Raw genomic sequence first — 55506 nt, 5'->3', positions numbered from 1 at the left:
TCACGGCGCCGGCCGCGCGCAGCCGCCGCACCGCCTCGCCGTCCTCGGCGACCGGCGGGAACTCCCCGCAGCAGCCGAACGCGGTCGGCTCGCCGGCCACGTCCATGTCGTCCTTGACCGCCACCGGCACCCCGAGCAGCGGCTTGCGCATCCCCGCGGCCAGGTCCCGGTCGGCCGCCTCGGCCTCGGCGAGCGCCGCCTCCGCCCGGACGATCCGGAAGGCGTTGATGCTGCCCTGCGCCGCCTCGATCCGCGCCAGGGCCCGCTCGACCAGCCCCCGGGACGTCACCTCCCCGGCGGCCAGCGCACGGGCGGTCTCCGCCAGGCCTTCGGCACGGTCGAGCGTCATACGGACACCTCCGGATCCATTGTCTACCGAACGGTAACGTCCGGTCGCCGGCGACGGAACGCCGACGGCACGTATGAAATTCACCCACAAGTCACTTCTTCCCCACTGGGCTCGTCCGCTCTCGCTCAAACCATTGACGCACCTCCGACGCGCCCTTACCTTCTGAGCCCCCACTTCCGGTCGAGTAGCCGAACCTTGTTCGGTATCTCGACCCTGCGTGTCTCAGGGAGAGCCGCCCGTGACCCCACACCCCGCCACTCCGCCCCGCCGCACCCTGCTGCGTGCCCTGGCCGCCCTGCCCGCCTCGGCGGCGCTGCTCGGCGAAGCGCCCGGGCTGCTCGGCAGCTCCCTGGCCGCCGCGCCCCCGAACGGCTCGGCCACCCGCTACACGATCGTGCCGTTCCTCAACAGCGACGACGGCACGGTCAACGTGTACCAGTCGGACGACGCCACCGACTTCCGGCTGCTGCGCTCCTCCGCCTACACGCCCCCCGCGGGCCGGATCCGCGACGCGAGCATCCTCAGACACACCGACGGCTACTACTACGTCACCTACACCACGCACACCTGGCAGGACCCCAGTACGACCATCGGCTTCGCCCGCAGCTCCGACCGCGTCACCTGGACGTTCCTGTACGACTACACCGTCCCGCTCACGAACCTCTCGCGTGCCTGGGCGCCCGAATGGTTCGTCGACAGCGACGGCAGCGTCAACGTCATCGTGTCCTGCTCCACCACCGACGACGAGTGGATCTTCACGCCGTACCGGCTGAGGGCCACGAACTCCGCCCTCACGGCGTGGGCCCCACCGGTGGCGCTGTCGGGCGTCGGCGCCAACCACATCGACACGTTCATCGTGAAGATCGGCTCGACGTACCACGCCTTCCCGAAGAACGAGACGACGAAGTACATCGAGTACGCCACCGCCTCGAACCTGAGCGGCCCGTACACGATCCGCAGGACCGGCGACTGGGCGGGCTGGGGCAGCTACCGCGAGGGGCCCGCGCTGGTGCAGCTCGACAACGGCGGCTGGCGGATCTTCTTCGACGGCTACGGCGACGGGAACTACTACTACAGCGACAGCCACGACACCTTCGCCACCTGGTCCGCACCGGCCGCACTGCCCGGCATCTCCGGCACGGCGCGGCACTTCACGGTGGTCAAGGAGACGGTCTCCGGCGGCCCGAGCCTGGCCCGCGGCGGCACGCGCTCCTTCCGGTCGGCCAACTACCCGACCCGCTACTGGCAGCAGCGGTCCGCGCTCCTCGACCTGCCCGTGGTCAGCGGCTCCAGCACCACCGCCGAGAAGCAGGCCGCCACCTTCACGGTCGTCGCCGGCCTGGCCGACGCGAGCGGTTACTCCTTCCGCGACGCGGCCGGCGGCTACCTGCGCCACTGGGACTTCCGCGCCCGCTTCGACCCGAACGACGGCACGAGCGCGTTCGCCAAGGACGCCACGTTCTTCCTCAGGGCCGGCGCGGCCTCGGGTGCCGTCCGCTTCGAGTCGTACAACTACCCGGGGTACTACCTGCGCCACTACGCCTACCAGCTCCGGGTGGAGCGCCCCGACGGAACCGACCTGTTCCGGCAGGACAGTTCGTTCGTACCGGTCACAGCCTGGGCCTGACCTGCACGGACGCGGTGACCGCGGCCCCTCTCGGTGGCACGGTGAGCAGTTATTGCCATTTCACACTATTAGAATGAATTGGACGTGTTCTGGGCAGGTAGTCGCTGGAGGCGGATGAGCGATATGACGCCACCGGGACCCACCGGAGACGAAGGGGCGGCACTGCGGCCGGTGCCGCCCCTTGACGAGGCGGCCACAGCCCGTGCCGTCGTGGATGCCCACGGCATGGTGACCGGGTGGAGCGAAGGTGCGCAGCGACTGGTGGGCCACCCGGCCTCGGCGGTCATCGGCAGGCCCGCGGCCGTCCTGCTCGCCGGCGACCCACCCAGGGGGACGCTGCGATCCCTCATCGGGGTGCAGCGGTGGAACGGCACGGCGACCCTGCGGCACCGCGACGGCCGCATCCTCCCGGTGACCCTGCTGGCCCACCGCCGCGACCTGGACTCGGGCGTCGACGGCGAGGCCCACGAGTGGCTCCTGGTCTCGCCGGTCTCCCGTGACCAGCCACAGCCCGACGAGGACGTGCTGATCGGCTGGTCGCTGATCCAGTCCCCGTGCACCATGGCGCTCTACGACCCGGGGCTGCGGCTGCTCCGGGCCAACGCGGACATGGAACGCGTGATGGGGCTCTCCGAGGCGGAGATGCGCGGACTCAGGGTGTCGGAGATCGTGCTCGACCCACAGGGCGAACGCACCGAGGAGCTGATGGGGAGGGTCGTCGCGACCGGCGAGCAGCAGCACCTGGAGGCCGTCCTGCAACTGGCCGGGGACGCGCACGACAGCGTCTGGTCGGTGTCCCTCGCTCCCGTGCGCGACCCCCGGGGAACGGTGCGCGGGGTCCTGCTGTCCGCGCACGACATGACCGAGCAGCACCTGGCCCGGCAGCGACTCGCCCTGGTCGCGGAGGCCGGCGTGCGCATCGGCACCACGCTCGACCTGGCCCGTACCGCCAGGGAAATGGCCGACGTGGCCGTCGGGAGTCTGGCCGACTTCGTCACCGTCGACCTGCTCCCCGACATCGACGACGACCAGGAACCCCGCGCGACGACGCTGCCCCGCCCGGTCGAACTGCGCCGCGTGGCCAACCAGTCCGTGCTGCCCGGGTGCCCCGAGGCCGTGGTCCCGCTGGGCTCGGTCGCCACCTACCCGCGGTCCTCGCCGGCCGCCGAATGCCTGGCATCGGGACAGCCGTTGATCCAGCAGGTGTCCCCGGCCGTGGTCGACCGGTGGGCCTCCCAGGCACCGGACCGGGCGGAACGCATGCAGCGCTTCGGCTTCCACTCCGTCCTCGCGGTACCCATGCGCGCCCGCGGCGTCACCCTCGGCGTGGCCACCTTCTCCCGGCACCGGCGTCCCGAACCCTTCGAACAGGACGACCTGCTGCTGGCCCAGGAGATCACCGCCCGGGCCGCCCTGAGCATCGACAACGCACGGCGCTACACCCGGGAGCGCGACACCTCGCTGACCCTGCAGAGCAGCCTGCTGCCCCAGCGGCTGCCCCGGCAGTCCGCCGTCGAGGTCGCCTCACGCTATCTGCCGGCAGGCGCCCAGGTGGGCGTGGGCGGCGACTGGTTCGACGTCATTCCGCTCTCCGGCGCCCGGGTCGCCCTGGTCGTCGGAGACGTCGTGGGTCACGGCATCCAGGCCTCCGCGTCCATGGGGCGGCTGCGCACGGCCGTCCGCACCCTGGCCGACGTCGACCTGTCGCCCGACGAGCTGCTGACCCACCTCGACGACCTGGTCAACCGGCTCTCGGCCGAGAACGACGACACCTCGGGCGCCGCCGACATCGGCGCGACCTGCCTGTACGCCGTCTACGACCCGGTCTCGCGGCGCTGCACCCTGGCCCGCGCGGGCCATCCGGAACCGGTACTGCTCCGCCCGGGCGATGAGGCCCGCGTCCTCGAACTCCCCGCCGGGCCCCCGCTGGGACTGGGCGGCCTGCCGTTCGAAGCGGCCGAGGTCGAGCTCCCCCCGGGCAGCCTCCTCGTGCTCCACACCGACGGCCTCATCGAGGCCCGGGACCGCGACATCGACGTCGGCATCGAGCTGCTGCTGCGGGCGCTGGACCGCTCGGGGCCGGCTCTGGAGGACATCTGCGACGCCGTGGTGCAGGACGTGCTCCCCGCCCGGCCCGGCGATGACGTGGCGCTGCTCATCGCCCGTACGCGTGCCCTGGACTCGGCCCACGTGGCGTCCTGGGACGTGCCGCCGCACCCTTCCGCGGTGGCCGAGATCCGGGACCGGGTGAGCCGTCAGCTGGAGCAATGGGGCCTGGGCGAGGCGGCGTTCGTCACCGAACTGGTCGTGAGCGAGCTGGTCACCAACGCCATCCGGTACGGCGAACCGCCCGTCCAGCTGCGCCTGATCCTCGACCGCAACCTCATCTGCGAGGTCTCCGACGCCAGCAGCACCGCCCCGCACATGCGCCGGGCCCGGGTCTACGACGAAGGCGGGCGCGGCCTGCTGCTGGTCGCCCAGTTGTGCCAACGGTGGGGCACCCGTCACACGTACCGGGGCAAGACGATCTGGGCCGAACAGCCCCTGCCCGCGGACTGACGACCGCGACTCAGCGGACCCGCGCGGCGCGTACGGCCCGTGGTCCCGCACCCAGTTCGCGGTGGCACGCCTTGTTGAACGCCTGAAGGTCGGCGATGCCCACCGCCGCGGCGACGGCGGGGATCGGGAGCGTGGACGCCTGGAGCAGGTGGCGGGCGCGCTCCAGCCTCCGGCGGCGGACGTAGGCGACGACCGTCAGACCGGTCTCGGCGCGGAACAGGCGGGTCAGATGGGTGTGCGAGACGCCCGCCGAGCGGGCGATGACCGGTACGGGCAGCGGGTCGGCGAGATGCTCCTCGACGTACGCCTGCGCGGCGGCCACGACGGGATGCTGCCGCCCCGGATCCTCGGAGCCGGGCCGGGCCAGTTCGGCGACGTGCCAGAGCACCGTCCAGACCTCGGCGGAGGCACGGGCCGAGGAGCCGGGCATCGCGGCGACGGCGTGTCTCAACAGGCCGGCCAGCAGCGGCCCTTCGGCCTGGGCGTCCTGCATCAGCGGCACCCGGTGCCCGGCGCCGGTGCCCGGAAGCCGCAGATGGGCGTAGAGATGCTCCGATCTGCCGCGGTAGTGGAAGTGCGCCTCGGTGTCCGGGGGGATCAGGCTGACGTGTCCGGGCCGGATGGCGTGCCCGGTGCCGAGGACGGACAGCCGGCCCACATAGCTGTACAGGTGCAGCTGCCACAGGTCGGGCAGCCGGAAGACGTCGTGCGCGGTGGAGACACCGTGCACACCGACCCCCGCGTTCACCACCTCGGGCGGGACATCCAGACGCAGCGAGACGCTCTCCATGATGGTGAGAATTTACCAGCACCGGGCGATTGCACCCCACGACGTCCAGGCCTTCACGCCCTACGTTCGTCGTATGCCAACCACCAGAAACCTGCTCACCTCGGTCGAGCTGGCACGCTTCGTCGCGCGGGGCTTCCTGCGCCTGGACGGGGTCGTGCCCCCGGAACTGAACGAGGAGGCCATCGCGACCCTGTCCACCGGGATACCGGCGGTCCCCTACGGCACTCCGCTGGCCGAGGCCTTCCCGCAGAACACGTTCATCCCCCGCCTGCTCGCCGTTCCCGCCGTGGCTGGCGCCCTGGAGAGCCTCGTGGGACCGGACCCGACGGTCGACCACCACGCGGTGCACGTACGCGAACCGCACGAGGGCAGCGCGCAGGACCTCCACGCGGACGCGATCATCGACGTGCGGCCGGACGCCTTCGACGTCCAGCTCATGTACTACCCCCACGAAGTGACCCCCGACATGGGCGGGACGCTGAGCGTGCCCGGCAGCCATCTGCGTCACGTCAACGAGACCGACATCGGCCGGGTGCAGAACCTGCGCGGGCAGACCCGGCTGACCTGCCCGGCCGGCACCGTCGTCCTGGTGCACCACGGGATCTGGCACGGCGGCCGGCGCAACGACACCGCGCGGCGGCGCTACATGTACAAGATCCGCTTCAACCCGACCGTGCCCCAGGTCCGGCTCTGGGACACCTCCGACCTGCACGACCCCGCCGTCACCGCGGAACTCGGCGCCTCCTTCCCGTGGTACGAGCAGGCCACCGCCCGCCTGGAGATCCACAACCGGGTGCTGCTGTGGCGCGCGCTGACCGGAGACGACACGTTCGACGTCGACCACTGGGTCACACGCGTCAGCAACCGGCCCGCCCTGAGGAGCCACGCATGAAACAGCAAGTCCTCGTGCTCTACCTGGCCTCGTCCGCCCTCGACTCGCCCGTGGTGGGATGGTCCCGGTACGACGGCACGGGCCGGACCCACCCCACGACCGGGGACAGCGACGAGCCGCCCTACCCGACCGGTCTGGCCGCGCTCGCGGACGGCTGGCGCCTCTTCCAGGCCTCCCAGCTGCTGCCGCCCCACCCCGGCCACGAGTACGACACCTCCTTCCTCAAGCACGAGTTCTTCTTCGAAAAGCTGTAGCCGTCTTCACTCCATCGGGTCTCAAACGGTCCTGCTCGCCCCGAACGCGGACCGCGCCGCGTAGCTTCGACGGCGACATCACCCAGGGAACGTCAAGAGGCAACCGGAGCGCTGTGGGCACGCGTCACCAGCTCGTCCTGGCCCTGCTGTGCGCGGGATACGCCGTCGGTTCCGCGCTCGGCTGGGGCTCGGCCCAAGCCGCCTCGGTCATGGGGAACTTCGGGCTCGGTGCCGCGGCCGCGGCCGCCGCCGTGTCCTGCTTCCGCTACTCCCGCACCCGCCGCACCCGCTTCAGCCCCGCCTGGCTGCTGTTCGCCCTCTCCTCGGCGATGGCGGCCCTCGGCCACCTCGTTCGGGGGTGGTACGAGGTCGTTCTGAAGATGCCCGTGCCGAATCCCAGCTACGCCGACCTGCTCTTCCTCGGGTTCGCGCCGCCGGCCGTCCTCGGCCTGCTGGTCCTCGCGAAACGGCCGGTGACGCGGGCGGGCTGGGTCTGCCTCGGGCTGGACGCCTGGCTGATCGGCGGCTCACTGCTCACCCTGGCCTGGAGCCTCGCCCTCGCCCAGGCCGCGACGTCGCACGGCCCCGGCGTGGCGCACACCGCGCTGTCGCTGGCCTGTCCGCTGCTCGACATCGCCCTGGTCAGCATGGTGATCGCCCTGCACTTCAGACGCTCCGGGGCACATCGCGCCGCGGTCAGCACCGCGATCGGCGCACTCGCCCTCACTGTGCTGAGCGACGCCCTGTTCACCTCCCCCCTGCTGCGCAGCACCTACCGTCCCGGCCAGATCCTCGACGCGGGCTGGTTCGCCGGCTCCCTGCTCCTCGCGTACGCCCCCTGGGTCCCGTCCCGGAATCGGCAACCGGAGGCACCCGGCCGTCCGGACGCCAGGAGGAGGGCGGGGTCCTCACTGGCGGCCCTCACCCCCTATCTGGCCGCCGGCGTCTGCACCCTCGGGATCCTCCACAACGTCCTCGACGGCCGCAGCGTGGACCATGTGGTGCTCCTGACCGGCGGCTCGGTCGTGCTCGCTCTGGTGGCGCGACAGAGCGTCATGCTGCTCGACAACATCGCCCTCACCCAGGAACTGGTGCAGAGGGAGAACCACTTCCGCTCCCTGGTGCAGGGCTCCAGCGACGTCATCATGATCGCCGCTCCCAGCGGAGTCCTGCGCTACGTGTCCCCGTCCGCGCGCGACGTCCTCGGCCGCGACGCCGAAGAGCTGATCGGCAGCGACCTCGGCGCGCTCGTGCACCCCGAGGACCTGGGGCGTGTCCTGCACGAGGTGCGCCGCTTCCTCGGCGCCGGACCCGCCGACGAACCCACCACCCGCATCGAGTGCCGCTTCCGGTCGGGCGACGGCGGCTGGCTGCACGTCGAGTCGACCGTCAAGCGCCACCAGGGCGGCCTCGTCCTCAACAGCCGGGACGTGACCGACCGGGCCCGCCTGCAGGCTCAGTTGCGGCACAGCGCCGAGCACGATCCGCTCACCGACCTGCCCAACCGCGCGCTGTTCACCCAGCGGGTCGAGCAGGCCCTCGCCGACCGCGGCGAGGGCGACCACGGCATCGCGGTGCTCTTCGTCGACCTCGACGACTTCAAGGCCGTCAACGATCGCTTCGGCCATCAGGCGGGCGACGAACTCCTGGTCCGGACCGCCCACCGGCTCAAGCAGACCGTACGGAACGACACCGCGGCCCGCCTGGGCGGCGACGAGTTCGCCGCCCTCGTCGTGGACGACAGCGCCCGCGACGACCCGACCCGCGAGGAACACGTCCTGGAGCTCGCCCACCGGTTGCGCATCACCCTGTCCCAGCCCTGCACCATCGAGGGCAGCGACATCAAGGTCACCGCGTCCATCGGAATCGCCTTCGCCGAGCCGGAACTCGCCGCGGGCGACTTGCTGCGCAACGCCGACCTGGCCACCTACCGCGCCAAAGCCTGGGGGAAGGACCGGGTCGAGCTGTACGCCCCGCACATGCAGGACGAGACCCCCGCGGTGGCCAGAGCGGCCGGCGAGACGCTGGAGCACACCCTCGCCCGGCTCCTCGTACGACTCGGGCCGCCTCCCGAACCGACGGCACTCGAATACGCCCCAGCAGGAAACGGCGACGGAGGCGCCCGGCAGTGAGTACGGAAGAGAACAGCGGTGCTCTGCCTCTACCCCAGGACGACCCCGTCGTCTCGGCCGGTCTGGACATCGCCATGCGCTGGGGAGCCGCCCTCGGCGGACCGGAGAAGCTGAAGATCGCCTTCGAAGCCCTGGAACCCCAGCTGAAGCGGGAGCACCAACTCCGCCTCAAACAGCTCGACATGCAGCGGGAGGCCACCGCCCGTGCCGAGGAGAACGCCAGGGAGGCGGCGGAACGCATGGTGCGACTGGCACAGCAGAAGCGCCAGCACGCGCTGCGGATGACCGGACTCTGGCTCGGCGCCGGAGTCAGCTTCGCCATGCTCGTCGCAGGCGTCTACGTGGCCAGGGACATGTGGTGGCTCTCCCTCTTCCTCTGGGGCCCCAGTCTCCTGGCCATGGCCAAGCTCTACACTCTGCGCCGCAGCGACCCCGGCGACATGCAGGCCGTGACCCTGGGCATGAGAAGCGCGGCCAACGCGGCCCAGCAGGCCCCGCCTCCCCCCGTGCCGTGACACCCGCGGCGCCGAGTCCTCCCCCCCCCAACCGTCTCGACACGGAATGTTGCTTTCCGGCAATACTTGCCGGAGTCAATCCCGGTACCGGGTGGCCATATGATGGAGCTTCTGTGCAGTGGGTGGGGGCGGCGTGCCGGCCTCGATGACGAGGCGGACGTCCGAGTGCACGCCGATGGGGCGTGGGGGAGAGGGAGAGCATGGACAGCGCGGGTACCGTGATCGAGGGGCCGGGCCAGGTACCGGGTGAGCCGGAGCTGCGGCGGTTGCTGGCCGGGCTGACGGCGGTGCGCGACGGCGACTTCGGCACCCGGCTGCCCGAAGAGGCGGGCGGCCTGCTCGGCGAGATCGCCTCCGTGTTCAACGGCATGGTCGACCAGTTGTCGCTCTTCACCTCCGAGGTGACCCGGGTGGCGCGCGAGGTCGGTACCGAGGGCACCCTGGGCGGACAGGCCAAGGTGCCCGGAGTGTCCGGCACCTGGGCCGACCTGACCGACTCGGTCAACGCCATGGCCGGCAACCTGACCACCCAGGTCCGTGACATCGCCCAGGTGGCCACCGCGGTCGCCAAGGGCGACCTGTCGCAGAAGATCGACGTGGACGCCCGGGGCGAGATCCTGGAGCTGAAGAACACCATCAACACGATGGTCGACCAGCTGTCGGGCTTCGCGGACGAGGTGACCCGGGTGGCGCGGGAGGTCGGCACCGAGGGGCGGCTCGGCGGCCAGGCCGACGTCAAGGGCGTCAGGGGCACCTGGCGTGACCTGACCGACTCGGTGAACTTCATGGCCGGCAACCTGACCGGTCAGGTGCGGTCCATCGCCCAGGTGGCCACCGCGGTCGCCAAGGGCGACCTGTCGCAGAAGATCACCGTCGATGCCCGGGGCGAGATCCTGGAGCTGAAGAACACCATCAACACGATGGTCGACCAGCTGTCGGCGTTCGCCGACGAGGTCACGCGGGTGGCGCGGGAGGTCGGCACCGAGGGGCGGCTCGGCGGCCAGGCCGACGTCAAGGGCGTCTCCGGCACGTGGAAGGCCCTGACGGAGTCGGTCAACATCATGGCCGACAACCTGACCGCGCAGGTCCGCTCGATCGCCGAGGTGACCACGGCCGTGGCGCAGGGCGACCTGTCGCAGAAGATCCGCGTGGACGCCCGCGGCGAGATCCTGGAGCTGAAGGAGACCATCAACACGATGGTCGACCAGCTGTCCTCGTTCGCGGACGAGGTCACCAGGGTGTCCCGGGAGGTCGGCACCGAGGGCAACCTCGGCGGCCAGGCACATGTGCGCGGTGTCTCCGGCACCTGGAAGGACCTCACCGACAACGTCAACGTGATGGCCTCCAACCTGACCGGCCAGGTCCGGTCCATCGCCCAGGTCGCCACCGCCGTGGCCCGGGGCGACCTGTCACAGAAGATCACCGTGGAGGCCAAGGGCGAGGTGGCCGCCCTGGCCGGAACCATCAACACGATGGTCGACACCCTCTCCGCCTTCGCGGACGAGGTCACCCGTGTGGCCCGCGAGGTCGGCACCGAGGGACGCCTCGGCGGCCAGGCCCACGTGCCGAACGTCGCCGGCACGTGGAAGGACCTCACCGACAACGTCAACGTGATGGCCTCCAACCTGACCGGCCAGGTCCGCAACATCGCGCTGGTCACCACGGCCGTCGCCAACGGCGACCTGTCCAAGAAGATCGACGTCGACGCGCGCGGCGAGATCCTGGAGCTCAAGACCACGATCAACACGATGGTGGACCAGCTGTCCTCGTTCGCGGCGGAGGTCACCCGTGTCGCGCGGGAGGTGGGCAGTGAGGGCCGCCTCGGTGGCCAGGCCGAGGTCGAGGGCGTCTCGGGCACCTGGAAGCGGCTCACCGAGAACGTCAACGAGCTGGCCGGCAACCTGACCCGGCAGGTGCGGGCGATCGCCGAGGTGGCCAGCGCCGTCGCCGAGGGCGACCTCACCCGCTCGATCACGGTGGACGCGTCCGGCGAGGTGGCCGAGCTCAAGGACAACATCAACGCGATGGTGGAGTCCCTGCGGGAGACCACCCAGGCGAACCAGGAACAGGACTGGCTGAAGTCCAACCTGGCCCGCGTCTCCTCCCTCATGCAGGGCCACCGGGACCTGAACGTCGTCGCCGAACTCATCATGGACGAGCTGACGCCCCTGGTCTCCGCGCAGTACGGGGCGTTCTACCTGGCCGAGGAGGCCGGTACGGGCGTCGAGCTGCGGCTCATCGGCTCCTACGGCTATCCCGCCGACGGCGACCGGCAGGAACGCATCCCCGTCGGCCACACCCTGATCGGCCAGGCGGCACGCAGCCGCCGCACCATCACCGTGGACGAACTCCCCGCCGACTACGTGACCATCTCCTCCGGGCTCGGCCGCACCGCCCCCACCTCGCTCGTGGTGCTCCCCATCACCGTCGAGGAACAGGTCCTCGGCGTCATCGAGCTCGCCTCGGTCAGCCGCTTCACCCAGATCCACCAGGACTTCCTGGGCCAGCTGACGGAGACCATCGGCGTCAACGTCAACACCATCCTCGCCAACGCCCGGACCGACGAACTGCTCGGCGAGTCGCAGCGGCTCGCCGACGAACTGCGCGTCCGCTCCGAGGAACTCCAGGTCCGCCAGGAAGAACTGCAGCGGTCGAACGCCGAACTGGAGGAGAAGGCCACCCTGCTGGCCACGCAGAACCGGGACATCGAGGCGAAGAACCTGCAGATCGAGCAGGCCCGCCAGGAGCTGGAGGACCGCGCCAAGCAGCTGTCGTCGGCCTCGAAGTACAAGTCGGAGTTCCTGGCCAACATGAGCCACGAGCTGCGCACGCCCCTGAACAGCCTGCTCATCCTCGCCCAGCTGCTCGCCCAGAACCCCTCCCGGAACCTGACGCCGAAGCAGGTGGAGTACGCGGGGATCATCCACTCCGCGGGTTCGGACCTGCTGCAACTCATCAACGACATCCTCGACCTGTCGAAGGTCGAGGCGGGGAAGATGGACATCGCCCCCGAACGGGTGCCGTTGCGCCGCCTCCTGGACTACGTCGAGGCCACCTTCCGGCCGATGACCACCCAGAAGGGCCTGACCTTCGCCATCACCAGCTCCCCGGGCGCACCGGCCGATCTGGTCACCGACGACGCACGGCTGCGGCAGGTCCTGCGCAACCTGCTGTCCAACGCCGTGAAGTTCACCGAGCGGGGCGGCGTCACACTGCTCATCGAGCCGGCGGCCGACGCCGAAGTGCCCGAGCCCGTGCACCGCGGCGGCCCCGTGGTGGCCTTCCGGGTCGAGGACACCGGCATCGGCATCCCCGAGCAGCAGCTGGAGACCATCTTCGGCGCCTTCCAGCAGGCGGACGGCACCACCAGCCGCAAGTACGGGGGAACCGGCCTGGGCCTGTCCATCACCCGGGAGATCGCGCACCTGCTGGGCGGGGCGGTCACCGTGGACAGCACCCCGGGGCAGGGCAGCACCTTCACGCTCTACCTCCCGGTGACCCGCTCCGACTTCGAGGACCTCACCGCCGCACCACGGCCGGACGAGTCGCAGAGCGACGCGGGCGCGCTGTCCGCGGCCGAGGGGCAGCGTCCGGGTCCGGCCCCGGCCGCACCCGCACCGCAGCACAAGCGGCGGCTGCTGGTCGTCGAGGAACGCGTCCGGGGGCTGCTCTCCGTGGTCGCCGAGAGCGCCGTCGCCGACCTGGACCACAGCCGCGCCGTACGGGATCCGCGCGACACCGTGGAGATCGTCACCGCCATGAACGCCCAGGAGGCGGCCTCCGCCCTGGCGGCCGGGCCGTGCCACTGCGTCGTGCTCAGCCTGGACCTGCCCGACGGCGAGGGACCGCGGCTGCTCGAGGCGGTCGACGGGGACGCCGCTCTGGCCACCGTTCCGCTCCTCGTCCACAACAACCACCGCCCGAGCGTGGCGCAGGAGGCCGCCCTGCAGAAGCGGGCGGAGAACCGGTCGCTGGAAGTGCTGTCCAGCCTGGACGAACTGAAGGAACGGATCACCCTGCACCTGTCGGCCGAACAACCCGGCGACGTGGTGCCGCTCGTGCGGATGGAGGAGAGCCTGAGTGCGGCGCCGGAGGTCGACAGCGCCCTGGCCGGGCACACGGTGCTCGTCGTCGACGACGACGCCCGCAACCTGTTCGCCCTCAGCGGCATCCTCGAACTGCACGGCCTGCGCGTGCTGCACGCGGAGAACGGCCGCAAGGGCATCGACATCCTCACCGCGCACCCCGAGATCCGCCTCGTGCTGATGGACGTGATGATGCCCGAGATGGACGGCTACGCCGCGACCGCCGAGATCAGGAAGATGCCCGAGTACCACGATCTGCCGATCGTGGCGGTCACCGCCAAGGCCATGCCGGGCGACCGGGAGAAGAGCCTGGCGTCCGGCGCGAGCGACTACGTGACCAAGCCCGTCGACGCGGGCGACCTCATCGCCTGCGTGCGCCGCTGGTTGTCCTCGTGAGGCCGGCCGGCATCACACCGTCTCCCGCCCGTTGTCCGGGCCAGAAGGAGCTGTGCCCACGTGAGCATCACTGACCTCCCCGGCGAGCCCGACCAGGAGGGCGAGCCGCAACGGCGCGTCAGCGGGGCGGAGTTGTCGCCCGCCGCTCCCGCCGGGGGTGATGACATACCGGCCGCGAGGACGCCCGGCCGGCCGCCGACGTCCCCGGTCGGCCGGCTGGCCGCCACCGTGGACCGCCTGCGCCATGAGGTACAGGCGGCGCAGGCCGCGGCCGACGGGCGCGCCCTGATCGATCTCGCCAAGGGCGTGCTCGTCGAGCGCCTGCACTGCGGCCCCGCGGAAGCCGCCAGGCAACTCGCCGAACTCGCGGACCAGTCGGCCACGACCCCGCTCGAACTGGCCGCCGACATCATCAACCAGGCGGCACGCGACCGCCTGACCGACGTCGCGGTCGACTTCGTGACGGCCGTCGACGGCACCTCACCCACCACCGCACAGGCCGCGTCCGCCGCCGTACGGCTGCGCACCGCGGAAAGCGGCGCCCTGGCCGCCGGGGACACCCAGGCGGTCGCCGACTCCCTGCTGGAGCACGCCCTGAAACCTCTGGGGGCGACCGGAGTCGCGATCTGGGCGGCCGGTGCCGACGGCTCCCTGACACTCGCGGGCAGCTCCGGCTTCCCCGCGGGCGAGGCGGAGCGCTGGCGCTATGTGCCGCCGGGGGTGGCGACCGTCGCCCGCACCGCGCTGACCGAGCGCAGGCCGGAGTGGATCGAGTCCCTGGCGGTGCAGGGCCCGCCGTCCATCGGCCGCACCCACCACCCCGACGGTGGACGGGTGGCCGTCCCCACCGGTGTCGGCGGGCGGATCCACGGCGTCCTGGAGATCTGCTGGCCGGGGCCGCTGACCGACCAGCCGCCCGCGGTCGTACGCCAGTTGGAAGCGCTCGCGGAACTGTGCGCGCACACCCTGGAGATCCACTCGTCCTCCGCCGTCTCGTCGCTCGACGGCCCCACCGTGACGAACGCGCTGTCGGAACTGGTGGACCTGGCCGACGCGCTGTACGACCCCGCGCTGGTGCTCCTGCCCCAGGTGGACGACTCCGGGCATCTCACCGACTTCCGCATCCACCACGCCAACCACCGCTTCCGCGACCCCGCCGGGCGCTCCCGCAGCGCCGTCAACGGCACGCTGCTGCTGGAGGCGTACCCGATGGCCGCCGACGAGAGCGGCCTGTTCCACCACGTGGAGCGGGTCTACGCCACGGGCGAGCCGTTCCGGGCCGGTCGTATGACCCTCACCGCGCTGGTGGACCAGGTGCCGCTGTCGTCCGTCGCCGAGGTCAGCATCACCCGGCACGGCAGCAGCGTGCTGCTGATCTGGCGGATCGAGGACGAGGTGGCCCGTCTGGCCAATCTGCTCGAGCACGCGCAGCGCCTCGGCCGCATCGGTGGTTTCGAGGAGAACTTCGTCACCGGCGAAATCACCTGGAACAGCCAGCTGTTCGCCCTCTACGGCCGGGAGGAGATCGCCGGGCCCGTCCCCGTCGAGGAACTGCGCGCCCACGCCCACGCCGACGACGCCGTCACCATCGGCCGCTTCCTGCGAACCGTGCTGCATCACCGCAAGCCGGCGTCGGCGGCCTTCCGCCTGCAACGGCCCGACGGGGTGACCCGGCACATGCGCGTGGTGGCCGAACCGGTCGTGGACGTCGACGAGAGCCTGCTCGCGGTGCGCGGCGCCTACCAGGACGTGTCGGCCCAGCACTGGACGGAGGTCGCCCTCGCCGCCACCCGCGACCAGCTCGCCTACTCGGAACAGCAGGCCGCGGAGCGCAACCGGCTGACCCTGCAACTGCAGCAGGCCATCATGCCGGTCACGGCGGCGCCCCTGGACGCGCCGGGACTGCGCACGGCCGTGCGCTACCGGCCCGCCGAGACCGATCACCTGGTGGGCGGCGACTGGTACGACGCCGTGGTCCTGCCCTCGAAGCACATCCTGCTGAGCGTGGGAGACGTCGCCGGACACGGCATCGAGGCGGCCACCAGCATGGTCGTGCTGCGCAACGCCCTGCGCGGACTGGCCGTCACCGGAGCGGGCCCGGCCCAGCTGCTGTCCTGGCTGAACAACGTCGCCCACCACCTCTCCGACTCGGTGACGGCCACCGCGGTCTGCGCGCTGTACGACCCCTCGAGCCGCGTCCTGCGCTGGGCCCGCGCCGGGCACCTGCCGCCGGTGCTGGTGCGCGAGGGGCAGGCGACGACCATGCCGCTGCTCAAGGGGCTGCTGCTCGGAGCGGTCTCGGACGTCACCTACGAGGAGGCGGACATGCAGCTGGAGCTGGGCGACACCCTGCTGATGTACACCGACGGACTGGTGGAGCGCAGGGACCGCTCCATGGAGGAGTCCCTGAACCATCTCCTGGTGACCGCGAGCGCCACCAAGACCACCCTCGACCAGCGGCTCGACCACCTGCTCACCTACAGCAAGTCCGACACCGACGACGACACCTGCATCATCAGCATCGAAGTCATGTGAGCGGCCCGGTCTGCCTGACGTGCTGGCAGCGCGCGCAGTAGCGGGCCTGCGGCACGATCATCAGCCGTGCGCGGTCGATGGGCCCGCGGCACAGCTCGCAGGCGCCGTAGTGCCCCCGGTCCATGCGGCTCAGGGCGGCTTCGACGTCGGCGAGGACCATACGGGCCGACGCGGCGAGCTGGACACGGACCTCGGTCTGGGAGGTGGCCCGCCGGTCGAGCAGCGCCTGGGTGCGGGGCGCCGCGGCGGCCGTCAGCTGCTGGAGCTGTTCCCGGCGGAACAGGCGCTGCTCGTGCAGGTTCTCGCGCAGCGCCGCGAGGTCCTCGGCGGACAGTGCCGCGTCGCGGTCGCCGGTGATCTGGTTCACCACGTCACCTCTCGGTCAGGCGGTGTTGCGCCGGCAGGGTACGCAGAACCGCGTGTAGGGCAGGATTTCCAGGCGCTCGACGGGGATGCGGGTGGAGCAGCCCTGGCAGACGCCGTAGCTGCGGTCCTGGACGCGGGCGAAGGCGGCGTCGATCTCCTTGAGGACCCGCTCGATGGTGTCCCTCTGCGCCGGCATCAGCTGCTCGGCCTCGTCCGGCCCGGCCTCGTCGATGGCCTTCAGCTGGGTCAGCCGGGTGGTGCGCTCGTGTTCCAGGCGCTGACGGGCCTCGTGTGCCGTGAGGCGGGCTGTCCGGGCCTCGGTGCGGGGTGCGTTCATGTCTTCACCGTGGCCGATGCGCAGCGGAAAACCCATCGGGCGCAATACCCATCTGTGGCCCGGCGCGGGCCGGCCGGGGAGGGGCAGGTCAGGGGCGGAAATGGGCATTGGAGCCCATCGACGCAGCCGGTGGGGCGCGGCAGGCTGGGGGCAGGCCGGTCCGCAGTCGCGGCCGCGGCTCATCACGAAGAGGAAGGTGTCGTCCCGGTGTCCCTGTTCTGGCGGATCTTCGCCCTGAACGCGGTGGTGCTGGGGGCCGCGACCGCGCTGCTGCTGTGGGCTCCCGTGACCGTCTCCGTGCCGGTCCTGCTGACCGAGGCGGTCATCCTGGTGGCCGGCCTGGCGGTCATGCTGATCGCCAACGCGGCCCTGCTGCGGATCGGGCTGGCCCCTCTGGCCCGGCTGACGAAGCTGATGACCACCGTCGACCTGCTGCGCCCCGGGCAGCGGCTGCCGGAGCACGGCAGCGGCGGGATCGCCGAGCTGATCCGCACCTTCAACGCCATGCTGGAGAGGCTGGAGCACGAACGGGCCTCCAGCAGCGCCCGCGTGCTGCTCGCGCAGGAGGCCGAACGGCGCCGCATCGCCCAGGAGCTCCACGACGAGGTCGGCCAGAGCATGACGGCGATCCTGCTCGGGCTGAAGCGGGCGGCGGACGAGGCGGAGGAGCCGTTGCGTGGTGAGCTGCACCAGGCCCAGGAGATCACCCGGGAGAGCCTGGACGAGGTGCGCCGCCTGGTGCGCCGGCTGCGGCCGGGCGTGCTGGACGACCTGGGCCTGGTCAGCGCCCTGACCTCGCTGACCACCGAGTTCGCCACCCACACCGAACTGCGCCTGGTGCGCCGTTTCGACTCCGGCCTGCCCGCGCTGGACGAGCAGACCGAACTGGTGCTGTACCGCGTCGCCCAGGAGGCTCTGACCAACGCGGCCCGCCACGCCGAGGCCCGCCGGGTGGAGGTGAGCCTGCGCCACACCGACGGCACGGTGGTGCTGGCCGTCGCGGACGACGGCCGCGGTACCGGGATCGCGCGGGAAGGCGCGGGAATCCGGGGGATGCGCGAGCGGGCCCTGCTCCTCGGGGCCACGCTGGACGTCACCTCCCGGCCGCACACCGGTACGCAGGTCCGGCTGACCGTGCCCGTCCCCAGGAAGCAGTCATGACCACGACCGACACACCCGTGACCCGTATCCTCCTCGCCGACGACCACGCGCTGGTGCGGCGCGGAGTGCGGCTCATCCTCGACCGGGAGCCGGATCTCCAGGTGGTCGCCGAGGCCGGAGACGGCGCCGAGGCCATCGCCCTGGCCCGCGGCACGGAGGTCGACCTCGCGGTGCTGGACATCGCCATGCCCCGGATGACCGGCATCCAGGCCGCCCGCGAGCTGACCGCGCTCAAGCCGGACCTGCGCGTGCTGATCCTGACCATGCACGACAACGAGCAGTACTTCTTCCAGTCGCTGAAGGCCGGCGCCAGCGGCTACGTGCTGAAGTCCGTGGCCGACCGGGACCTGGTCGCCGCCTGCCGGGCCGCCATGCGCGACGAGCCGTTCCTGTACCCGGGGGCCGTCACCGCCCTCATCCGCAACTACCTCGACCGGGTCCGTCACGGCGAGGAGCCGCCCGAGCAGGTCCTCACGCCCCGGGAGGAGGAGGTGCTCAAGCTCGTCGCCGAGGGCCACTCCTCCAAGGAGATCGCCGAGCTGCTCTTCATCAGCATCAAGACCGTCCATCGGCACCGGGCGAACCTGCTGCACAAGCTCGGACTGCGCGACCGTCTGGAACTCACGCGGTACGCGATCCGCGCCGGTCTCATCGAACCCTGACGCGGCGCCCTGCGCGACCGTCGCCGACCGCGCACTCCCGCAGACCCTGCCCCGCACGGTCGACACCGGCATCGGGGCCGCCTTCATCCTCACCGCCCTGGCCGTCTTCGGCGGCGACTCCCTCACCGACTTCGCCGGGCCACCCCCTTCCCACGCGACGGTGACGGGAAGGCGATGGCCCGGCAAGGGGTGGTTCAGGGTGGTTCAGGGGCGCGTCAGCGGGTGAACGTGACCCGCTTTTCCTTGAGGGAGGCACAGTTGGAGCCGTACACCTGCACGTACACGTTGTTGATGCTGCCGCCCCAGTCCACGCAGTGGCCCTTGCCGTAGACGTAGGTCGGTCCGGCGTACGACGTGTAGGTGCCCTCGTCCGAGTCCCCCAGCTCGGTGTCGGGGACGTAGATCCACGCGGACATCTGCTGCGCGGTGCCCGGGTTGTTGCGGATGGTCGCGACGCAGTTCTTGCCGTTGGAGGCGTTGTACGTCAGGTACACGGTGCCCTGCGTGCCGACGGCGGCCGAGTTCACGGTCTTGTACGCGCTGCCGCAGACCTTCTGCGGAGTGGTGTTCGGCGCGGCCGACGCGGGCGACGCCATGGCGGTCATGGTCCCCACCGACAGGGCGGCCACGGCGGACGCGGCCAGAACGGAACGGGTGAATCGCATATTTCCCCCTTGCAACTCTTCGAGGTGGTTGCTCCTGCATGGTGTGACCCGTGGAGGGTCCAAAGGGTTGTGCGTCAGTTCGCAGGAAAATCGGGGGAGTTGGCGGCGTACGGGCGGCCCTCCGGACGGTCGGGGGCCGTCCGTGGCGGCGCACGATGATGCCCAGACGGCGCCGCTTTCACTCACGGGTCACTTGTGGCACACGCGAGATCCAGAGGATCTGCTCAGGGGTGTCACACCGACTGCACATCCCCCTTTCAAAGTCTCGTTAGCGTTACGGCTCGATCCCACGTGCGAAAGTGACCAGGCCGCGGCCGGCGAGCCGCCGGCACGGCCAGATCGGGAAGACCAGACATGGACTACTGCTCCTCGTGCCGTCGGCACCTCAACGGCGCCTTGGTCTGCCCGGGGTGCGGCGCCTACGCCCCGGACATCGACCCGTCCGCCGCCGGCGGCCGTAGCGGCCCGGTCGCCGCGGGCGCCTGGCGTGCCGAGAACGCGTGGGACGACCGGAGCGTCTGGGACGAGACCCGTGCCGGTACGCGGGAACTCCCCCTCGCCCACACCGGGGCCTCCGCCGGCTCCCAGGGCCCGGACACGGACCCGCCGGGCGGCCACGAGGCCGCGGACACCGCCGCGCCGGCGACCGCCGGTTACGAGGCGCCGCAGCAGGGACGTGCCGCGCGGCGCCGGCAGCTGGCCCGCTGGAAGAAGAATCAGCGCCGGGCCGTGGTGGCGACCGCCGTCGCGCTCGTCGGAGGCGGTCTGACCGTCTCCGCCCTGAACGGCGACTCCACGCACGGCGTGCGGGCGGCCACTGCGCCGGAGGACACGACCATGGGAGGCGCCGCCGGGGAGGCGCCGACGTACACCGAACCGACGTCGAGCCGGCAGAACACCCCGCGCTCCTCGCCCACGCCCACCACCCCGCCGCACGCCGACCGCGCCTCGCACCGCGAGCAGCCCCGGGACGCCGCTCCCCGCACCACGCCGTCGGACCCGCGCACGGACGCGGCAGCCACGCCCCGCGAGCTGCCGAGATCGACACCGCCGCAGTCCACCGTCCCGAGCACCGTCGACACGGCCACCGGCACCGCCGGCAAGTCCACGTCGAAGGGGACCGAGCAGACGACACCGCCCGCCGACGACGAGGGCGCGGACGCCCGGCAGCCGGCGTCGCCCGCGACGCCCCCGCCCGCGACGAGCCCCGCTCAGTCCGCGACGTCCCCCTCGGACTCGAAGGAGCTCTGCCTGCTCGTCATCTGCCTCGGCTGAAACTCGCGAGCCCCGGCCGGGGCACGCGGGAGCGGCCACCGGAAAACCGGTGGCCGCCCGCGGCCGCCCTTCGTACCGTCGGCCGCATGGCTGACGAGTGCTTCCGGCATCCGCGGCTCGCCGCGGTCTACGACCCGCTCGACCCCGACCGCGTCGACCTCGACCCGTATCTGCGCATGGCGCAGGAGTACGGGGCCCGCCGGGTGCTCGACATCGGCTGCGGAACCGGGACGTTCGCGCTGATGCTGGCGGAACGCGGCATCGAGACCGTCGGCGTCGATCCCGCCGCGGCGTCCCTGCGCGTCGCCCGGGGCAAGCCGGGCGGCGAGCGGGTGCGGTGGATCCACGGCGATGCGACGGCCCTCCCGCCAGTGGCCGCCGACCTCGCGACCATGACCGGCAACGCCGCCCAGGAGATCGTCGATCCCGAGGAGTGGCGCAGGACCCTGCGCGGGGCCCGTGAGGCACTGCGGCCCGGTGGCCGGCTGGTCTTCGAGACCCGGGTGCCGGCCCGCCGCGCCTGGGAAGAGTGGAACCGCGAGGCCACGTACATCGTCACGGACGTGCCGGGCGTCGGCGCGGTCGAGTACTGGGTCGACCTGCTCGATGTGAGCGGACCGCTGGTGACGTTCCGTCAGACCTATGGGTTCGCCGCGGACGGGCAGATGCTGACCTCGGAGTCGACGCTGAGGTTCCGCGAGCGGCAGGAGGTCGAGGCGGAACTGCACGCGCAGGGCTACGCGGTGGAGGACGTGCGCGACGCGCCGGACCGGCCGGGCCGGGAGTTCGTGTTCGTCGCCCGGCGGGTGGAAGCCGTCGCCGGCCGACCCTGGTAAGTGTCAGGTGTCGCAGGTGCGGTGGCGGCTCCTACGGTCGGCACAGCACGACCGAAACACTCGCCGACGACACGAAAGAGGGCTCATGAGCCGCCGATCGCTCACGACACTGCTGGCCGCCGGAGGCGCCGCCGCGGTGCTGGCGCTCCTCCCGACCTCCGCCCAGGCCGCGCCGTACTCGGGCGGCAACTACGGGGCTTACGGCATGGAGGGGCAGTATCCCACCACGTCCTTCTGCACCGGCACGTTCCGGCAGGTCGGGGCGACCAAGTACGCCGAGGGCATGGCCCTGAAGTACTTCTACTCCGACAAGTGCGGCTCGTTCGCCCGGATCGAGAACTCCCGGGCCAACTGCGCCGCGGTGCTCCAGCGTTCGAACGGCGGCGTGGGCCGCGTCGACGGCTGGGTCTCCGAGACCGTCGACCCCGGCATCACCTACGCCTACACGCAGATGGGCAACAACCTCAACGGCCGTGTCTCGCGCGCCGTGCTCTCCTGCGACGGCCACGACCTGGTCGCCACCGGCTGGTACTGAGGGGCGGCTCAGGCGCGCGCCTGACCCGCACGCCCCGCGGCGGGCCACCGGGAGACCGGTGACCCGCCGCGGGTGTGTGAACGGGTGGAGAGGACGGTGCGTCAGCAGTCCGGGACTCCGGCGATCTTTACGCCGCCCCGGATGTAGAGGTTGTTCACCCAGGCGATGTCGCTGCCGGCGAACTCCTGCACCGCCGTCCACCAGTTGTTGGTGCCGACGGCCGGATCGCGCACGGTCTGGCCCTGCGTCTGGCACACGGCGTCCGCCCACCACTGCGAACGGACCGCGAGGCGGGGGGAGTCGGTGGTGGGCTGCTGGCGCAGGTTGACGTCGGTCGCCCAGACGTAGACGTCGGTCAGGGCCGGGTCGCCGCTGTTGGCCGCGGCGGCCGGAGCGGCCTGGGCGGTGGTGGCCAGGCCGCCGACGGCGAGCGCGGCCACGGCGAGGCCCATGGCGGTACGGCTGATCAGTCGCTTCATGTGTGTCCCCCGTAGGACGACGGTGATGGTGTGGTGGGTTGTCGCGGTCGCGCCACGGTCAGCAGGTCGCCGAGGCGGGCAGGTCGCCGTACTCGTTGCCCTTGAGGTAGACGGCGCTGACGTAGCCCTCGACGAGCTTCACCCACACGTTGTTGGTGTAGCCGTGGTCGCTGATGGTCTCGCCGCGGGTCCAGCAGTAGGCGCCGCGCGGCTGCCCGGCCGCCACGGAACCGACCTTGTCGTACGAACGGGCCGGTCCGGAGCGGACGTTGACGGTCTCGTAGGGCACGACCGCGTACGGCGCGGCCATGACACGGGCGGTGCCGTCCTCGGCCGCCGAGGACGCGGCTGCGGTCCCCGCGGTGAGCGGGCCGAGCAGCGCGAGCGCCCCGGCGCCGACGAGCGCGGCCCTGGCGAAGATACGCGTGGTCATGTCGAGATCCCCCTGATGATGTGGCCGACGCTCAGAACTGTAGGGAGACCTGGGACGACACGGTCCCTGACAATTGTCAGGGTCGTGCTGAGGGTGGGGCCCTCTACGCGGGGCCGGGCGGCAGGTGGACGGTCATGATCAGATGGCAGGTTCCGTCTCCCGAGCCGCGGTAGGTGTGGGCGGTGTCGCCGTCGAACGTGGCTGTCTGCCCCGCCTCGACCGGGTACTCGGCGCCGTCGACCACGAGCACCATCTGTCCGGCGGTGACGCTGACGGTTTCGGTCACGCCGGCCTGATGGGGGTGGCTCGGATACTCCTCGCCGGGCTCCAGCGTCCAGCGCCAGACCTCGGTGGCCGCCGGGCCGCCGGTGGTCAGCATGAGCCGCGCCTCGCTGCCGCGCTCACCCTTCCACAGGGGCATGACGGCGTCGGCGCTCACCACACGGACCCGTTCCTCGGGGCGGCCTTCCAGCAGGGCGGAGACGGAAACGCCGAGAGTGTCGGCGAGGCGGACCAGCGTCGCGAAGTTCGGGTTCCCCTGGGCCTTCTCCAGCCCGACCAGAGCACCCTTGCTGACCTTGGCGCGGCGGCCGAGTTCGTCCAGGGAGAGCCCGGCGCGGGTGCGGGCCGCGCGGACGTTGTGTGCGAGCGTCCGCAGTGCCGCCTCGGCCTCGGCCATCGCTTCATCCCTTCAGGCAGTGGGTCAGTGCACTGCACCGTGCGGTCGTTCGGTTGACGACGGACGGTCGGTGCGTTGTACGGTGTGGTCGTTCCATTGATGGTAAGGGATGTACCCGTGATCGCTCCGCTGCCGGCCCCGGGCGGCTACCCGCGCGCCGCCTGACCTCGCTGCCCGCCCCAGCTCCACTCCCGGAACGGACCCTCTGATGACCCTCTTCCGTATCAGCCCCGCCGTCGCCGACGCCTTTCCCGACACTCTCATCGCCGTCGTCACCGCCACCGGGCTGCGCAGCCGCCAAACCTGGCCCGCCACCACCGCCGCCCTGGAAGACCTGGAAGCGCGACTCGCCGGCGGCGTCTGGCAGCCGGCCGACGAGAGCGACCCCCGCATCGAGGCGTGGCACGCCGCCTACCGCTCCTTCGGCACCAATCCGCGCCGCATCCGGCCCAGCGTCGACGCCCTGGGCCGGCGCCTCACCAAGAGGGGCACCCTGCCCCGGATCAACCCGGCCGTCGACTCCTACAACGCCGTCTCCGTCCGCCACGGCCTGCCCGCCGGCGCCTTCGACCTCGACCACGTCACCGGAGACGTCGAGATCCGCCACGCCGACGGCAGCGAGACCTTCACCCCGCTCGGCGAGAGCGGCACCGTCGAGAACCCCAAGCCGGGCGAGATCATCTACACCGACTCCACCGACGTGCTCACCCGGCACTGGAACCACCGCGACGCCCACCGCACCCGCGTCACCGAGGACTCCACCCACGTCGCCTTCCTCCTGGAGACCGTCGCCGCCACCCGTGACGGGCACCTGCTCAAGACCGCGGCCGACGACCTGCGGACCCTGCTCCGACCGCACTGCGACCAGAGCACCGTGCGGTACGTCAGCCCGGCCCACCCCGACACGCAGACCCGGCTCCCCGCCTGACAGCCCCTCGCTCTTCGCGCACCCTCCGGTCAGAACCAGTGCAGGCAGTGCGGGGAGCGCTCGGTGCGGAAGAGCGCGTCGGCGAGGGTGGCCGCGCCCGGGTGGTGGGCCCGGATGTGCCCGGCACGCACGAGCGTGCCCGGGGCGGTGCCGCCGAGGTAGACGGAGCCCAGGTCGCTGATGTCCAGGGACAGGTCGGGCTTCCGGTCCGTCGGGACGCAGTCGGCCTTGCCGTCCCGGACGGTCAGCAGGTAGCGCCCCTGTTCGCCGAGGAACGGGTCGTCGACGTCGAGGACGAGCTCGCCGTCCGTGAACCAGCCACGCGCGGTCAGCGCGCGCGGGACGTCCAGCAGCCGCACCCAGAGCCAGTCCATGTCCCCGCTCACCTCGCCGGCGCGGAAGTCCGCGAACCGCCAGCGCAGCGGGTGATCGGACGGGACCTGCTTGAACACGACCTGAGAGACCAGGTCGTGTCCGAGAGTGAACCGGGCCAGGGCCGTGAAGACGGCGTCGTCGGTGGCGATGGTCTCGTCGACCGTCAGGGTGCCGGACTCGATCGAGTAGCTGGCGTAACCGTCCGGAACCCCGTCGGCGTCCCGGTGGACAGCGATGTAGCGCGGCGCCGGCGATATCGGTGGCTGCCCCGCGCGCAGGGCCCACCAGCGGTGCGGCCGGGACAGCGCGCCGGGCTGGGCGCGGCGATACCGGTCGTAGACCTCTTCCAGGATCTCGCCGCACTCGGCCCGACGCAGCACCTCGACCGAGCCGTCGTCCGAGCCGGCCGCGGGTGCGCCGGCTGTCCCGCCCGCCCGGGGAACGGCGAGGGCGGCTCTGTGGCGTGGCACCTTCAGCTGCGCCGTGTAGGTGGCGGGCCCGTAGCCGAACCTGCCGTAGATCGGGGCCTCGGAGGCCAGCAGCACGGAAAGGAACTCTCCGCGGGCCCGCAGCTCGGCGAGCTGATGCCGCATCATCGCGCTGAGCACGCCCTGGCGCCGGTGCGTGGGCAGGACGCCGACGGCGGTCACCCCGGCGGCCGGGACGAGGGCCTCACCGGGCAGGGTGAGCTCGAAGGAGTGTGTGGCGGCGGTACCGACGGGCCGTCCGTCCGCCGCCACGGCGAGCAGGCAGCGGTCCGTTTCGAGCGCCGACCACCAGAGCCCGCCGCCCTCGACCGGGGTCTCCGGGAAGTATCCGAACGCGGCGTGGACCGTGTCGACGAAGACGTCGAGATCCTTGTCGGTCGTGGGACGGATCTCCATCGCTGCTGCCGCCTCCTCGGGATACCGCGCCACGACTCGTGGTGCCGGGCCACAGTGCAGCGTTGAACCATGGCAAGCGGCAAGCGAATTACGGCCGGGACAGAGGAGTCCCGGCCGGGACCGAGGAGGCTCGTCGGGGCCCGCCCGCCCGCCGCGACGCGGCCGAAAATCGCTCGACGTCACGATCGCCCGCGTCTACGATCCACCGCGCGGCATCGCGTGCCGGTCACCGACCGGGTGAGGCATGGAGGCGCCGCGGAGATGCCCGTGGAGGCATTCAACCGTGTCAGTCGAGTTCAACCACACCATCGTTCTCTCCCGCGACCGGGAGAAGTCCGCGCACTTCCTCGCGGAGATCCTGGGGCTGAAGGTCGGGGATCCGGCCGGAGTCTTCCTGCCGGTGACGACCGCCAACGGTGTCACGCTGGACTTCCTCACCGTCGACGCCGACATCCCGATGCAGCACTACGCGTTCCTCGTCTCCGAGGACGAGTTCGACGAGGCCCTCGACCGTCTCGTCGCGGCCCGTATCCCCATCCAGGCCGATCCGCACGGCAACCACCCGCGCCGGATCAACCGCAACGACGGCGGGCGAGGCGTCTACTTCCTCGACCCGGCAGGCCACGGCCTGGAGATCATCACCCGCCCGTACGGCACCGACCCCGCGTCCACGATGAACGGCGTCACGGAGGACGTGCCCGGAGCGGTCTGAGCCGACCGGGGCCGGGGGCGAGGCCGCTCCCGGCCCCCGCCGAAACAGCCGCCTGGCCGAACAGTCGCCTGGCCGAACAGCCGCCCGGGCGAAGGCCGTTGTCAGTGGCGGCTGGCAGCATCGTCGTCATGACGGATCAGACCCTTGGCTCGGGCACGCGGACCGTGTACCACGGCGAACTCCACGTGCATTACGGCCAGTTCTACGTGGAGAGCAGTGCGGACGGTCCGGGCGCGGGGGACGCGCACCCCTGTGCCGGGCAGCTCAACGGACTGTGCGGGGCCGCGATCCCCGGCCACCTCTTTCTGACCACCGGTCTGCACACGGGGCGCGTCCACCTGACCGTCGAGGTGCACACCGCGGAGCCGCCGCCGGACGAGCGGTGGGAGGAGGTCGTAGAGGTCTCCTTCCGGCCCTCCTCCACCACCGTGATGGTCCGGCCGTGGGCGGACGCGCCCCTGTGCGAGGTTCGGTCTGGCCGAGGCCGACCACCGCGTGCGCTACTGCGGACGCGACCTGGACCGGGCGCGGGACGAGGAGCTCTCCGTCCTCGAGGGCGGCGACCCCGTCGACCACTACCTGCTGCAGTTCTGGCCTGCCCCGGCGGGACCGGACCGGGTGGTCAGGCAGACCTCACGCACCGCCGAGTACTGGCACCGGCATGCCCGCAGTCTTCCGCCGCCCCCCTCACCACAGGAGGAGGCCGAGGCGGAGAGCCGTCGTCGCGAGGAGCGGGAGAGCGTGGCACGGGCGGCACGGGAGGAGGCCGAATCCCTGCTCTGGGGCGGCCGGTCGCCCAGCCCGAGCCTGCGCCGGGTCGGCGGCGACGCCCTGGAACTCGTGCAGCTGGACCGGGATCTCGCCGACGCGGTGGACGCGGCGGGCCCCGAGGCCCAGCGGAGCATGGCCCGCTGGGCCGCGCGGCAGGCCGTGGTGAAGGCCGGGCTGATCGGCGTCGACCGGATCGCGACGGCCCTGGAGTCGGTGGAGCGGGGAGAGGCCCTGCCGGAGCCGATAGACGAGCCCGGCCGCGCAGGCGAAGGGCTCTGCACCGGCCCCGGCGTTCCCGGGGCCCGGGCCGACGCGACCGGCGGGCCGCGTGTGGACGTCGCCCAGCAGGCCAAGGCGCTGACCGCCCTCCGTGCCGCGGTGGAGCCGAACCCTCTGCGAGCGGCCCTCGACGCGCTGTTCGCCGCCGCGACGACCTACGGCGGCTCCTACCCGGACCTGTTCGCGGCGGCTCGGCGGGAGATACCCGGGCTGCGCGCCGGCTGAACGGGGAGCGGGGCGGATCAGCCCGGGCCGGGACGGCCCGGTTCAGCCTCCGTCCGCCTTCAGCGGCAGCGGAGCCGGTTCGGAGCCGGTGACCGGAGCGTGCTCCCGTCGGGGGAGCAGGAGCGGAGTGGCTAGCAGCAGGCCACCGGCGAGCGCGATGGCCGTACGCGGGCCGGTCGTACTCGCCAGCAGGCCCCACAGAGCGGTCACGGCCGCGGTGGTGGCCTTGTTGGTGGCCGACCAGGCCGCCAGGGTACGGGTGACCCGGTCCGCGGGAGTCCGTTCCAGCCGGTACGTGGCGAACACCGGGTTGAACACGCCGCAGCAGGCGATCAGTCCGAACTCGACGGCCATGACCAGCACCAGTCCGGCCGTGCCGGGGCCGACGAAGGCCAACCCCAGCGACCAGCACGCCCGCAGCACCCCCGTGGCGAGCATGACGCGGTGCCGCCCGAAGCGGGTGACGAGCCCCGGTGCCAGACGTGAGCCGATCAGACCGCCGGTGCAGGGGACCGCGAAGGCGAGCGCGTACTGCCACGGCTCGAAGCGCAGACGGTCGACCATCAGCACCAGGAGGGGCGGTGAGGCCGCCATGATCAGGGCGTTGTTCAGGACCGTGTTGAAGAACAAGGGGCGCAGCCCCGGATCGGCGAGGATGAACCGCCATCCGTCGAGCAGGTCGCCCGCCCGGGGCCGGATCCCGGTGGAAACGGGCCGCCCAGGGCGCTTGTCGTCGCCGCCGATCGCCCGGATCCCGAGCGCCGAGAGCAGATAGCTCACCGCGTCGGCCACCACGGTGGTCACCGGCCCGAACAGCCCGATCGCCGCCCCGCCCAGCGGCGGCCCGACCATGCTGGCCGTCCAGTTCGTCGCCTCGAACCGCCCGTTCGCGACGAGCAGGTCCCGCCCCGGCACCAGTTCCTTCAGGAACGCCCCGGCCGCGGCGTTGAAGGTGATGTCGGCGGCCGCGACCGCCACCGACACCAGCAGCAGCTGACCGAAGCTCAGCCGGCCGAGCGCGAAGGCCACCGGGACGCTCAGCAGCGCCACGCACCGGAGCAGGTCCGCCGCGATCATCACGGGCCGTTCGCGGTGGCCCTCCACCCACGGCCCCAGCGGCACCGACACCACCGCGCCGACCGCCGGCCCGGTCGCCGCCAGCAGCGACACCTGCGTGGGCCCGGCGTCCAGCACCAGCACCGCGATCAGCGCGAACGCGTCGAACGCCAGCCACGTGCCCGCCGTGCTGACCGCGTAGGCGCCCCACAGCCACCCGAACCGCCGCCCCAACGGCCCTCCGCCCGCCATGCCCGGCGCACACTCCCAGCTCTCGCGGACAACCCCGTGTTGACCGGGAGCCATCCAAGCGAGGACCGGGCCGAGCGGGCAAACAACCGTCCGTCGCCCTCCCCACAACCGGCCGTTGTGTCACGGCGCCAGGGGGCGGTCCCACCGCGGTGGAGTCCGAAAGAACCGCCTCAGCGCTGGTACAGCCCGACCAGCGTCCCGTCCGCGAGGCGGCGCTTCTCGACCTCCTCGTGCACCTGCTTCGCGGCGGGCGCGTCGGGCAGGACGCACGGTTCGGACAGGGCGTAGAGCCGGAAGAAGTAGTGGTGCGCGTCGTCACCCGGCGGGGGATGGGGGCCGCCCCAGCCGTGCTGCCCGTAGCCGTTGACGAGTTCCGTGCCGCCCGGTGGGCAGTGCCCGGCCTCGACGCCGTCGCTGTGCGGGTCGATGCCGACCACGACCCAGTGCGCGAAGGTGCCCGACGGGGCGTCGGGGTCCTCGCAGAGCAGCACCAGTTCGGTCGCGTCGTCCGGTACGCCGCTCCAGGTCAGCGGCGGAGAGACGTTCGGTCCCTCGTACGAGTACCGGCGCGCGATGAAGGAATGGTCGTTGAACGCGTCGCTGCGCAGGTCGATGCCGGTCATACCGCCCGGAGTACCCCCGCCGCACCCGGACATGCGGTTCGGGCCCGACCGCCTCGGGTACCCGGAAGCCCTCCGGAGCGAGCCGGAACGAAGGTGGGGGAGGGAGGAACCCGACGTGTCTCCCCTGGCAGAGGGCTCCGCGGCACAGGTCCGCGAGGACCGCCGCGCCCCCGGCCGCACCGCACGGCTGCGCAGCCGCATCCCCGAACCCGACGAGGAGCCCGACCTGCTCGGGCAGTACCTCGCGCAGATCGGCGCGACGCCGTTGCTCACCGCGGAGGACGAGGTACGGCTGGCCCGGCGGATGGAAGCCGGCGTGCGGGCGCTGGAGGAACTGGACCGGTCCGACATCGGTGACCACGGGCTCGCGCCCGGTCGGCGCGGTGAACTGGAGGAGACCGTCCGCGACGGGCAGGCGGCCAAGGACCACATGGTCAGGGCCAACCTCCGGCTCGTGGTCTCGATGGCCAGACGGCACGCCCACCGCGGGCTGCCCCTGCTGGACGTCATCCAGGAGGGCAACCTGGGACTGATCAGGGCCGTGGAGAAGTTCGACCACACCAAGGGCTTCAAGTTCTCCACGTACGCGACCTGGTGGATCCGCCAGTCGATCGAGCGGGGCCTGGCCGCGCACGCGCGCACCGTACGGCTGCCGATGCAGGTCGTGGAGCAGCTCCAGAAGATCGCCAAGGTCGAACGGCGCCTGCGACTCGACCTGGGACGCGAACCGAGCGTCGCGGAGGTGGCCCGGGAGAGCGGCCTCGCCGAGGACCGGATCGGCTGGCTGCGCCGGGTCGGCCGGCAGGCCGTCAGCCTGGACACCCCCGTCGACGACACCGGTGAGACCGTCGTCGGCGACCTGATCCCCGACACCGAGGTGCTCCAGGCCCCGGAGGTCGCCGAGTACACGGCACTCGCCGAGGAACTCCGCGAGGCGGTCGGCACCCTGGAGCCCCGGGAAGCCATGATCCTCAGCCTGCGCTACGGCCTCCACGACGGTCACACCCGTACCCGCGACGAGGTCGCCCGCCGCGTCGGCCTGACCCGCGAGCGGGTACGGCAACTGGAGAAGGCGTCACTCGCCCGGCTGCGGGAGCCGGAGCACCGGGAGCGGCTGCTGGACTGGGCGAGCTGACCCCCGGCCGCCGGTGCGGCGGGGGCGAACGCCGCACAGCCGGTCAAGCGCCCGTCAGCGCCAGCGAACCGTCCGGTTCCAGCGTCACCCCCGCCCCGCAGCTGATCCGGTCGAGCGTCGTGCACAGCCACACCCGGTCCGCCCGGGACGCGGGCTCCAGGCGCAGCCGCCGCGCCCGCAGCGGCACCATGCGCAGCCCCGCCAGCCGTCCGCTGTCCGCGGCGAGCGACACGAGGAACGCGAGCCGCAGGTCGTCGCGGTACTCCTCGTATCCGGAGATGCCCTCGTAGTCGTCGACGAAGTCGCCGCATCCGTAAAGGATCAGCCGCTCCCGGTACACCTCCAGCGGGCGGGGGTGGTGCGAGGAGTGACCGTGGACGACGTCGACACCGCCGTCCACCAGGGCGTGCGCGAAGCGGACCTGCTCACGGGGCACGTGGAACCCCCAGTTCGACCCCCAGTGCACGGAGACGACGGTCAGGTCACCGGCCCGGCCGGCCTGCTGGAGGTGCCGCACCACGGCGTCGGCCGCGTCACGCGAGAGGTCGGGCAGATACGCCACACCGGGCCGCTCCGCCGTCGCCGCCCAGCCGGACGGGATGCCGCTGGAGCGTGCCCCGAGGGCGAGCACCAGCAGCCGGCGCCCACCGGAGAGGGGGACCACGGCGGGGGCGAACGCATGGTCGGCGTCGCGTCCGGCACCCACCGCGCGCAGACCCGCCCGGGCCAGCGCGTCCAGCGTCTCCAGCAGGCCCGACCGCCCGAAGTCCAGGACGTGGTTGTTGGCGAGGACGGTCACGTCGGGCCGCGCCACCGCCAGGGCCGGCAGATTGGCCGGGTGCATCCGGTAGTGGATCTCCTTGTCCGGGGCGAACGTGTCGCCGGAGGTCACCGACGTCTCCAGGTTCACGATCCGCGCGTCCGGGGCGGCCTCCTCCAGCACCCGCAGCGCCCCGCCCCACGGCCAGGACGGGTCGACGGGCGCGGGCACCGGGCCGTGCAGCGACTCCGCCAGCCTGACGTAGGACCGCGCGTCCTCGACGTACGCCTCCCGCAGTGCCGGATCACCGGGGTGCGCCAGGATCTGGTCGACACCGCGCCCGAGCATCACGTCACCGCACAGGAACAGCGTCACGACGCCGCCGCCCACATCTCCACGGTAGGCGCACCGGGGCGGCCAGGATCAGGCGTCCACCCGTACGGCGCACGACCAGCCGTAGGGATCCGGCCCGATCCGCAGCTCGTCCCACGCCACCGCCCTCGGGACGGCCCCGGTGATCACCACGTCCGCCACTCCGGTCACCGCCAGCCGTACGTCGAGCCCGCCGTCGGCCTCGTCCGCCTCGACGTCCACGGGCACCTGGCCGTACGCCTCCAGCCGGAAGATGACCTCGTCCAGGAGGGAGGCGAGCAGGTCGTCGTCACTCGCCTCCGCCAGCCACACCTGGTCCACGGCGGTGGGACGCACTCCGCTGACGTCGGCGAAGCACTCCACCATCGCGAGGACGGCCTCCGCCAGGCAGTGCTCCCGGCACGCCGCCCACGCCTCGATCCGGATGTCGCCCGGATGCGGCACCGCCCGGTGCCCGCAATCGCCCGCCTGCCGTACCTGCCCGTCGTCGTCCGTGTCACCGCCCATCCACCACGCCTTCCCGAGGCCGGCCCACCCATGCAGGGCCCGCTTCCGGAGGGGTCCGTCAGACGGGCTCGTCCGCGAGGTACGGCGGCGCGGGGTCGTACTGGATCTGGCGCCGCACGGCACGCGCGTGGTCCCGGCCGTGCAGCCGGCCGACGAGCCAGAGCGCGCTGTCGATCCCGGCCGAGACACCCTGGCTGGTGATCAGACCGCCGTCGACCACGTAGCGCACGTCCCGGACCACCGTCACATCGCCCCGCGCCTCCAGGGCGTCCTCCTGGCTCCAGTGCGTGGCCACCCGGCGCCCCCGGGCGGGCCCCGCCGCGTGCAGCAGGAACGTGCCGGTGCACACGCCGTGCACCCACGCGGCGCGCTTCGCCGTCCTCCCGATCCAGTCGGTGACCACGGTGTTGTGCAACTGGGTCTCGCGCGCTCCCAGCCCGCCCGGCACGTGCAGCACGTCGAGGGGCGGATGGTCGTCGAGGCAGTGGTCGGGCAGCACGCGCAGGCCCTTGTTGCAGCGCACCGGGCCGGGATGCTCGGCGACGAGCACGGCCGTGTCCGCGTCGCCGCGGAGCCGGGCGGAGATGGTGAAGACCTCCCAGGGGCCGACGAAGTCGAGCTCCTCGGCGTCCTCGAAGACCAGCAGGCCGTAGGTGGTCATGTGTTGCTTCCTTTCTCTGCCGGAGATGCCGCTGCGGGTGCTGCCGCGGGAGGCTCGGCGTCGGGCAACCGCGCCGTGGAGCGGAACCTGGCGCGGTACTCCGACGGCGCGACGCCGAGCCGGCGGTGGAACGTGCGGCGCAGGGTCTCCGCCGTGGCGAAGCCGTAGCGGCGGGCGATGGCCTCGACCGGTTCGTCCCCCTCGGTGAGGGCGCGCTGCGCCGCCTCGACGCGCACCCGCTCGACGTACGCGGCCGGCGGCACGCCCAGTTCCGCCGTGAAGCGGCGCTGGAGGTGACGAGGGCTCAGCCCGGCATGCGCGGCGAGGCCGGCGATGTCGTGCCGGGCGCCCGGATCGGCGTGGATCGCGGTGACGGCTGCCCGCACCGGGTCCGTCGCCGGCTGCCGCGACCACAGCGCCTGACTGAACTGGGACTGGCCGCCCGGCCGGCGCAGGAACAGCACCAGCCGGCGGGCCACCGCGTGCGCGACGTCCCGGCCCAGGTCGTCCTCCACCAGGGCGAGCGCCAGATCCATACCGGCCGTCACCCCGGCCGACGTCCACACCCGCCCGTCCCGGACGAAGATCGGGTCGCAGTCCACCCGCACCCCGGGATGCTCCCGGGCCAACTGCTCCTCCCGCGCCCAGTGCGTGGTGACCCGCCGCCCGTCCAGCAGCCCCGCGGCCGCCAGCAGGAACACCCCGCTGCACACCGAGGCGACCCGCCGGGCCCCGGCCGCAGCGGCGGCGATCCAGGACACCAGTGCCGTGTCCTCGCGGGCCCGGTCGACGCCCCGGCCGCCGACCACCACGAGGGTGTCGATCCCGGCCGGGTCCAGGTCCGCCACGCCGTGTGCGGCGTGCACGAGCAGCCCGCTGACCGACCCGACCGGACCCGCCCGGGGCGCCACGACCTCACAGGCGTAGTCCCCGCCCGCGCTGTGGAACACCTCGTGCGGACCGGTGAGGTCGAGCGGCTGGAAACCGTCGAAGACGACGAAGACGATGCGGCGCGATGTCACCCCCTCACGCTCCTCCGGCCGGCCACATGGCGTCAACGACACGCACCCCACGGATCGCGCCATACGGGCCGCGGGACGCCTCCCGTGGCGTGGGCGGGCGACCGGAGGTACGAAGGGAACCGGGGGAGAGGAGGCCTTTCGATGAACTCCCGGACCGTCACCGTGCGGGCGGCCGGCGCCGCGCTCACCGGCGATCTGACCGTGCCGCCGGCCGCTCGCGCGGTCGTGCTGTTCGCGCACGGCAGCGGCAGTTCCCGGCACAGTCCCCGCAACCGCGAGGTCGCCGCCGGTCTGCGCACCGCCGGGCTCGGCACCCTGCTGATCGACCTGCTCACCGAGGACGAGGAACGACTGGACCTGCGCACCGCTGAACTCCGCTTCGACATCCCCCTGCTGGGCCGCCGCCTGACGGCCGCCGTCGACTGGCTGGCACAGTCGCCCGGCACCCGAGAACTGCCCGTCGTCCTGTTCGGCGCCAGCACCGGCGCGGGCGCCGCCCTGGTGGCCGCCGCCGAACGCCCCGACCGGGTACGGGCGGTGGTCTCGCGCGGCGGACGGCCCGACCTCGCGGGCGCAGCCCTGGACGCCGTCCGGGCCCCGGTGCTGCTGATCGTGGGCGGCCGGGACCAGCACGTACTGCGGCTCAACAAGGAGGCCGCGCGGCGGCTGCACACCCCGCACAGCCTCCTCGTGGTGCCCGGCGCCACCCACCTGTTCGAAGAGCCGGGCGCGCTCGGCCAGGTCACCGAGGCGGCCCGGCAGTGGTGCGACGAGCAGCTGAAGACCGCGGCGGGCTGACGGCCGCCGTGCGGGAAGCGGAGGTGACCGTCATGCAGTTCCGTGATCGCCGGCAGGCCGGCGGACGGCTGGCCGAAGTTCTGCGCACCCGGCAGGGCGAGGGGGCCCTGCCCGATCCCCTCGTCCTCGCCCTCCCGCGCGGTGGGGTCGCCGTGGGGCGCGAGGTCGCCCGGGTCCTGGACGCCCCGCTCGACGTGCTGGTCGTACGGAAGATCGGGGCGCCCTTCCAGGAGGAGCTCGGCGTCGGCGCGATGGCCGGGGACGAGGTGCCGCTCCTCGACGAGGACGCCCTGCGGCACCTGGGCATCGGGGAGGCCGCCCTGGCCCCCGTCATCGAACGGGAACGCGCGGAACTGCGCCGCCGCGAGCGCCTCTACCGGGAGGGCCGCCCCGCCCCCGACCTGCGCGGACACACCGTGATCGTGGTCGACGACGGCCTGGCGACCGGCTCCACGGCCCGGGCCGCGCTGCGCTACGTACGCCGCCAGGCGCCCGCACGGGTGGTGCTGGCCGCGCCGGTGTGCTCCCCGGAGGCGGCCGAGCTGATGCGAGCCGAGGCCGACGAGGTGATCTGCCTGCACCGGCCGACCGCGTTCATGGCCGTGGGCCTGTGGTACGAGAACTTCGAACAGCTGACGGACCGGGACGTCCTGGAGGCGCTCCACGTGCAGCTTTGACCCGTTGTTCACTCGACAGGAGTGGCGGAAATCAGGCAGGAGGCCGAGGAGGCGGCGGGGCGGACGGCCGAGTCCGGCCAGTCGCTCAGACGACGCCCTCCTCGCGCAGCGCCGCCACCTCCTCCTCGGTGCGGCCCAGCTCGCCGAGGATCGACTCGGTGTGCTCGCCCACCGCCGGCACGGGATCCATGCGTGCCGGCAGCCCCGCCAGGTCCGCCGGCGGGAGCAGCGCCTCCACGGTGGCGCCGGGCACCGCGACCTCACTCCAGCGGCCGCGGGCGGCCAGCACCGGGTGGTCCAGGAAGGCGGCGACGTCGTTGACCCCGGCGCAGGCGATACCGATGGCCTCCAGGTCCTTGAGGATCTCGTCGGACCCGGAGCGGGCGAAGCGGGCTGCGACGACGGTGTTGAGCTCCTCGCGGTGGGCGACGCGGTCGGAACCGGTGGCGAAACGCGGGTCGTCGACCAGCTCCGGCCGGCCGAGGAACTCGGTGCACAGGGCCGCCCACTCCCGCTCGTTCTGGATGGAGAACAGCACCTCCTTGCCGTCGGCGGCGGGGTACGTCCCGTACGGAGCGATGGTGGCGTGCTGGGTGCCGATGCGCGGAGGCTGGGTGCCGCCGTGCCGGGTGTAGTAGGCGGGCTGGCCCATCCACTCCGCGAGCGCCTCGAACAGGGACACCTCCACCGGGTGGGCCTCGCCGGTGACGGCACGGGTGTAGAGGGCCGTGAGGACACCGCTGTACGCGTACATGCCCGCGGCGATGTCGGCCACGGAGATCCCGGCCCGGGCGGTCTCCTCCGGGGTTCCCGTCAGGGACACCAGCCCCGTCTGGCACTGCACGAGCAGGTCGTACGCCTTGCGGTCGGCCCAGGGGCCGGTCGTGCCCCAGCCGGATATCGTGCACGGGATCAGACCGGGGCGGCGGCCGGTGACGGTGGCGGCGTCCAGCCCGAGCCGTCCGGCGGCGCCCGGGGCGAGGTTCTGCACGAAGACGTCGGCGCCGTCGAGGAGTTCGTGCAGGATCTCGCGTCCCCGCGGGTCCTTCAGGTCCAGCGTGAGGGACTCCTTGGAGCGGTTCAGCCACACGAAATAGCTGGAGTGGCCGTGCACGGTCGTGTCGTAGCGCCGGGCGAAGTCGCCGCCGCCCGGCCGCTCCACCTTGATCACGCGGGCGCCGAGGTCGGCGAGCTGCCGGGTGGCGTAGGGCGCGGCCACGGCCTGCTCCAGGCTGACCACCGTGACCCCGGACAGGGGATACCGCTGCACGCTCATGCCTCAAGCTCCTGAACCTCGTACGGACCGCGCCCGGACAGTGTCTCCCAGGGGTACGGCCACGGCCCGGCACAGGGGGCCGCTACGGACGGGCGAGGTGCCGCATGGCCAGGGCCAGTTGCAGCCGCAGCCGCCCCTGCGGGGTGCGCACCGACCAGCCGAGCAGGTGCTCGGCGTGGGCCAGCCGGTCCTGGAGCGTGGAGTGGTGGATGCTGATCCCGGCGGCGGCCGCCCGCAGACTCCCCGTGGACGCGACGGCGTGCAGCGTCTCCGACAGCCAGGGCGTGGTCGCCGCGGCGGTCTCCAGGGCCCGCACGTCGGGCGGCGGTTCGGCGCCCGGTGCGACGAGGTCGGCGAGGAGGGCGATGCCGCCCAGCTCGTCGGCGTGCACGATGCGCGGCCCGGGGTCCTGCGGGGTGCCCTCGGCGGTGAACCGCAGCGCGGTACGGGCGGCGGCCCACGACGCGGGCAACTCCAGCACCGGGACGGCGGGGCCGACGCCGAGCCGTCCGTCCGGGTCGGGCGCCGTCCCGTCGGGTACGACCCGAGGCCGGTCGTTCAGCGCCGCGAGGGCCCGGGCCGGGGCCGAGGGGTCCAGGCCGAGGCGACGGGCGGCGTGCAGCCGGGCCGGTTCCGGGGCCGTGGCATCGAGCAGGGTCTTCACCAGGGCGGGGTCGTCGGCCGGCGCCCGGCCCCGGGTGCGGTCCAGCACGACCCGGAGGGCACGGGCGGCCCGTTCGAGAATCACGGCGTCGACGACGCTGGGGGCGATGCCCCCGTGGCCGGCGCCGTCCACACCGGGCACTGTGCGGAGATGGGCGGTGGCGTCTGAGCCGGGGGGTGCCGGGGTTGGGTCGGTGGCGTGAACGCCGAAGGGGGTGAGGGGTCGGTCGGTGTCCGGGCCGGGGGGTGTGAGGGTTCGGTCGGTGGGCCCCTTGCCGGGGGTCGGCTGGACACGGTCGGTGACGTCCCCAGGGGCTACCCGTGGTCGGTCGGTGGCGTCCGGGTCGAGGGCTGTGAGGGTTCGGTCGGTGGGCCCCTTGCCGGAGGTCGGCTGGACACGGTCGGTGACGTCCCCAGGGGCTACCCGTGGTCGGTCGGTGGCGTCCGGGTCGAGGGCTGTGAGGGTTCGGCCGTCGGGCCCCTTGCCGGAGGGCGGCTGGACACGGTCGGTGACGTCCCCGGAGGCCACCTGGGTTCGGTCGGTGTCGGCGTCGGGAGCTGTCCGGGTTCGGTCGGTGGCGTCCGCGCCGGGGGCCGTCAGGGATCGGGTGGTGTTCCCCGGGCCGGGGCCCGGCTCGTCCCCGCCGGGCCCGGTCCCGGCCCGGGGCGCCTCGGCCACGCCTGCGCCACGGGCCCGGGCGCGTACCGGGTCCGTCCCGCCGGGCGCCGTCCCCGCTCGCTCCAGCCACAGGATCGCGGCACCGTCCGGGGCCAGACGCGCGGAAGGCCACGTCGGGTCCGGCGGCACCTCGGTGTCACGCCGGGTGCCGTCGGTCTCCACCCGGACGTGGACGCGCCGCTCGGGGTCCACCAGCCGAGCGGGGCAGCCGGCCAGTACGGCGGCACCGCGAACGAGTGCTTCCACGCCGGCCCTGGACTCGGTCAGGCGGTCGAAATAGGCGATGACCCGGACCGCTGCCCCGGCATCCGGATCGAGCGCGGTCAGGCGCCCGGCCAGCTCTTTCATAGGCCCATGGTGCGGCACGGGGCCGCTTTCGCGGCAGGAATCCGCCGGGCTCGTCCGTCCGGCAAGGCCCCCGCCGTCACTCGCCCAGCAGTCTCCGCAGCCAGTCCAGATGCGCCGCCCGCGCCGACTGGGAGAGCGCCGCCTGGGGTGCGAAGCCGTCGAAGCCGTGGAAACCGCCGGGCCAGACGTGCAGTTCGGCCATGCCACCCGCCTGCCAGATGCGCGAGGCGTAGGCGACGACCTCGTCGCGGAACGTCTCCGCGGAGCCGACGTCGAGGAAGGCCGGGGGCAGCCCGGACAGGTCCTCGGCGCGGGCCGGCGCCGCGTACGCCGGTACGTCGGGCCCGCCGCGCCGTTCGCCCAGCAGCGCGGTCCAGCCGGTCTCGTTGGCGGTGCGGTCCCACACGCCGAGACCGGCCATCTGGTACGTCGACGGCGTGTCGTTGCGGTCGTCCAGCATCGGGCACATCAGGACCTGCCCGATCGGCTGCGGCCCCTTGCGGTCCCGGGTGAGCAGCGTCAGGGCCGCGCACAGCCCGCCGCCCGCGCTGGCCCCCGCGACGACGATCCGCTCGGGGTCGGCCCCGAGCTCGGCGGCGTGGTCGGCCGTCCACAGCAGCCCGGCGTACACGTCCTCGATCGGCGCGGGATACGGATGCTCCGGGGCCAGCCGGTACTCCACCGACACCACGACCGCGTCCAGTTCCTCGGCCCAGGCCAGCGGCCCGTCGACGCCGGCCCGGTTGTCCCCGAGGACCATGCCGCCGCCGTGCACGTGGTAGATGAGCGGCCGCGCCCCGGAGGTCGCCGGAGCCGTCGGCCGGCAGATCAGCAGCGAGATGTCGGGCTCACCCTGCGGCCCGGGCACCTGCCGGTCCTCCACCTCGAACGCGCCGCCCCTCGTCAGGTCCTGCTCGGCCAGCAACTGGATGCCCGCGCCCTCGCGTATCGCGTCGATCTCGTCCAGGGCGAGACCAGGACTGATCACGTCCTTGATCAGTTCGAGGGCTGCGGCGAGTTCGGGGTCGAACGGGGGCGGAACGTGCGTCATGGCGTCTCCTCACGCGAGGTCGCGGCGGCTCGTACGGCCATGCTCGGTCCCGCCGCCCGGGCCCGGGCGGCGCCGTCCGGCGGAACCTCCCCGCCGTACGGCGGGTGGCGCTCCGGCGGCGTGCGGGGCCACCGCGGTGAGCCCGGCGACCAGCCCACCCACCCCGAGCCGGCCGAAGCGGCCGTACGCGCGCGTGCCCGCCACGAGCCGACGGCGCCAAGATACGCGCCCGGCAGGGACACGGCGGTGAGCCGGCTACGCCGCTCGGGGCGCAGCGCACGGCATCCAGGGAAGCCCCATGGCGGGTGCCTGACGGCGGGCCGGCCGGGCGTCAAGCACAGCTTCGCCGCGGGGCAGCGCGTTCTGTCCCACACCACCAGCAGCGGCGCGTGCTTCACGTGAGCCGGGCGCGCTCCGGACGGATCTCCCGGGCCCGCTGCCCGATGTCCGCCCGATCAGCCGCGACCCGCCGTGCCCTGTCCCGCCGTTCCCGACCCCGCCGGAGCGGATGCCGGACGGCTGCGCGAGACCACGCGCGTGCCGCGGTCGTCGACGATCCGGACCTGGAGCGAACCGCAGCCGCAGCGCGTCCACTCCGTGCGGCCTGTCGCGGTGGTGTGCCGGGACAGCACCTGGAACGGTTCGCCTCCGTCGGGCCAGCCGCAGTGCGGGCAGACGGTGCGGGTGGTGCTGGTCATCTCTCGGACTCCTCGTCCCTCGTGGCTGGTCGACCGTCGCGACACAGCCAGGGTGCGTCGGAGTCTCACTACACGTCCAGGTTGACTTTGTGGACGCCATTGTGAAGCGTGGTCTTCATGATTGACCTGCGCCGGCTGCATGTCCTCAGGGCGGTCGCCCACTACGGCACGGTCACCGCGGCCGCCCGTGCCCTGCACTTCACCCCGTCCGCCGCCTCTCAGCAGATCCGGCAGCTCGCGCGTGACCTGGGCGTCGACCTGCTGGAGCCGCAAGGGCGTGGGATCCGGCTCACGCCTGCCGCCGAGAGCCTGCTCGCGCACGCCGACGCGATCCAGGCCCGCTGGGACCAGGCGGAGCTCGACCTGAGGGCCGACCACGGGGCGCCCTCCGGGGTGCTGCGCGTGACCGGTTTCCCGGTGGCCGTCTCGGTGCTGCTGGCGCCGATGGCGGCCCGGCTGGGGGAGCGGCACCCGCGGCTGTCCGTACGGATCACCGAGGCCGGGGTGCCGGAGAGCTTCGACCTCCTCTTCGAGGGCGAGACCGACCTGGCGATCGTCGAGTCCACCCCGCGCAACCCGCCGCTGAGCGACACGCGGTTCGACCAGCAGCCGCTGCTCGACGACCCGTTCGACCTGGTCGTTCCCGACGGGCACCGGCTGGCCGGACGAGCCCGGGTCGACCTCGCCGAGGCGGCCCACGAGCCGTGGATCGCCCCGGTCGAGGAGAGCCCCTGCCGCCCGCACGTCCTGTCCGCCTGCGGCGCGGCCGGGTTCACCCCCGACGTCGTCCACCACGCCCTCGACTGGAACGTCACCGCCCACCTCGTCGCCCACCGGCTGGGCGTCGCCCTCATCCCCCGCCTCGCCCACCTGACCCCACATCTGCCGATCACGCGCGTCCGCTGCGCCGGCAACCCCCACCGCAAACTCCTCACCTGCACCCGGGGCGCCGGCCACGCCCGCCCAGCGGTGACAGCGGCCCTCCGCGAGCTACGAGACCTGGCCCCCACCACGGTCGCCTGACCCCCGCGAGCCCCACGGCCGATCGCACCCCGCCCGGCCGCTCACCCGCACCCGCGCCCGCAGGTCAGCCGGTCAGCCGGTCACCGCCCGGGCGCCCCAACCCGCAGGGCGTCCATGACGAAGTCGAGGAGACGGGTGGCGCGTGGCCGCCAGTCGGTGTGGGGGTCGATCGTCCAGAGGCCGCCGATGGTGAGGAAGAGGTCGTCCGAGGTGACCCCCGGGCGGATGGTGCCCGCCTCCTCGGCGGCGCGGAGCAGGAGTTCGGCCGCCTCGGTCACCGGGGTGTGTCCCGGCTTCGCGGGCCCTCCCGGCGCGCTGGTGGCCTGGCGGATCGCGTCGGCCAGACCGGCCTTGGTCATGGCGAACTGCGCCAGACGGTCCATCCACTCGCGCAGCGCCCGATCGGGTTCCCGCTGCTCGAGCAGCGGCGCCGCCGTGTCGGCGACCTGCTGCATCTCGTGGCGGTAGATCTCCAGGACGAGGGCCTCACGGCTGGGGAAGTGGCGGTAGAAGGTCCCCTGTCCGACCCCCGCCTTCTTGGCGATCGCGCTGAGCGGGGCGTCCGCCGAGCGCGTCAGTTCGACCAGTGCCACTTCCAGGATGCGCTCGCGGTTGCGTTGCGCGTCCGAGCGCAGAGGAGCGTCCTTCTTCTGCGGCACTCGTCCTCCTCGCGGTTCCTGGCCGAAACCCGGCTCTTGTTAAGCGGACAGCTGTCCGCTACGTTACCGGGTAACGGACAACTGTCCGCTTGGCTCCATCGTATCGGCGGACCGTCCGCGGGGACAGCCCCGCGGCCCGGACCACGGCCCACCTGCCCCGCACCCGCGCCGTTGGCCGCCGGCATCACCACCCGCGGACCCGCCACCTGATCTTGTGACGTGAGAAAGAAGGCTTCCATGCCCCCATCGACGTCCAGCGACCTCACCCTGTCCGTCAACGGCGAGAAGTACACGCTGACCGTCGACCACCGCACCACCCTGCTCGACGCCCTGCGCGAGCGCCTCGATCTGACCGGTACGAAGAAGGGGTGCGACCAGGGCCAGTGCGGTGCCTGCACGGTCCTGGTCGACGGCCGCCGGTCGGTGTCCTGCCTTCAGCTCGCCGTGGCCGCCGAGGGGCGTGAGATCACCACCATCGAGGGCGTGGCCGAGGGGGAGCGGTTGCACCCGGTGCAGCAGGCGTTCCTCGACCTGGACGGCTTCCAGTGCGGTTACTGCACGCCGGGACAGATCTGCTCGGCGATCGCGGTGATCGAGGAGCACGCGGCCGGCTGGCCCAGCGCCGCGACCGGCGACGTACGGCCCGAGGCGGGACCGCCGCCGCTCACCCCGGAGGAGATACGGGAGCGCATGAGCGGCAATCTGTGCCGCTGCGGCGCGTACGTGTCGATCGTCCAGGCCGTGGCCCGGGCCGCCGAGGAGAAGGGTGCGGTGGCATGAAGGAGTTCGGCTACCAGCGGGCGTACGACGTCTCCGGCGCGGTCGCGCTGCTCGACGGCGACGGGGAAGCCCGTTTCCTGGGCGGCGGCACCAACCTGGTCGACCTGATGAAGACCGGTGTCGAACGGCCCGCCCGCCTGGTCGACGTCCGCGAACTGCCCCTGAACCACATCGAAGCGACCGAGGACGGCGGACTGCGCATCGGGGCGACCGTCACCAACAGCGACCTCGCCGCGCACCCCGAAGTCCGGCGCCGCTTCCCGGCGTTGGCGCAGGCCGTGCTGGCCGGTGCGTCCGGGCAGCTGCGCAACATGGCCACCGTCGGCGGCAACCTGCTCCAGCGCACCCGCTGCGGCTACTTCGCCGACGTCACCTCCCCCTGCAACAAGCGCGACCCCGGCAGCGGCTGCCCCGCGATCGAGGGCGAACACCACAACCACGCCATCCTGGGGGCCTCCGACCACTGCGTGGCCACCCACCCGTCCGACATGGGCGTGGCACTGACCGCCTTCGACGCGCGCGTGTCGTACGAGACGGCGGACGGGCCGGGCGAGTTGCCGCTGGCCGACTTCTACCTGCCGGTGGGGGAGACCCCGCACCTGGAGACCGCCCTGCCGCCGGGCGCGCTGATCACCGGCGTCACCCTGCCGCCCGCCCCGGTCGCGGCCGGCTCCCGCTACCGCAAGGTGCGCGAGCGGGCCTCGTACGCCTTCGCCATCGGCTCGATCGCCGCCGCGCTCGACGTCCGGGACGGCGTCGTGCACGACGTGCGCCTGGCCTTCGGAGCGGTCGCCTCCCGCCCCTGGCGGGCCCGTACGGCCGAGAGTGTGCTGGCCGGCGCCCCGGCCGACGCCGAGACCTTCGCGGCCGCCGCGGACGTCGAACTGGCGGCCGCCAGGCCCCTGCCCCACAACGGATACAAGGTGAACCTGATGCGCAACCTCGTCGTGGCCGTGCTCAGCGAACTCGCCGAGGAGGCCGCCCGATGACCACCGCCACCCGAGGTTCCATAGGCACCGCCCACACCCGGGTCGAGGGCCGCGACAAGGTCACCGGCGCGGCCCGGTACGCCGCCGAGATCCCCTTCGCCGAACTCGCCCATGGCTGGCTGGTGCTGTCCACCGTCGCCCGTGGGCGCGTCCGGTCCGTCGAGAGCGATGCCGTGCTCGCCATGCCCGGTGTCCTCGCCGTGCTGCACCACGGCAACGCCCCACGCGTCGACACCGACTACGTCGGCATGATGGGCATGTCGCCGGACCCGACCATCGCCCTCTTCCAGCGGGACCTGGTGGCCCACCGGGGCTGGCCGGTGGCGCTGGTCGTCGCCGAGACGTCCGAACAGGCCCGGGAGGCCGCCGAGTCCCTGGTGGTGCACTACGACCAGGAGCCGCACGACGTCGCGTTCTCCGCCGAGCGGCAGTCCGAGGCGTACGCGCTGGACGGCCATATGCCGGGGGTGGTCGAGAAGGGCGATCTGGAGGACCGTCTCGCGGCGTCCGCCGTCGTGCTGGACGCGGAGTACACCACTCCGGAGGAGTACCACAACCCGATGGAGCCGCACGCGGCGACGGCTCGGTGGGAAGGCGGCCGGCTCGAGGTCGTCGACTCCAACCAGGGCACCACCTGGGTCGCCGGCGAGCTCGCGAACCTGTTCTCCCTCGACCCGGCGTCCGTGCGGGTACGGTCCGAGCACATCGGCGGTGGCTTCGGCAGCAAGGGTGTCCGGGCGCACCAGGTGGCCGCCGTGATGGCCGCGACCGTTCTGCAGCGGCCGGTCAGGGTCGTCATGACCCGCCGGCAGATGTTCTCGCTCGGCGGCTACCGCAGCCCCACGGCCCAGCGGGTCAGGCTCGGCGCCGACGCGGACGGGCGGCTGCGCGTTCTGGAGCACCAGTCGCTGAACCAGACCTCGTCCGTGCACGAGTTCGTCGAGCCGAGCGCCGCGGCGGCACGTTCGATGTACGGCGCCGAAGCCCACCACACGGCCAGCCGGATCGTGCGGCTCGACGTACCGACCCCGACGTGGATGCGCGCACCGGGGGAGGCGCCCGGTTCGTTCGCGCTGGAGTCGGCGTTCGACGAACTCGCCGAGCGGTGCGGCATCGACCCGATCGAGCTGCGCCTGCGCAACGAGCCCGAGGTGGGCCCGGTGTCCGGGCTGCCGTTCAGCAGCCGCAACCTGGCCGCCTGCTTCCAGGAGGGCGCCCGCAGGTTCGGCTGGGCGGACCGGGACCCGCGTCCCGGTGTGCGCCGGGAAGGGCGCTGGCTGCTCGGCACGGGCACCGCCGCCGCCTCCTTCCCCGCGGGAGCCATGCCCTCCTCGGCGGCCGTCACCGCCGAGGCGGACGGCACCTTCACGGTGCGGATCAACGCCGCGGACATCGGCACCGGAGCCAGGACGGCACTCACCGTGGTCGCCGCCGACGCGCTGGAGGTGCCGACGGACCGGGTGCGGGTGCGGATCGGGGACAGCGACCTCGGGCCGGCGATGTTCGCCGGCGGCTCGATGGGCACCCGCTCCTGGGCGTGGGCCGTCACGACCGCCGCCGCCGAGCTGCGCCAGAGCCTCGCGCCGGGCGCCGACATCCCGCCGGAGGGCATCACCGTACGGTCGAACACGGCCGAGGCCATCGGCGCCCTCGCCCAGAAGGAACGGCACTCCTTCGGGGCCCAGTTCGCCGAGGTCGCCGTCGACCCCGCCACCGGCGAGGTCCGGGTACGCCGCATGCTGGGCATCTTCGCGGCCGGCCGGATCGTGAACCCGCTCACCGCCCGCAACCAGCTCGTCGGCGGCATGATCTGGGGCATCTCCATGGCCCTGCACGAGGAAGCCGTCCGCGACCACACCTCCGGCGGCGTCTACGGCGCCGACCTCGCGGGCTACCACGTGGCGGCGCACGCCGACATACCGCACATCGAGGCCGACTGGGTCGACGACCCCGACCCGGACGACCCGGTCGGCATCAAGGGCATCGGCGAGATCGGCATCGTGGGAGCCGCGGCGGCGGTCGCCAACGCGGTGTGGCACGCGACGGGCGTACGGCACCGGCACCTGCCGATCCGGCCCGACCGGGTGCTGATGGCGGGCGGCGATGCTTGACCTGGCCGGACAACTGCACGCATGGATCGAGGAGGGCCGGGAGTTCGCCGTCGCCACGGTCGTCGCCGTCGGCGGCAGCGCCCCGCGCCCGCCCGGCGCCGCGCTGGCCGTCGACAGCGAGGGCACGGTGATCGGATCGGTCTCCGGCGGCTGTGTGGAAGGAGCCGTCTACGACCTGTGCCTCCAGGCCCTCCAGGACGGCGAGCCGCTGGTCGAGCGGTTCGGCTACAGCGACGAGGACGCCTTCGCGGTCGGACTGACCTGCGGCGGAACCATCGACGTCATGGTCACTCCCTACGACGCCTCGCAGACACCCCAGGCGGCCGCGCTGTCGGCCGCCGCCCACGGGGAGCCGGTGGCGCTCGCCCGGGTGGTCCGGGGGCCCGACGAGTTGCTCGGCCGGGCGGTGCTCGTCCGTCCCGACGGCTCGCACGAGGGAGGTCTCGGCGGTCACCGCGAACTGGACCGCACGGTGACCGACCAGGCCCGTGCCCTGCTGGACGCCGGCCGCACCCGTACGGTCGAGCTCTCCGAGGACGGCTCGCACTGCCCGGGCGGTCTCACCCTGCTGGTCGAGTCGGCCGTCCCGGCGCCGCGCATGATCGTCTTCGGCGCGATCGACTTCGCCTCGGCGCTCGTCCGGGTGGGCAAGTTCCTCGGCTACCACGTCACCGTGTGCGACGCCCGTCCCGTCTTCGCCACCCGGGCCCGCTTCCCCGAGGCCGACGACATCGTCGTCGACTGGCCGCACCGCTACCTGAGGGGGACGGAGACCGACCGGCGCACGGTGCTGTGTGTGCTCACCCACGACGCCAAGTTCGACGTGCCGCTGTTGACCGAGGCCCTGCGGCTGCCGGTCGCCTACGTCGGCGCCATGGGCTCGCGTCGCACCCACGAGGACCGTGACCGGCGGTTGCGGGAAGCGGGTGTGAGCGAGCGCGAGCTGGCCCGGCTGCGGTCACCGATCGGCCTCGATCTGGGGGCCCGTACGCCCGAGGAGACGGCGGTGTCCATCGCGGCGGAGATCATCGCGGCACGGCACGGAGGTACGGGGCATCCGCTCACCGGCTCCGGCAGACCGATCCACCGTGCCGGACGGGTGGCCGGTCAGCTGCCCCAGGCCGTCTGAGCGGCCCGTCGCGCCGACGCCACGCCAGGCCCGTCGCGCCGACGCCACGCCAGAGGGGCCGCAGCCGTTTCGGGCTGCGGCCCCTCTGGCGTGGCACCGGGCCGCGGTCCGGCCGGGCCCGCGGCCCTCCGGGTGCCGGGCGCGCGGGTCAGGCCGCGGCCGGCTCGGTGGCGAAGCCGTGCAGGCGGGCGATGACCTCGGTGAGCTGCCCGGCGACCTCGGCGTCGTCGGCCGGGTGCGTCTCGGCGAAACGGGTCATGGAGCCGGGGATGGACAGCTTGACGTCCTCCAGCACCTTGCCGCCGGCGACACCCACGGACTTGCGGGTCTCGTCGTGCGCCCAGACACCGCCGTACTGGCCGAACGCGGTGCCGACCACGGCGACCGGCTTGCCGTTGAGGGCACCGGCGCCGTACGGGCGGGACAGCCAGTCGATGGCGTTCTTCAGGACGGCCGGGATGGTGCCGTTGTACTCGGGCGTGAAGAGGATCAGGCCGTCGGCGGTGTTCGCGGCCTCGCGCAGCCGCGCGGCGGCGGCCGGGACGCTGCCCTCGACGTCGATGTCCTCGTTGTAGAAGGGGATCTCGGCCAGACCCTCGAACAGCTCCACCTCCGCGCCCTCGGGGGCGAGCTTGACGGACGCCTCGGCGAGCTGGCGGTTGTGCGAACCGGCGCGGAGGCTGCCGACGAGGGCGAGGATACGAACAGACATGGTGACTCCCACGTAGTGAAGGACGGCTCTGAAACACCGCCGTTACAATCCGGACCGGGGTCCGCTTAACGTTTCTAGCACTCTAACCGGACCGCGGTCCAGTTTTCTTCCCGATGCTTTACGCTGGCTTCATGTCCGCCGCCCCGCCGCCCTTCCCGACGCCCCAGGAGCCCGTCGACCACCCGGAGCTGATTCAGCTCGGCGCCGCCCTGGAGGCAGACGAGCCGTGCCTGCGGGCCGACGCCGCGCGCAACCGGGCCCGCCTGCTGGAGGCCGCCGCACGGCTGGTGGAGGAGCGCGGCGCGGACGCCGTCACGATGGAGGCGGTGGCCGCCGCGGCCTGTGTCGGCAAGGGCACGGTCTTCCGCCGGTTCGGTGACCGCACCGGCCTGCTGACGGCGCTGCTCGACCACTCCGAGAAGAAGTTCCAGGCCGCCTTCCTCAGCGGGCCGCCACCCCTCGGGCCCGGAGCGCCGCCGGCGGAGCGGCTGCGGGCGTTCGGCCGTGCCATGCTGCGCCGGTCGCACGACGAGCTGGAGCTCCAGCTGGCGGCCGAGCCGGGCGCGAACCGCCGCTTCACCGCTCCGCCCCGCCGCGTGCTGCGCCACCACGTGACCATGCTGCTGCGGCAGGCCGTCCCCGAAGCGGACTGCGAGCTCCTGTCGCACACCCTGATGGGCCAGCTCGACCCGGCCCTGATCCACCACCTGACCGTGCAGTGCGGGATGCCGCTCGCCCGTCTGGAGGACGCGTGGGCCGACCTGGTGGACCGGGTGACGGGCGAGGCTCCGGCCCGCTGAGGCAGCCGCGCGGATCGCCGTGACCGCTCACGGCAGCCTCACGGATCGCCGTGACCGCTCACGGCATCCTCACAACTCCCCCGCCCGAAGGGCGCATTGAGGCTTCTGCCAAGATGCCGTACGTCATGGTGCAGATACCGAAAACGCCCGCGCCCCCGTCCCCCGCACCGTTGCGCTCCGTACCCACGAGCGCCGATGTGGCCCGCCTGGCCGGCGTCTCGCGCGCGACCGTCTCCTACGTCCTCAACAACACCAGCGCCGTACGGATCAGCGAGCCCACCCGCCGCCGGGTCCACGACGCCGCGAAGGAACTCGGGTACGTGCCGCACGCGGCGGCCCGCAGCCTGCGCGCCGGACACAGCCGGATGGTGCTGATCCCCGCGCCGACCTTCCCCGTCGGCCCGCTCTACAGCCGGTTCCTCACCGACCTGCAGGGCGCGCTCGGCGGCATGGACTACACGGTCGTGCAGTACGGCACCGGCGGCCCGCACGGCGACGAAGCCGCCCGCGCCTGGGCCGAGTTGCGGCCCGTGGCCGTCCTCATGCCCGGTTCCGGGCTCGGCCCGCGCGGGGTCGCGGTGCTCAAGCGCTCGGGGGCACGGGTGGTCGTCACCCTCGGCCCGGAGACCATCGAGGGCGCGCACGCCCTGCTCATGGACCACGACGTCGTCGGCCACAGCGCGGGCGCACACCTCTACGACCGCGGCAGACGCCGGATCGGCGTCGTCGTCCCGCAGGAGCCCGGCCTGGAGGCGTTCTCCGCGCCTCGGCTGGACGGTGTGCGCCAGTCCGTGCGGGGCACCGACGCCACCGTGACCGAACTGCCCCTCGCCTACGACGAGGAGGACGCCGCCCGCCTCGCCGCCCGCTGGCGGAGCCTCGGGCTCGACGCCGTGTTCACCTACAACGACGAGTACGCGATGCTGCTGATGCGGGCCTTGCAGGACGAGGGCATCCGCATCCCCGAGGAGACGGCCGTGATCGGCGCCGACGACCTGATGCTCGGCCGGCTGCTGCGGCCGCGGCTGAGCACGGTCCGTCTGCGGCTGCCCTCCGGCCGCGAACTCGCCGAACTGGTCGACCGCGCGGTGCGCAAGCCCGGCTCCGAACCCGAGACGCACAAGGTGATGGGCGCCACGGTGCTGCACCGCGAGTCCAGTTGAACCGGCCGCCGCCGGGCGGTGAGCCGGCACGGCACAACTCCCCGGCGGACGACCGGATCTGACGGGCCGATGGCGGGACACTCGGTCCGGGCAGCGCCCCGCGGCACGGCTAGGATGTTGCACGCTCAACAAAATGGGGACGCGTCGGAACACGGGCCGCGGCACACACGTCCGCGCCCGGCCGGGGCGTCGTCCCGCCATGTGACCGCCGAACCGGCCACGCACGCAGGGGACTTGCGCTCATCCCCGTCAGCCGGTGACCGATCGATCGGAGAGCCGTCATGCCGTTGCTCGACACCAGGACCTGGCAGCCGCGCACCCTCACGGGGCCGGGGTGCACCGTCACCGAGCCCGCCACCGGCCAAGCCCTCGGCCCCCTCACCCTCGCCACCCCCGAGGACGTCGTGGCCGCCGCGGCCGACGCCGCCACCGCCCAGCGTGAGTGGGCGCGCGCCCCGCACTTCACCCGCGCGGCCGTCCTGCGCAAGGCGGGCGACCTGTTCACGGCGCACGCCGCCGAACTGCGCGAGTGGCTCGTCCGCGAGTCCGGCTCCGTCCCCGGCAAGGCCGACTTCGAACTGCACGTCGCCGCGCAGGAGTGCTACGAGGCCGCCGCGCTCGCCTCCCGCCCGGCCGGGCAGGTCCTGCCCAGCGAGGCGCCGCGCCTGTCGTACACGCGTCGCGTACCGGCCGGCGTGGTGGGCGTGATCTCCCCGTTCAACGCCCCGCTGATCCTGTCCATACGCTCCGTCGCCCCGGCCCTCGCCCTGGGCAACGCGGTCCTCCTGAAGCCCGACCCGCGCACCGCCGTCTGCGGAGGACTGTCCCTCGCCGCGGTGTTCGCCGCCGCGGGCCTGCCGCAGGACCTGCTGCACGTGCTCCCCGGCGGCCCGGACGCCGGACAGGCCCTGGTCGCCGACCCGCGCGTGCCGATCATCTCCTTCACCGGCTCCACCGCCGCGGGACGGGCCGTGGGCGAGGCGGCCGGCCGTCACCTGAAGCGGGCCCACCTCGAACTGGGCGGCAACTCGGCCATGATCGTGCTGGAGGACGCCGACCTCGACGCGGTGATCTCCACGGCCGCCTGGGGCTCGTTCTTCCACCAGGGCCAGATCTGCATGACGACCGGACGCCACCTGGTGCACGCGTCGCTGTACGACGAGTACGTCGAGCGGCTGGCCGCCAAGGCCGACTCGCTCGCGGTCGGCGACCCGTACCGCGGCCAGGTCCACCTGGGGCCGATCATCGACTCCGGCCAGCTCGCCAAGATCAACGGCCTGGTCGAGTCCAGCAAGGCCGCGGGCGCCAAGCTCGCCGCGGGCGGCACGTACGACCGGCTCTTCTACCGGCCCACGGTCCTCGCCCACGTCGGCGACCATACCCCGGCGTACGCGGAGGAGGTCTTCGGCCCCGTGGCCCCCGTACGCTCCTTCAGCACCGCCGACGAGGCGGCGGCCCTGGCCGCGCGGAGCCCCTACGGCCTCTCCCTGGGCATCGTCACCAGGGACCCGGCCCGTGGCCTGGACCTCGCCGAACGCATCCCCACCGGCATCGTCCACATCAACGACCAGACCGTGAACGACGAGGCCGTGGCGCCCTTCGGCGGAGTGGCCGCCTCCGGCACCGGCGCCCGCTTCGGCGGCGAGGCCAACCTCGAGGCCTTCACCGAGCTGCGCTGGACGACGGTACGCGGAGACGTGGCTCCGTACCCCTTCTAGAGATCACCGTCCCTGTCCAGGTGTCCGCACGCCTTGCGTGGGCCCGGCTGCCGGGCCCCGGGCGGGTCACTCGGCCGGCTGCTGGGCCTGCTGCTCGGCGATCGCCTTGCGGACCTCCTCCATGTCCAGGTTCCGGGCCTGTCCGATGACGTCCGTCAGGGCGGCCTCGGGCAGGGCGCCCGGCTGGGCGAACACGGCGACCTGGTCGCGGACGATCATCAGCGTGGGAATCGACTGGATGCCGAAGGCCGCGGCCAGCTCGGGCTGCGCCTCGGTGTCCACCTTGCCGAACACCAGGTCCGGGTTCTCCTCGGCCGCCTTCTCGTAAACCGGTGCGAACTGCTTGCACGGCCCGCACCAGGACGCCCAGAAGTCGATCAGGACGAACTCGTTGTCCGTGACCGTCTGGTCGAAGTTCTCCTTGGTGAGCTCCACGGTGCTGCTCATGGCGTAAATCCCTCTTCCTGGTGTGGGTCAAGCCGTCGGCACAACACGGCCGACCTGGTAGGTATTCCGCGCCCCTACCCGTGTGGCCAGGGCGCACACCACCCACCAGACTGACCCCATGACGGAAACGGAAACCAACGCGTACGACGTCGTGGTGCTCGGGGCCGGGCCCGTGGGGGAGAACGTCGCCGACCGCACCCGCGCGGCCGGCCTGACCACCGCGGTCGTGGAGAGCGAGCTGGTCGGCGGTGAGTGCTCCTACTGGGCGTGCGTTCCCAGCAAAGCCCTGCTGCGACCGGTCATCGCCCGCGCCGACGCCCGCCGCGTGCCCGGCCTGAGCCAGTCGGTGCAGGGCCCCCTCGACGCCTCCGCGGTCCTCGCCCACCGCGACTACTACACCTCCCACTGGAAGGACGACGGCCAGGTCGGGTGGCTCGACTCCATCGGCGCAGACCTGTACCGCGGCCACGGACGGCTCACCGGCCCCCGAACGGTGACGGTCACCGGCCCGGACGGCGACGAGCGCGTCCTGACCGCCCGGCACGCCGTCGCCGTCTGCACCGGCAGCCGCGCGGCCCTGCCCGGCCTGCCCGGGCTCGACACCGTCAAGCCGTGGACCAGCCGGGAGGCCACCAGCTCAGCGAGCGTGCCCGGCCGGCTGATCGTGGTCGGCGGCGGCGTCGTAGCCACCGAGATGGCCACCGTCTGGCAGGCCCTCGGTGCGCAGGTCACCCTGCTGGTCCGCGGCAAGGGCCTGCTTCCCCGGATGGAGCCGTTCGCCGGAGAACTCGTGGCCGAGGCGCTCACCGAGGCAGGCGCGGACGTCCGTACCGGAACCTCGGTGGAGTCGGTGACCCGCGAGAACGGCACGGTCGTCGCCGTCACCGACAAGGGCGACCGCGTCGAGGGCGACGAGATCCTCTTCGCCACCGGCCGCGCGCCGCGCACCGACGACATCGGCCTGGAGACGATCGGCCTCGACCCCGGCTCCTGGCTGCCGGTCGACGACAGCCTCCGCGTCACCGGCCACGACTGGCTCTACGCCGTCGGCGACGTCAACCACCGCGCCCTGCTCACCCACCAGGGCAAGTACCAGGCCCGCATCGCGGGCGCCGCCATCGCCGCCCGGGCCACCGGGGAGACCCTCCTGGCCGAGCCGTGGGGCGCCCACGCCGCCACCGCCGACCAGGCAGCCGTCCCCCAGGTCGTCTTCACCGACCCCGAGGCGACCGCGGTGGGCCTGTCCCTGGCCGAAGCGGAACAGGCGGGGTACCGGGTGCGGGCCGTCGACGTCGATCTGTCCGCCGCCTCCGGCGCGGGCCTGTACGCCGACGGCTACAAGGGCCGTGCCCGCATGGTCGTCGACCTCGAGGACGAGATCCTGCGCGGCGTGACCCTCGTCGGCCCGGGCGTCGGCGAACTCATCCACTCCGCGACCGTCGCCGTCGCCGGCCAGGTCCCGGTCAGCCGCCTGTGGCACGCGGTCCCCTCGTTCCCGACGATCAGCGAGGTGTGGCTGCGGCTGCTGGAGGCATACCGGGATTCCTGACCTCCGCTTCCTCCGGCCCCGAGCGGTCCCGTTCCTCCGGCCCCGAGCGGTCCCGCCACACGCGGGACCGCCTCGGCCGGACGAGCACGACGCGCCACGCGGCCACGAGGTCAGGCGTGAGCGGGCAGTCGGGGCGTAGACAGGGGGGCCACGGTAACGCCAGGCGCCGCACCGGGCGCCTGGGGTTTTTCCGTGCCTCAGGGCATCTCGAAGCCGAGGGCCCGCGCGGCCTCCTCCGGCCTCGGCTGGGCCCAGCGCTCCGTCACCGCAAGGTTGGACGAGAGCGAACGCGACTCGGCCCGGTCCAGATACAGCACACCGTCGAGGTGATCCGTCTCGTGCTGCACGATCCGTGCCGGCCAGCCCGTGAACACCTCGTCCAGCTCGCGCCCGTGCTCGTCCTGGCCGGTCAGCCGCACCTCGGCAGGCCGCGCCACCACCGCCTGCCACCCCGGCACACTGAGACAGCCCTCGAAGAACGCGGCCCGCGCGCCGCCGACGGGCGCGTAGACCGGATTGACCAGCACCCGGAACGGCAACGGCACCCGGCCGCGCGCGATCCGCACCTCCTCCGGCACGGGGGCCGGATCCTCGATCACCGCGATCCTGAGCGGCACACCCACCTGCGGCGCCGCCAGCCCCACGCCGGGCGCCGCGCGCATGGTGAGCCGCAGGGCCTCGACGAACCGGGCCAGCAGCGCGGGCGCCAGCTGACCGTCGTAGGGCTCGGTGCCTCGCCGCAGCACCGGATCGCCGGCCGCGACGATGGGCAACGGGCCACCGACGGCCAGGAGTTGCTCGACCCGCTCGGCCAGAGGTGCGCGCTCGCTCGGAGTTCCCATCGCGTCAGGATGACACGGCACCCCCACCCCCAGCGTGACGCACGTCACACCGACCTGCCGGGAACTGGACGCCCCGCCGCCCCGACTACTGCACCGCAACGGCCGCCGCCCAGTGCGGCGGCCACGGAGACGTCCCCCGGAGAAACCCGCCGATGACCACCGCTCCCTCGACCACGACGGACGAGGCCCCGCAAGACCCCGCCCCGGCACCGTCGAAGAGCAGCTGGGCCCCGCTGCGTCCGCTCGTGCTCCGCCTGCACTTCTACGCCGGGGTGCTGGTGGCGCCGTTCCTCCTCGTCGCCGCCGTCACCGGCCTGCTCTACGCCGCCTCCTTCCAGGCCGAGAAGGTCGTGTACGACCACGAACTGACGGTCCCCGCCGGCGAGCGGAAGCTGCCGATCAGTGAGCAGGTGGCCGCCGCCCGCAAGGCGCACCCCGAGGGCACGGTCTCGGCCGTACGCCCCTCACCCGAGGCCGACGCGACGACGCGCGTGATGCTGTCCGGCGTCCCCGGCGTCGGCGAGGGCCACACACTCGCGGTCTTCGTCGATCCGTACACCGCGAAGGTGCGCGGCTCCCTCGAACAGTACGGCTCGACCGGCGCGCTGCCGTTGCGCACCTGGATCGACGAGTTCCACCGGGACCTGCACCTGGGCGAATCGGGCCGGTTGTACAGCGAGCTGGCGGCCAGCTGGCTGTGGGTGATCTCGGCCGGTGGCCTGGTGCTGTGGTTCTCCCGCCGCCGTGCGCTGCGCAAGGTGCGGGGGACGAGCGGGCGTCGCCGCACGCTCGGACTGCACGGCACGGTCGGCGTGTGGACGGCGGCCGGGTTCCTCTTCCTCTCGGCGACCGGCCTGACCTGGTCGGCCTACGCCGGGGCCAACATCGACGAGCTGCGGACCTCCCTGGGCCAGGCCACCCCGTCGGTGTCGGCGGCAGCGGGCGGTGAGCACGCCGGCCACGGCTCCGCCGCCGGGCAGGCGGGAGACGCCGCGCACGGTGTCGGCCTCGACAAGGTTCTGGCGGCGGCACGCGCGGAGGGCCTCGGCGACCCGGTGGAGATCGTGCCGCCCGCCGACGCGGAGTCCGCGTACGTCGTCAAGCAGGTGGAGCGCAGCTGGCCCGAGAAGCAGGACTCCGTCGCGATCGACCCGGCCGACGGCGAGGTCACCGACGTCCTGCGGTTCGCCGACTACCCGGTGCTCGCCAAGCTCACCCGCTGGGGCATCGACCTGCACACCGGCGTCCTGTTCGGCCTGGCCAACCAGAT

The 55506-nt window shown here is 72.9% G+C and carries 52 protein-coding genes and 3 pseudogenes (2 of these 55 cut by a window edge); 30 read left to right on the top strand and 25 right to left on the bottom strand.

Annotated features, from left to right (window positions below; genetic code table 11):
* On the bottom strand, positions 1–349 hold the start of the coding sequence (locus ABEA82_RS26980; RefSeq protein WP_345664258.1) for an amidase. Its footprint begins 1076 nt before the window's first position; only the first 349 of its 1425 coding nucleotides appear in the window; it begins with the start codon at positions 347–349; the stop codon falls past the left edge of the window.
* Positions 350–587: 238 nt separating this feature from the next.
* Between ABEA82_RS26980 and ABEA82_RS26975 the strand changes: the two genes are divergently transcribed.
* Together ABEA82_RS26975 and ABEA82_RS26970 are read left to right on the top strand one after the other, a co-directional pair.
* Complete coding sequence (locus tag ABEA82_RS26975) at positions 588–1976, top strand: glycoside hydrolase family 43 protein (RefSeq protein WP_345664257.1); 1389 nt, start codon at positions 588–590, stop codon at positions 1974–1976.
* 123 nt (positions 1977–2099) lie between these two features.
* Complete coding sequence (locus ABEA82_RS26970) at positions 2100–4535, top strand: SpoIIE family protein phosphatase (RefSeq protein WP_345664256.1); 2436 nt, start codon at positions 2100–2102, stop codon at positions 4533–4535.
* Between the two features lie 10 nt (positions 4536–4545).
* Here the strand turns inward: ABEA82_RS26970 and ABEA82_RS26965 are convergent, their stop codons facing one another.
* Entirely contained in the window at positions 4546–5325 is a 780-nt protein-coding gene (locus ABEA82_RS26965; protein ID WP_345664255.1) for a helix-turn-helix domain-containing protein, read from the bottom strand.
* A gap of 73 nt (positions 5326–5398) precedes the next feature.
* Between ABEA82_RS26965 and ABEA82_RS26960 the strand changes: the two genes are divergently transcribed.
* From ABEA82_RS26960 to ABEA82_RS26935, 6 genes and pseudogenes are all read left to right on the top strand, one after another.
* Positions 5399–6217, top strand: coding sequence for a phytanoyl-CoA dioxygenase family protein (locus ABEA82_RS26960; RefSeq protein ID WP_345664254.1), 819 nt, complete (start codon positions 5399–5401; stop codon positions 6215–6217).
* On the top strand, positions 6214–6471 hold the full coding sequence (locus ABEA82_RS26955) for a hypothetical protein (protein ID WP_345664253.1): 258 nt from the start codon (positions 6214–6216) through the stop codon (positions 6469–6471). The genes ABEA82_RS26960 and ABEA82_RS26955 overlap by 4 nt, the downstream gene beginning before the upstream one ends.
* Positions 6472–6584: 113 nt before the next feature.
* Positions 6585–8486: pseudogene (locus ABEA82_RS26950) on the top strand (diguanylate cyclase domain-containing protein); the annotation flags it as partial.
* Positions 8487–8599: 113 nt separating this feature from the next.
* Positions 8600–9118, top strand: a complete 519-nt coding sequence (locus ABEA82_RS26945; RefSeq protein WP_345664252.1) for a hypothetical protein — start codon at positions 8600–8602, stop codon at positions 9116–9118.
* 200 nt (positions 9119–9318) lie between these two features.
* Positions 9319–13599: a HAMP domain-containing protein gene (locus tag ABEA82_RS26940; RefSeq protein ID WP_345664251.1), complete on the top strand. Its 4281-nt coding sequence runs from the start codon at positions 9319–9321 to the stop codon at positions 13597–13599.
* A 60-nt stretch (positions 13600–13659) separates the two neighbouring features.
* Positions 13660–16134 carry a SpoIIE family protein phosphatase gene (locus tag ABEA82_RS26935; RefSeq protein ID WP_425588557.1) on the top strand — a complete coding sequence of 825 codons (2475 nt, stop codon included), beginning with the start codon at positions 13660–13662 and terminating at the stop codon, positions 16132–16134.
* Here the strand turns inward: ABEA82_RS26935 and ABEA82_RS26930 are convergent.
* The gene (locus ABEA82_RS26930) at positions 16127–16504 is read right to left on the bottom strand and encodes a TraR/DksA family transcriptional regulator (protein WP_345664250.1); all 378 of its coding nucleotides are present in this window, start codon (positions 16502–16504) and stop codon (positions 16127–16129) included. The two genes, ABEA82_RS26935 and ABEA82_RS26930, sit on opposite strands and share 8 nt — an antisense overlap.
* Positions 16505–16516: 12 nt before the next feature.
* Entirely contained in the window at positions 16517–16837 is a 321-nt protein-coding gene (locus ABEA82_RS26925) for a TraR/DksA family transcriptional regulator (RefSeq protein WP_345664249.1), read from the bottom strand.
* A gap of 207 nt (positions 16838–17044) precedes the next feature.
* Here ABEA82_RS26925 and ABEA82_RS26920 point away from each other — a divergent pair, with 207 nt between their 5' ends.
* From ABEA82_RS26920 to ABEA82_RS26910, 3 genes and pseudogenes are all read left to right on the top strand, one after another.
* On the top strand, positions 17045–17998 hold the full coding sequence (locus ABEA82_RS26920; protein ID WP_345664248.1) for a HAMP domain-containing sensor histidine kinase: 954 nt from the start codon (positions 17045–17047) through the stop codon (positions 17996–17998).
* Complete coding sequence (locus ABEA82_RS26915; RefSeq protein WP_345664247.1) at positions 17995–18660, top strand: response regulator; 666 nt, start codon at positions 17995–17997, stop codon at positions 18658–18660. The genes ABEA82_RS26920 and ABEA82_RS26915 overlap by 4 nt, the downstream gene beginning before the upstream one ends.
* A 7-nt stretch (positions 18661–18667) precedes the next feature.
* Positions 18668–18796, top strand: a pseudogene (locus tag ABEA82_RS26910) (hypothetical protein); the annotation flags it as partial.
* A 79-nt stretch (positions 18797–18875) separates the two neighbouring features.
* On the opposite strand, the gene ABEA82_RS26905 reads toward ABEA82_RS26910, so the two are convergent.
* Positions 18876–19325: a spore-associated protein gene (locus ABEA82_RS26905; RefSeq protein ID WP_345664246.1), complete on the bottom strand. Its 450-nt coding sequence runs from the start codon at positions 19323–19325 to the stop codon at positions 18876–18878.
* A gap of 354 nt (positions 19326–19679) precedes the next feature.
* Between ABEA82_RS26905 and ABEA82_RS26900 the strand changes: the two genes are divergently transcribed.
* The 3 genes from ABEA82_RS26900 (at position 19680) to ABEA82_RS26890 (ending at position 21971) form a co-directional block, all read left to right on the top strand.
* A complete protein-coding gene (locus ABEA82_RS26900; RefSeq protein ID WP_345664245.1) occupies positions 19680–20600 on the top strand; it encodes an SCO2400 family protein in 921 nt (306 codons plus the stop codon).
* Between the two features lie 86 nt (positions 20601–20686).
* On the top strand, positions 20687–21436 hold the full coding sequence (locus ABEA82_RS26895; protein WP_345664244.1) for a class I SAM-dependent methyltransferase: 750 nt from the start codon (positions 20687–20689) through the stop codon (positions 21434–21436).
* A gap of 85 nt (positions 21437–21521) precedes the next feature.
* The gene (locus ABEA82_RS26890; protein ID WP_345664243.1) at positions 21522–21971 is read left to right on the top strand and encodes a hypothetical protein; all 450 of its coding nucleotides are present in this window, start codon (positions 21522–21524) and stop codon (positions 21969–21971) included.
* Between the two features lie 101 nt (positions 21972–22072).
* Here the strand turns inward: ABEA82_RS26890 and ABEA82_RS26885 are convergent, their stop codons facing one another.
* The 3 genes from ABEA82_RS26885 to ABEA82_RS26875 form a co-directional block, all read right to left on the bottom strand.
* Complete coding sequence (locus ABEA82_RS26885) at positions 22073–22450, bottom strand: peptidase M23 (RefSeq protein WP_345664242.1); 378 nt, start codon at positions 22448–22450, stop codon at positions 22073–22075.
* A gap of 58 nt (positions 22451–22508) precedes the next feature.
* Positions 22509–22883, bottom strand: a complete 375-nt coding sequence (locus ABEA82_RS26880; RefSeq protein WP_345664241.1) for an SH3 domain-containing protein — start codon at positions 22881–22883, stop codon at positions 22509–22511.
* 103 nt (positions 22884–22986) lie between these two features.
* The gene (locus ABEA82_RS26875) at positions 22987–23562 is read right to left on the bottom strand and encodes a helix-turn-helix domain-containing protein (protein WP_345664240.1); all 576 of its coding nucleotides are present in this window, start codon (positions 23560–23562) and stop codon (positions 22987–22989) included.
* 208 nt (positions 23563–23770) lie between these two features.
* Between ABEA82_RS26875 and ABEA82_RS26870 the strand changes: the two genes are divergently transcribed.
* A complete protein-coding gene (locus ABEA82_RS26870) occupies positions 23771–24490 on the top strand; it encodes a B3/B4 domain-containing protein (protein ID WP_345664239.1) in 720 nt (239 codons plus the stop codon).
* Positions 24491–24519: 29 nt separating this feature from the next.
* Here the strand turns inward: ABEA82_RS26870 and ABEA82_RS26865 are convergent, their stop codons facing one another.
* A complete protein-coding gene (locus tag ABEA82_RS26865; RefSeq protein WP_345664238.1) occupies positions 24520–25749 on the bottom strand; it encodes a GNAT family N-acetyltransferase in 1230 nt (409 codons plus the stop codon).
* 283 nt (positions 25750–26032) lie between these two features.
* Here ABEA82_RS26865 and ABEA82_RS26860 point away from each other — a divergent pair, with 283 nt between their 5' ends.
* Together ABEA82_RS26860 and ABEA82_RS26855 are read left to right on the top strand one after the other, a co-directional pair.
* A complete protein-coding gene (locus ABEA82_RS26860) occupies positions 26033–26461 on the top strand; it encodes a VOC family protein (protein ID WP_345664237.1) in 429 nt (142 codons plus the stop codon).
* A gap of 495 nt (positions 26462–26956) precedes the next feature.
* Positions 26957–27736, top strand: coding sequence for a hypothetical protein (locus ABEA82_RS26855; RefSeq protein ID WP_345664236.1), 780 nt, complete (start codon positions 26957–26959; stop codon positions 27734–27736).
* Positions 27737–27778: 42 nt separating this feature from the next.
* Here the strand turns inward: ABEA82_RS26855 and ABEA82_RS26850 are convergent, their stop codons facing one another.
* Positions 27779–29044 carry an MFS transporter gene (locus ABEA82_RS26850; protein ID WP_345664235.1) on the bottom strand — a complete coding sequence of 422 codons (1266 nt, stop codon included), beginning with the start codon at positions 29042–29044 and terminating at the stop codon, positions 27779–27781.
* Positions 29045–29214: 170 nt separating this feature from the next.
* Entirely contained in the window at positions 29215–29667 is a 453-nt protein-coding gene (locus ABEA82_RS26845) for a YbhB/YbcL family Raf kinase inhibitor-like protein (protein WP_345664234.1), read from the bottom strand.
* A 115-nt stretch (positions 29668–29782) separates the two neighbouring features.
* Here ABEA82_RS26845 and ABEA82_RS26840 point away from each other — a divergent pair, with 115 nt between their 5' ends.
* A complete protein-coding gene (locus ABEA82_RS26840; protein ID WP_345664233.1) occupies positions 29783–30802 on the top strand; it encodes a sigma-70 family RNA polymerase sigma factor in 1020 nt (339 codons plus the stop codon).
* A 43-nt stretch (positions 30803–30845) separates the two neighbouring features.
* Here ABEA82_RS26840 and ABEA82_RS26835 read toward each other — a convergent pair whose 3' ends face one another.
* Genes ABEA82_RS26835 through ABEA82_RS26820 form a run of 4 tightly spaced genes read right to left on the bottom strand, consistent with a single transcriptional unit; the run spans position 30846 to position 34124 of the window.
* A complete protein-coding gene (locus tag ABEA82_RS26835; RefSeq protein WP_345664232.1) occupies positions 30846–31952 on the bottom strand; it encodes a CapA family protein in 1107 nt (368 codons plus the stop codon).
* Between the two features lie 33 nt (positions 31953–31985).
* Positions 31986–32441: an archease gene (locus ABEA82_RS26830; RefSeq protein WP_345664231.1), complete on the bottom strand. Its 456-nt coding sequence runs from the start codon at positions 32439–32441 to the stop codon at positions 31986–31988.
* A 58-nt stretch (positions 32442–32499) separates the two neighbouring features.
* Positions 32500–33102 (bottom strand): DJ-1/PfpI family protein, encoded by a 603-nt coding sequence (locus tag ABEA82_RS26825; RefSeq protein WP_345664230.1) that lies wholly within the window; start codon positions 33100–33102, stop codon positions 32500–32502.
* Positions 33099–34124 carry a GlxA family transcriptional regulator gene (locus ABEA82_RS26820; protein WP_345664229.1) on the bottom strand — a complete coding sequence of 342 codons (1026 nt, stop codon included), beginning with the start codon at positions 34122–34124 and terminating at the stop codon, positions 33099–33101. Before ABEA82_RS26820 ends, ABEA82_RS26825 begins: the two co-directional genes overlap by 4 nt.
* Positions 34125–34265: 141 nt before the next feature.
* On the opposite strand from ABEA82_RS26820, the gene ABEA82_RS26815 reads away from it, so the two are divergent.
* A complete protein-coding gene (locus tag ABEA82_RS26815) occupies positions 34266–34922 on the top strand; it encodes a dienelactone hydrolase family protein (protein ID WP_345664228.1) in 657 nt (218 codons plus the stop codon).
* Positions 34923–34954: 32 nt separating this feature from the next.
* Positions 34955–35599, top strand: a complete 645-nt coding sequence (locus ABEA82_RS26810; protein ID WP_345664227.1) for a phosphoribosyltransferase — start codon at positions 34955–34957, stop codon at positions 35597–35599.
* A gap of 85 nt (positions 35600–35684) precedes the next feature.
* On the opposite strand, the gene ABEA82_RS26805 is transcribed toward ABEA82_RS26810, so the two are convergent.
* The 6 genes and pseudogenes from ABEA82_RS26805 to ABEA82_RS26780 all read right to left on the bottom strand — a co-directional run bounded on the left by ABEA82_RS26805 (position 35685) and on the right by ABEA82_RS26780 (position 40314).
* Positions 35685–36875 carry a CaiB/BaiF CoA transferase family protein gene (locus tag ABEA82_RS26805; protein WP_345664226.1) on the bottom strand — a complete coding sequence of 397 codons (1191 nt, stop codon included), beginning with the start codon at positions 36873–36875 and terminating at the stop codon, positions 35685–35687.
* 82 nt (positions 36876–36957) lie between these two features.
* Positions 36958–38067, bottom strand: coding sequence for a PucR family transcriptional regulator (locus ABEA82_RS38730; RefSeq protein WP_425588561.1), 1110 nt, complete (start codon positions 38065–38067; stop codon positions 36958–36960).
* Between the two features lie 153 nt (positions 38068–38220).
* Positions 38221–38565: pseudogene (locus ABEA82_RS26795) on the bottom strand (helix-turn-helix domain-containing protein); the annotation flags it as partial.
* A 76-nt stretch (positions 38566–38641) separates the two neighbouring features.
* Complete coding sequence (locus ABEA82_RS26790; RefSeq protein WP_345664225.1) at positions 38642–39616, bottom strand: alpha/beta hydrolase; 975 nt, start codon at positions 39614–39616, stop codon at positions 38642–38644.
* 9 nt (positions 39617–39625) lie between these two features.
* Positions 39626–39820, bottom strand: coding sequence for a hypothetical protein (locus ABEA82_RS26785; RefSeq protein ID WP_345664224.1), 195 nt, complete (start codon positions 39818–39820; stop codon positions 39626–39628).
* A 251-nt stretch (positions 39821–40071) separates the two neighbouring features.
* Positions 40072–40314, bottom strand: coding sequence for a hypothetical protein (locus ABEA82_RS26780; protein WP_345664223.1), 243 nt, complete (start codon positions 40312–40314; stop codon positions 40072–40074).
* Between the two features lie 117 nt (positions 40315–40431).
* Between ABEA82_RS26780 and ABEA82_RS26775 the strand changes: the two genes are divergently transcribed.
* On the top strand, positions 40432–41337 hold the full coding sequence (locus tag ABEA82_RS26775; protein WP_345664222.1) for a LysR family transcriptional regulator: 906 nt from the start codon (positions 40432–40434) through the stop codon (positions 41335–41337).
* An 80-nt stretch (positions 41338–41417) separates the two neighbouring features.
* Here ABEA82_RS26775 and ABEA82_RS26770 read toward each other — a convergent pair whose 3' ends face one another.
* On the bottom strand, positions 41418–41996 hold the full coding sequence (locus ABEA82_RS26770) for a TetR/AcrR family transcriptional regulator (protein WP_345664221.1): 579 nt from the start codon (positions 41994–41996) through the stop codon (positions 41418–41420).
* Positions 41997–42233: 237 nt separating this feature from the next.
* Between ABEA82_RS26770 and ABEA82_RS26765 the strand changes: the two genes are divergently transcribed.
* The 4 genes from ABEA82_RS26765 to ABEA82_RS26750 are packed head-to-tail and all read left to right on the top strand — an operon-like array spanning position 42234 to position 47005.
* The gene (locus ABEA82_RS26765) at positions 42234–42776 is read left to right on the top strand and encodes a (2Fe-2S)-binding protein (RefSeq protein WP_345664220.1); all 543 of its coding nucleotides are present in this window, start codon (positions 42234–42236) and stop codon (positions 42774–42776) included.
* Positions 42773–43765, top strand: a complete 993-nt coding sequence (locus ABEA82_RS26760) for an FAD binding domain-containing protein (RefSeq protein ID WP_345664219.1) — start codon at positions 42773–42775, stop codon at positions 43763–43765. The genes ABEA82_RS26765 and ABEA82_RS26760 overlap by 4 nt, the downstream gene beginning before the upstream one ends.
* Positions 43762–45876, top strand: a complete 2115-nt coding sequence (locus ABEA82_RS26755; protein WP_345664218.1) for a xanthine dehydrogenase family protein molybdopterin-binding subunit — start codon at positions 43762–43764, stop codon at positions 45874–45876. The genes ABEA82_RS26760 and ABEA82_RS26755 overlap by 4 nt, the downstream gene beginning before the upstream one ends.
* Positions 45869–47005: an XdhC family protein gene (locus tag ABEA82_RS26750; RefSeq protein ID WP_345664217.1), complete on the top strand. Its 1137-nt coding sequence runs from the start codon at positions 45869–45871 to the stop codon at positions 47003–47005. Before ABEA82_RS26755 ends, ABEA82_RS26750 begins: the two co-directional genes overlap by 8 nt.
* A gap of 148 nt (positions 47006–47153) precedes the next feature.
* Here the strand turns inward: ABEA82_RS26750 and ABEA82_RS26745 are convergent, their stop codons facing one another.
* Positions 47154–47717 (bottom strand): NAD(P)H-dependent oxidoreductase, encoded by a 564-nt coding sequence (locus ABEA82_RS26745; RefSeq protein ID WP_345664216.1) that lies wholly within the window; start codon positions 47715–47717, stop codon positions 47154–47156.
* 131 nt (positions 47718–47848) lie between these two features.
* On the opposite strand from ABEA82_RS26745, the gene ABEA82_RS26740 reads away from it, so the two are divergent.
* The 3 genes from ABEA82_RS26740 (at position 47849) to ABEA82_RS26730 (ending at position 51398) form a co-directional block, all read left to right on the top strand.
* Complete coding sequence (locus ABEA82_RS26740) at positions 47849–48517, top strand: TetR/AcrR family transcriptional regulator (protein ID WP_345664215.1); 669 nt, start codon at positions 47849–47851, stop codon at positions 48515–48517.
* A 113-nt stretch (positions 48518–48630) separates the two neighbouring features.
* Complete coding sequence (locus ABEA82_RS26735) at positions 48631–49680, top strand: LacI family DNA-binding transcriptional regulator (RefSeq protein WP_425588556.1); 1050 nt, start codon at positions 48631–48633, stop codon at positions 49678–49680.
* A 281-nt stretch (positions 49681–49961) separates the two neighbouring features.
* Entirely contained in the window at positions 49962–51398 is a 1437-nt protein-coding gene (locus ABEA82_RS26730) for a benzaldehyde dehydrogenase (protein WP_345664213.1), read from the top strand.
* A 66-nt stretch (positions 51399–51464) separates the two neighbouring features.
* Here the strand turns inward: ABEA82_RS26730 and trxA are convergent, their stop codons facing one another.
* Positions 51465–51845 (bottom strand): thioredoxin, encoded by a 381-nt coding sequence (trxA, locus tag ABEA82_RS26725; protein ID WP_345664212.1) that lies wholly within the window; start codon positions 51843–51845, stop codon positions 51465–51467.
* Between the two features lie 118 nt (positions 51846–51963).
* Between trxA and ABEA82_RS26720 the strand changes: the two genes are divergently transcribed.
* A complete protein-coding gene (locus ABEA82_RS26720; RefSeq protein ID WP_345664211.1) occupies positions 51964–53394 on the top strand; it encodes a dihydrolipoyl dehydrogenase family protein in 1431 nt (476 codons plus the stop codon).
* Between the two features lie 197 nt (positions 53395–53591).
* Here the strand turns inward: ABEA82_RS26720 and ABEA82_RS26715 are convergent, their stop codons facing one another.
* A complete protein-coding gene (locus tag ABEA82_RS26715) occupies positions 53592–54236 on the bottom strand; it encodes a peptide deformylase (protein WP_345664210.1) in 645 nt (214 codons plus the stop codon).
* 152 nt (positions 54237–54388) lie between these two features.
* On the opposite strand from ABEA82_RS26715, the gene ABEA82_RS26710 reads away from it, so the two are divergent.
* Positions 54389–55506 carry the 5' portion of a PepSY-associated TM helix domain-containing protein gene (locus ABEA82_RS26710; RefSeq protein WP_345664209.1) on the top strand. 292 nt of this gene lie beyond the right edge of the window, so the window shows 1118 of its 1410 coding nt (coding positions 1–1118); the start codon lies at positions 54389–54391; the stop codon falls past the right edge of the window.

The sequence above is a fragment of the Streptomyces venetus genome (assembly GCF_039540295.1).
Classification (GTDB): domain Bacteria; phylum Actinomycetota; class Actinomycetes; order Streptomycetales; family Streptomycetaceae; genus Streptomyces; species Streptomyces venetus.
Note: the sequence above shows the minus strand (reverse complement) of the source record. Positions and strands in the feature narration are given on the sequence as shown.

What these genes read in the sequence shown, in the direction of transcription:
- ABEA82_RS26825 (WP_345664230.1), bottom strand. Translation starts at nt 33,102, where the DNA reads ATGACCACCTACGGCCTGCTGGTCTTCGAGGACGCCGAGGAGCTCGAC.
- ABEA82_RS26720 (WP_345664211.1), top strand. Translation starts at nt 51,964, where the DNA reads ATGACGGAAACGGAAACCAACGCGTACGACGTCGTGGTGCTCGGGGCC.
- ABEA82_RS26745 (WP_345664216.1), bottom strand. Translation starts at nt 47,717, where the DNA reads ATGTCTGTTCGTATCCTCGCCCTCGTCGGCAGCCTCCGCGCCGGTTCG.
- ABEA82_RS26875 (WP_345664240.1), bottom strand. Translation starts at nt 23,562, where the DNA reads ATGGCCGAGGCCGAGGCGGCACTGCGGACGCTCGCACACAACGTCCGC.
- ABEA82_RS26905 (WP_345664246.1), bottom strand. Translation starts at nt 19,325, where the DNA reads ATGCGATTCACCCGTTCCGTTCTGGCCGCGTCCGCCGTGGCCGCCCTG.
- ABEA82_RS26850 (WP_345664235.1), bottom strand. Translation starts at nt 29,044, where the DNA reads ATGGCGGGCGGAGGGCCGTTGGGGCGGCGGTTCGGGTGGCTGTGGGGC.
- ABEA82_RS26970 (WP_345664256.1), top strand. Translation starts at nt 2,100, where the DNA reads ATGACGCCACCGGGACCCACCGGAGACGAAGGGGCGGCACTGCGGCCG.
- ABEA82_RS26730 (WP_345664213.1), top strand. Translation starts at nt 49,962, where the DNA reads ATGCCGTTGCTCGACACCAGGACCTGGCAGCCGCGCACCCTCACGGGG.
- ABEA82_RS26845 (WP_345664234.1), bottom strand. Translation starts at nt 29,667, where the DNA reads ATGACCGGCATCGACCTGCGCAGCGACGCGTTCAACGACCATTCCTTC.
- ABEA82_RS26715 (WP_345664210.1), bottom strand. Translation starts at nt 54,236, where the DNA reads ATGGGAACTCCGAGCGAGCGCGCACCTCTGGCCGAGCGGGTCGAGCAA.
- ABEA82_RS26895 (WP_345664244.1), top strand. Translation starts at nt 20,687, where the DNA reads ATGGCTGACGAGTGCTTCCGGCATCCGCGGCTCGCCGCGGTCTACGAC.
- ABEA82_RS26940 (WP_345664251.1), top strand. Translation starts at nt 9,319, where the DNA reads ATGGACAGCGCGGGTACCGTGATCGAGGGGCCGGGCCAGGTACCGGGT.
- ABEA82_RS26925 (WP_345664249.1), bottom strand. Translation starts at nt 16,837, where the DNA reads ATGAACGCACCCCGCACCGAGGCCCGGACAGCCCGCCTCACGGCACAC.
- ABEA82_RS26885 (WP_345664242.1), bottom strand. Translation starts at nt 22,450, where the DNA reads ATGAAGCGACTGATCAGCCGTACCGCCATGGGCCTCGCCGTGGCCGCG.
- ABEA82_RS26790 (WP_345664225.1), bottom strand. Translation starts at nt 39,616, where the DNA reads ATGACGCACGTTCCGCCCCCGTTCGACCCCGAACTCGCCGCAGCCCTC.
- ABEA82_RS26805 (WP_345664226.1), bottom strand. Translation starts at nt 36,875, where the DNA reads ATGAGCGTGCAGCGGTATCCCCTGTCCGGGGTCACGGTGGTCAGCCTG.
- trxA (WP_345664212.1), bottom strand. Translation starts at nt 51,845, where the DNA reads ATGAGCAGCACCGTGGAGCTCACCAAGGAGAACTTCGACCAGACGGTC.
- ABEA82_RS26880 (WP_345664241.1), bottom strand. Translation starts at nt 22,883, where the DNA reads ATGACCACGCGTATCTTCGCCAGGGCCGCGCTCGTCGGCGCCGGGGCG.
- ABEA82_RS26890 (WP_345664243.1), top strand. Translation starts at nt 21,522, where the DNA reads ATGAGCCGCCGATCGCTCACGACACTGCTGGCCGCCGGAGGCGCCGCC.
- ABEA82_RS26870 (WP_345664239.1), top strand. Translation starts at nt 23,771, where the DNA reads ATGACCCTCTTCCGTATCAGCCCCGCCGTCGCCGACGCCTTTCCCGAC.
- ABEA82_RS26960 (WP_345664254.1), top strand. Translation starts at nt 5,399, where the DNA reads ATGCCAACCACCAGAAACCTGCTCACCTCGGTCGAGCTGGCACGCTTC.
- ABEA82_RS26810 (WP_345664227.1), top strand. Translation starts at nt 34,955, where the DNA reads ATGCAGTTCCGTGATCGCCGGCAGGCCGGCGGACGGCTGGCCGAAGTT.
- ABEA82_RS26830 (WP_345664231.1), bottom strand. Translation starts at nt 32,441, where the DNA reads ATGGGCGGTGACACGGACGACGACGGGCAGGTACGGCAGGCGGGCGAT.
- ABEA82_RS26965 (WP_345664255.1), bottom strand. Translation starts at nt 5,325, where the DNA reads ATGGAGAGCGTCTCGCTGCGTCTGGATGTCCCGCCCGAGGTGGTGAAC.
- ABEA82_RS26780 (WP_345664223.1), bottom strand. Translation starts at nt 40,314, where the DNA reads ATGACCAGCACCACCCGCACCGTCTGCCCGCACTGCGGCTGGCCCGAC.
- ABEA82_RS26760 (WP_345664219.1), top strand. Translation starts at nt 42,773, where the DNA reads ATGAAGGAGTTCGGCTACCAGCGGGCGTACGACGTCTCCGGCGCGGTC.
- ABEA82_RS26900 (WP_345664245.1), top strand. Translation starts at nt 19,680, where the DNA reads ATGGACTACTGCTCCTCGTGCCGTCGGCACCTCAACGGCGCCTTGGTC.
- ABEA82_RS26775 (WP_345664222.1), top strand. Translation starts at nt 40,432, where the DNA reads ATGATTGACCTGCGCCGGCTGCATGTCCTCAGGGCGGTCGCCCACTAC.
- ABEA82_RS26865 (WP_345664238.1), bottom strand. Translation starts at nt 25,749, where the DNA reads ATGGAGATCCGTCCCACGACCGACAAGGATCTCGACGTCTTCGTCGAC.
- ABEA82_RS26755 (WP_345664218.1), top strand. Translation starts at nt 43,762, where the DNA reads ATGACCACCGCCACCCGAGGTTCCATAGGCACCGCCCACACCCGGGTC.
- ABEA82_RS26740 (WP_345664215.1), top strand. Translation starts at nt 47,849, where the DNA reads ATGTCCGCCGCCCCGCCGCCCTTCCCGACGCCCCAGGAGCCCGTCGAC.
- ABEA82_RS26815 (WP_345664228.1), top strand. Translation starts at nt 34,266, where the DNA reads ATGAACTCCCGGACCGTCACCGTGCGGGCGGCCGGCGCCGCGCTCACC.
- ABEA82_RS26750 (WP_345664217.1), top strand. Translation starts at nt 45,869, where the DNA reads ATGCTTGACCTGGCCGGACAACTGCACGCATGGATCGAGGAGGGCCGG.
- ABEA82_RS26915 (WP_345664247.1), top strand. Translation starts at nt 17,995, where the DNA reads ATGACCACGACCGACACACCCGTGACCCGTATCCTCCTCGCCGACGAC.
- ABEA82_RS26735 (WP_425588556.1), top strand. Translation starts at nt 48,631, where the DNA reads ATGCCGTACGTCATGGTGCAGATACCGAAAACGCCCGCGCCCCCGTCC.
- ABEA82_RS26955 (WP_345664253.1), top strand. Translation starts at nt 6,214, where the DNA reads ATGAAACAGCAAGTCCTCGTGCTCTACCTGGCCTCGTCCGCCCTCGAC.
- ABEA82_RS26765 (WP_345664220.1), top strand. Translation starts at nt 42,234, where the DNA reads ATGCCCCCATCGACGTCCAGCGACCTCACCCTGTCCGTCAACGGCGAG.